Annotated in this window: 49 protein-coding genes (1 of these 49 running past the window's edge); 16 read left to right on the forward strand and 33 right to left on the reverse strand. The window is 38.2% G+C overall.

From position 1 onward, the window contains the following. Positions 1-256 precede the first annotated feature (256 nt). Positions 257-1,495, reverse strand: a complete 1,239-nt coding sequence (locus tag AC3G7N_RS14300; RefSeq protein WP_489422847.1) for an aminopeptidase — start codon at positions 1,493-1,495, stop codon at positions 257-259. A gap of 257 nt (positions 1,496-1,752) precedes the next feature. Here AC3G7N_RS14300 and AC3G7N_RS14305 point away from each other — a divergent pair, with 257 nt between their 5' ends. Continuing rightward, positions 1,753-2,085, forward strand: a complete 333-nt coding sequence (locus tag AC3G7N_RS14305; RefSeq protein WP_489422848.1) for a winged helix-turn-helix transcriptional regulator — start codon at positions 1,753-1,755, stop codon at positions 2,083-2,085. A 53-nt stretch (positions 2,086-2,138) separates the two neighbouring features. Here the strand turns inward: AC3G7N_RS14305 and hutG are convergent, their stop codons facing one another. The 7 genes from hutG to cls form a co-directional block, all read right to left on the reverse strand. Beyond that, positions 2,139-3,092, reverse strand: a complete 954-nt coding sequence (gene hutG, locus AC3G7N_RS14310; RefSeq protein ID WP_489422849.1) for a formimidoylglutamase — start codon at positions 3,090-3,092, stop codon at positions 2,139-2,141. Then, entirely contained in the window at positions 3,089-4,342 is a 1,254-nt protein-coding gene (gene hutI / locus AC3G7N_RS14315; RefSeq protein ID WP_489422850.1) for an imidazolonepropionase, read from the reverse strand. Before hutI ends, hutG begins: the two co-directional genes overlap by 4 nt. 16 nt (positions 4,343-4,358) lie before the next feature. Beyond that, the gene (gene hutU, locus AC3G7N_RS14320; RefSeq protein ID WP_489422851.1) at positions 4,359-6,011 is read right to left on the reverse strand and encodes a urocanate hydratase; all 1,653 of its coding nucleotides are present in this window, start codon (positions 6,009-6,011) and stop codon (positions 4,359-4,361) included. Beyond that, complete coding sequence (gene hutH / locus AC3G7N_RS14325) at positions 6,004-7,524, reverse strand: histidine ammonia-lyase (protein ID WP_489422852.1); 1,521 nt, start codon at positions 7,522-7,524, stop codon at positions 6,004-6,006. Before hutH ends, hutU begins: the two co-directional genes overlap by 8 nt. 277 nt (positions 7,525-7,801) lie before the next feature. Next, a complete protein-coding gene (locus AC3G7N_RS14330) occupies positions 7,802-9,226 on the reverse strand; it encodes an alanine/glycine:cation symporter family protein (protein WP_489422853.1) in 1,425 nt (474 codons plus the stop codon). A 691-nt stretch (positions 9,227-9,917) separates the two neighbouring features. Further along, a complete protein-coding gene (locus AC3G7N_RS14335) occupies positions 9,918-10,433 on the reverse strand; it encodes an acyl-CoA thioesterase (RefSeq protein ID WP_489422854.1) in 516 nt (171 codons plus the stop codon). Positions 10,434-10,454: 21 nt separating this feature from the next. Continuing rightward, on the reverse strand, positions 10,455-11,891 hold the full coding sequence (cls, locus tag AC3G7N_RS14340; protein WP_489422908.1) for a cardiolipin synthase: 1,437 nt from the start codon (positions 11,889-11,891) through the stop codon (positions 10,455-10,457). A gap of 92 nt (positions 11,892-11,983) precedes the next feature. On the opposite strand from cls, the gene AC3G7N_RS14345 reads away from it, so the two are divergent. Continuing rightward, a complete protein-coding gene (locus AC3G7N_RS14345) occupies positions 11,984-12,544 on the forward strand; it encodes a Rossmann-fold NAD(P)-binding domain-containing protein (protein ID WP_489422855.1) in 561 nt (186 codons plus the stop codon). A 4-nt stretch (positions 12,545-12,548) separates the two neighbouring features. Here the strand turns inward: AC3G7N_RS14345 and megL are convergent, their stop codons facing one another. Next, on the reverse strand, positions 12,549-13,733 hold the full coding sequence (gene megL / locus AC3G7N_RS14350) for a methionine gamma-lyase (RefSeq protein ID WP_489422856.1): 1,185 nt from the start codon (positions 13,731-13,733) through the stop codon (positions 12,549-12,551). 186 nt (positions 13,734-13,919) lie between these two features. On the opposite strand from megL, the gene rarD reads away from it, so the two are divergent. The 3 genes from rarD to AC3G7N_RS14365 all read left to right on the forward strand — a co-directional run bounded on the left by rarD (position 13,920) and on the right by AC3G7N_RS14365 (position 16,499). After that, complete coding sequence (rarD, locus tag AC3G7N_RS14355) at positions 13,920-14,828, forward strand: EamA family transporter RarD (RefSeq protein ID WP_489422857.1); 909 nt, start codon at positions 13,920-13,922, stop codon at positions 14,826-14,828. Positions 14,829-14,936: 108 nt separating this feature from the next. Continuing rightward, complete coding sequence (locus tag AC3G7N_RS14360; RefSeq protein ID WP_489422858.1) at positions 14,937-15,836, forward strand: SGNH/GDSL hydrolase family protein; 900 nt, start codon at positions 14,937-14,939, stop codon at positions 15,834-15,836. Between the two features lie 27 nt (positions 15,837-15,863). Then, positions 15,864-16,499, forward strand: coding sequence for a YpmS family protein (locus AC3G7N_RS14365; protein WP_489422859.1), 636 nt, complete (start codon positions 15,864-15,866; stop codon positions 16,497-16,499). A gap of 64 nt (positions 16,500-16,563) precedes the next feature. Here AC3G7N_RS14365 and AC3G7N_RS14370 read toward each other — a convergent pair whose 3' ends face one another. Both AC3G7N_RS14370 and AC3G7N_RS14375 read right to left on the reverse strand, forming a co-directional pair. Further along, positions 16,564-17,553: a helix-turn-helix transcriptional regulator gene (locus tag AC3G7N_RS14370; RefSeq protein ID WP_489422860.1), complete on the reverse strand. Its 990-nt coding sequence runs from the start codon at positions 17,551-17,553 to the stop codon at positions 16,564-16,566. A 106-nt stretch (positions 17,554-17,659) separates the two neighbouring features. Beyond that, positions 17,660-18,280, reverse strand: a complete 621-nt coding sequence (locus AC3G7N_RS14375; RefSeq protein WP_489422861.1) for a hypothetical protein — start codon at positions 18,278-18,280, stop codon at positions 17,660-17,662. Between the two features lie 384 nt (positions 18,281-18,664). On the opposite strand from AC3G7N_RS14375, the gene AC3G7N_RS14380 reads away from it, so the two are divergent. Continuing rightward, entirely contained in the window at positions 18,665-20,287 is a 1,623-nt protein-coding gene (locus AC3G7N_RS14380; RefSeq protein ID WP_489422909.1) for an ABC-F family ATP-binding cassette domain-containing protein, read from the forward strand. A gap of 179 nt (positions 20,288-20,466) precedes the next feature. Here AC3G7N_RS14380 and AC3G7N_RS14385 read toward each other — a convergent pair whose 3' ends face one another. Further along, positions 20,467-21,423: an L-threonine 3-dehydrogenase gene (locus tag AC3G7N_RS14385; protein WP_489422862.1), complete on the reverse strand. Its 957-nt coding sequence runs from the start codon at positions 21,421-21,423 to the stop codon at positions 20,467-20,469. A gap of 290 nt (positions 21,424-21,713) precedes the next feature. Then, on the reverse strand, positions 21,714-22,907 hold the full coding sequence (locus AC3G7N_RS14390; RefSeq protein ID WP_489422863.1) for a glycine C-acetyltransferase: 1,194 nt from the start codon (positions 22,905-22,907) through the stop codon (positions 21,714-21,716). 423 nt (positions 22,908-23,330) lie between these two features. On the opposite strand from AC3G7N_RS14390, the gene AC3G7N_RS14395 reads away from it, so the two are divergent. After that, the gene (locus tag AC3G7N_RS14395; RefSeq protein ID WP_489422864.1) at positions 23,331-23,459 is read left to right on the forward strand and encodes a hypothetical protein; all 129 of its coding nucleotides are present in this window, start codon (positions 23,331-23,333) and stop codon (positions 23,457-23,459) included. A gap of 86 nt (positions 23,460-23,545) precedes the next feature. Here AC3G7N_RS14395 and AC3G7N_RS14400 read toward each other — a convergent pair whose 3' ends face one another. The 6 genes from AC3G7N_RS14400 to AC3G7N_RS14425 all read right to left on the reverse strand — a co-directional run bounded on the left by AC3G7N_RS14400 (position 23,546) and on the right by AC3G7N_RS14425 (position 30,687). Then, positions 23,546-24,358, reverse strand: coding sequence for a 3D domain-containing protein (locus AC3G7N_RS14400; protein WP_489422865.1), 813 nt, complete (start codon positions 24,356-24,358; stop codon positions 23,546-23,548). Between the two features lie 358 nt (positions 24,359-24,716). Beyond that, the gene (locus AC3G7N_RS14405) at positions 24,717-25,652 is read right to left on the reverse strand and encodes an ABC transporter ATP-binding protein (RefSeq protein WP_489422866.1); all 936 of its coding nucleotides are present in this window, start codon (positions 25,650-25,652) and stop codon (positions 24,717-24,719) included. After that, the gene (locus AC3G7N_RS14410) at positions 25,642-26,715 is read right to left on the reverse strand and encodes an ABC transporter ATP-binding protein (RefSeq protein WP_489422867.1); all 1,074 of its coding nucleotides are present in this window, start codon (positions 26,713-26,715) and stop codon (positions 25,642-25,644) included. Before AC3G7N_RS14410 ends, AC3G7N_RS14405 begins: the two co-directional genes overlap by 11 nt. 18 nt (positions 26,716-26,733) lie before the next feature. Further along, positions 26,734-27,879, reverse strand: a complete 1,146-nt coding sequence (opp3C, locus tag AC3G7N_RS14415) for an oligopeptide ABC transporter permease (protein ID WP_489422868.1) — start codon at positions 27,877-27,879, stop codon at positions 26,734-26,736. A 1-nt stretch (position 27,880) separates the two neighbouring features. After that, on the reverse strand, positions 27,881-28,810 hold the full coding sequence (gene opp3b, locus AC3G7N_RS14420) for an oligopeptide ABC transporter permease (protein WP_489422869.1): 930 nt from the start codon (positions 28,808-28,810) through the stop codon (positions 27,881-27,883). A gap of 167 nt (positions 28,811-28,977) precedes the next feature. Further along, positions 28,978-30,687 (reverse strand): peptide ABC transporter substrate-binding protein, encoded by a 1,710-nt coding sequence (locus AC3G7N_RS14425; protein ID WP_489422870.1) that lies wholly within the window; start codon positions 30,685-30,687, stop codon positions 28,978-28,980. 308 nt (positions 30,688-30,995) lie between these two features. On the opposite strand from AC3G7N_RS14425, the gene AC3G7N_RS14430 reads away from it, so the two are divergent. After that, positions 30,996-31,364 carry a DUF3899 domain-containing protein gene (locus AC3G7N_RS14430; RefSeq protein ID WP_489422871.1) on the forward strand — a complete coding sequence of 123 codons (369 nt, stop codon included), beginning with the start codon at positions 30,996-30,998 and terminating at the stop codon, positions 31,362-31,364. Between the two features lie 49 nt (positions 31,365-31,413). Here AC3G7N_RS14430 and AC3G7N_RS14435 read toward each other — a convergent pair whose 3' ends face one another. Continuing rightward, a complete protein-coding gene (locus AC3G7N_RS14435; RefSeq protein WP_489422872.1) occupies positions 31,414-33,111 on the reverse strand; it encodes a peptide ABC transporter substrate-binding protein in 1,698 nt (565 codons plus the stop codon). A 391-nt stretch (positions 33,112-33,502) separates the two neighbouring features. Further along, on the reverse strand, positions 33,503-34,411 hold the full coding sequence (locus AC3G7N_RS14440) for a DUF1002 domain-containing protein (RefSeq protein ID WP_489422873.1): 909 nt from the start codon (positions 34,409-34,411) through the stop codon (positions 33,503-33,505). 178 nt (positions 34,412-34,589) lie between these two features. Here AC3G7N_RS14440 and AC3G7N_RS14445 point away from each other — a divergent pair, with 178 nt between their 5' ends. Then, positions 34,590-35,792, forward strand: a complete 1,203-nt coding sequence (locus tag AC3G7N_RS14445) for an MFS transporter (protein WP_489422874.1) — start codon at positions 34,590-34,592, stop codon at positions 35,790-35,792. Between the two features lie 226 nt (positions 35,793-36,018). Then, on the forward strand, positions 36,019-36,264 hold the full coding sequence (locus AC3G7N_RS14450; protein WP_489422875.1) for a YuzB family protein: 246 nt from the start codon (positions 36,019-36,021) through the stop codon (positions 36,262-36,264). Between the two features lie 488 nt (positions 36,265-36,752). Here AC3G7N_RS14450 and AC3G7N_RS14455 read toward each other — a convergent pair whose 3' ends face one another. Next, positions 36,753-37,919: an iron-containing alcohol dehydrogenase gene (locus AC3G7N_RS14455; protein ID WP_489422876.1), complete on the reverse strand. Its 1,167-nt coding sequence runs from the start codon at positions 37,917-37,919 to the stop codon at positions 36,753-36,755. Position 37,920: 1 nt separating this feature from the next. Further along, positions 37,921-38,316, reverse strand: coding sequence for a RidA family protein (locus tag AC3G7N_RS14460; RefSeq protein ID WP_489422877.1), 396 nt, complete (start codon positions 38,314-38,316; stop codon positions 37,921-37,923). 423 nt (positions 38,317-38,739) lie between these two features. On the opposite strand from AC3G7N_RS14460, the gene AC3G7N_RS14465 reads away from it, so the two are divergent. Further along, a complete protein-coding gene (locus tag AC3G7N_RS14465; protein ID WP_489422878.1) occupies positions 38,740-40,071 on the forward strand; it encodes a S8 family peptidase in 1,332 nt (443 codons plus the stop codon). Positions 40,072-40,325: 254 nt separating this feature from the next. Here AC3G7N_RS14465 and AC3G7N_RS14470 read toward each other — a convergent pair whose 3' ends face one another. The 3 genes from AC3G7N_RS14470 to AC3G7N_RS14480 form a co-directional block, all read right to left on the reverse strand. Continuing rightward, on the reverse strand, positions 40,326-40,931 hold the full coding sequence (locus AC3G7N_RS14470) for a lysozyme family protein (RefSeq protein ID WP_489422879.1): 606 nt from the start codon (positions 40,929-40,931) through the stop codon (positions 40,326-40,328). 1 nt (position 40,932) lies between these two features. Further along, the gene (locus tag AC3G7N_RS14475; RefSeq protein ID WP_489422880.1) at positions 40,933-41,361 is read right to left on the reverse strand and encodes a hypothetical protein; all 429 of its coding nucleotides are present in this window, start codon (positions 41,359-41,361) and stop codon (positions 40,933-40,935) included. A gap of 262 nt (positions 41,362-41,623) precedes the next feature. Further along, a complete protein-coding gene (locus AC3G7N_RS14480; protein ID WP_489422881.1) occupies positions 41,624-42,703 on the reverse strand; it encodes an NAD(P)H-dependent flavin oxidoreductase in 1,080 nt (359 codons plus the stop codon). A 769-nt stretch (positions 42,704-43,472) separates the two neighbouring features. Between AC3G7N_RS14480 and AC3G7N_RS14485 the strand changes: the two genes are divergently transcribed. Beyond that, positions 43,473-44,765: a hypothetical protein gene (locus AC3G7N_RS14485; protein WP_489422882.1), complete on the forward strand. Its 1,293-nt coding sequence runs from the start codon at positions 43,473-43,475 to the stop codon at positions 44,763-44,765. 444 nt (positions 44,766-45,209) lie between these two features. Here the strand turns inward: AC3G7N_RS14485 and AC3G7N_RS14490 are convergent, their stop codons facing one another. The 4 genes from AC3G7N_RS14490 to AC3G7N_RS14505 form a co-directional block, all read right to left on the reverse strand. Continuing rightward, the gene (locus AC3G7N_RS14490) at positions 45,210-45,362 is read right to left on the reverse strand and encodes a hypothetical protein (RefSeq protein ID WP_489422883.1); all 153 of its coding nucleotides are present in this window, start codon (positions 45,360-45,362) and stop codon (positions 45,210-45,212) included. Between the two features lie 363 nt (positions 45,363-45,725). Next, complete coding sequence (locus AC3G7N_RS14495) at positions 45,726-48,869, reverse strand: SNF2 helicase associated domain-containing protein (RefSeq protein WP_489422884.1); 3,144 nt, start codon at positions 48,867-48,869, stop codon at positions 45,726-45,728. A 298-nt stretch (positions 48,870-49,167) separates the two neighbouring features. After that, the gene (locus AC3G7N_RS14500; RefSeq protein WP_489422885.1) at positions 49,168-50,367 is read right to left on the reverse strand and encodes an MFS transporter; all 1,200 of its coding nucleotides are present in this window, start codon (positions 50,365-50,367) and stop codon (positions 49,168-49,170) included. 112 nt (positions 50,368-50,479) lie between these two features. Next, positions 50,480-51,334: a MurR/RpiR family transcriptional regulator gene (locus AC3G7N_RS14505; protein ID WP_489422886.1), complete on the reverse strand. Its 855-nt coding sequence runs from the start codon at positions 51,332-51,334 to the stop codon at positions 50,480-50,482. A 155-nt stretch (positions 51,335-51,489) separates the two neighbouring features. Here AC3G7N_RS14505 and gnd point away from each other — a divergent pair, with 155 nt between their 5' ends. The 3 genes from gnd (at position 51,490) to gntK (ending at position 55,687) form a co-directional block, all read left to right on the forward strand. Further along, the gene (gnd, locus tag AC3G7N_RS14510) at positions 51,490-52,386 is read left to right on the forward strand and encodes a phosphogluconate dehydrogenase (NAD(+)-dependent, decarboxylating) (RefSeq protein ID WP_489422887.1); all 897 of its coding nucleotides are present in this window, start codon (positions 51,490-51,492) and stop codon (positions 52,384-52,386) included. 67 nt (positions 52,387-52,453) lie between these two features. Beyond that, positions 52,454-53,797, forward strand: coding sequence for a GntP family permease (locus AC3G7N_RS14515; RefSeq protein ID WP_489422888.1), 1,344 nt, complete (start codon positions 52,454-52,456; stop codon positions 53,795-53,797). A 336-nt stretch (positions 53,798-54,133) separates the two neighbouring features. Then, a complete protein-coding gene (gene gntK, locus AC3G7N_RS14520) occupies positions 54,134-55,687 on the forward strand; it encodes a gluconokinase (RefSeq protein WP_489422889.1) in 1,554 nt (517 codons plus the stop codon). Between the two features lie 154 nt (positions 55,688-55,841). Here the strand turns inward: gntK and AC3G7N_RS14525 are convergent, their stop codons facing one another. Next, complete coding sequence (locus AC3G7N_RS14525) at positions 55,842-55,925, reverse strand: putative holin-like toxin (RefSeq protein ID WP_489422910.1); 84 nt, start codon at positions 55,923-55,925, stop codon at positions 55,842-55,844. Between the two features lie 180 nt (positions 55,926-56,105). Further along, the gene (locus AC3G7N_RS14530; protein ID WP_489422890.1) at positions 56,106-56,822 is read right to left on the reverse strand and encodes a sulfite exporter TauE/SafE family protein; all 717 of its coding nucleotides are present in this window, start codon (positions 56,820-56,822) and stop codon (positions 56,106-56,108) included. Positions 56,823-56,962: 140 nt separating this feature from the next. Here AC3G7N_RS14530 and AC3G7N_RS14535 point away from each other — a divergent pair, with 140 nt between their 5' ends. Beyond that, complete coding sequence (locus AC3G7N_RS14535; protein ID WP_489422891.1) at positions 56,963-57,340, forward strand: PH domain-containing protein; 378 nt, start codon at positions 56,963-56,965, stop codon at positions 57,338-57,340. A 98-nt stretch (positions 57,341-57,438) separates the two neighbouring features. On the opposite strand, the gene AC3G7N_RS14540 is transcribed toward AC3G7N_RS14535, so the two are convergent. Beyond that, a protein-coding gene (locus AC3G7N_RS14540; protein WP_489422892.1) for an amidase crosses the window boundary here: on the reverse strand, positions 57,439-57,671 show its final stretch. 1,180 nt of this gene lie beyond the right edge of the window; the window shows 233 of its 1,413 coding nt (coding positions 1,181-1,413); its start codon lies off the right edge, out of view; its stop codon occupies positions 57,439-57,441.

The following is a 57,671-nucleotide window of genomic DNA, read 5'->3' on the forward strand; positions in this document are numbered from 1 at the left end:
GATATCCTGGAACGAGCGTTGATTTATTGAGTTAAGCGTTGATATCCTGGAACGAACGTTGATTTATTGAGTTAAGCGTTGATATCCTGAAACATCCTGGAACGAGCGTTGATTTATTGAGTTAAGCGTTGATATCCTGAAACATCCCGGAACGAGCGTTGATTTTATCATTCGGCAGTTATCAAAAAACTATAATTTGACACCCAAAACTAAAATGCCACTCCCCAACAAAATCGGAAAGCGGCACAAAACAAAATTATTTAATTTCAAATGCCCAGGTTCCATTGCGGAAAACAGGTTCTGTTGTTCCATCCTGCATGACACCATCAATATCAAGGTTTTCAGACCCAATCATAAAGTCAACGTGCGTTAAGCTGTCGTTAACACCATGCTTGTCCAATGCATCACTATCCATGTCTGCTCCGCCCTCAAGATTGGTTGGGTATGCTTTCCCAAGTGCAATATGGCAAGATGCATTTTCATCGAATAATGTGTTATAAAAAATCAATCCTGATTGTGATACAGGTGATTCATGTGGTACCAACGCAACCTCACCTAGACGTCTAGCACCATCGTCCGTATCTAGTAAATGCTTTAATGTATCTTCCCCTTGTTCTGCTTTAAAATCGACTACTTTTCCTTCTTTAAATGTTAATGAGAAATTGTCGATTAGGCTTCCACCATAGTTTAATGGTTTGGTACTTGAAACTGTTCCGTTAACGCCATATTTATGTGGCATAGAAAATACTTCTTCTGTTGGCATATTCGGATTGAACGTGATGCCTTTTGCAGAATTAGCTGATCCGCCTTTCCAGATATGCCCTTCTGGAAGTTCCAATTCAAGATCAGTTCCCGGTGCTTTGTAAATTAATTTCTTATAATTTTTCTTATTCATCAACTCACGTGCAGTCTTCAATGTATCATTGTGTGCATCCCATGCTGCGATTGGATCTTCTTGATCAACACGGACAATTTTTACAATTGCATCCCAAAGGCTTTCAATTGCATCATCCTTTGATTGATCAGGGAAAATTTTCTGTGCCCAATCACCTGTTGGGATTGAAATAATAGACCAAGTTATAAGGTCATTCATCGTGTACTTACGGAAACTTGTCATAGCCTGTGCAGCAGCTTTATTTGCTTTGGCAACACGTGCTGAGTCAATATCCTTTAACAAGTCTGGGTTAGTGGAGCGAATCGACAATACAGCTGCACCGTCTTCCGCGTACATATCGTGTAATTTCACTCTCCACTCAGGAAAATCTGCAATCACTTCATCTGGTGCATTTTCATATTTTAAAAGTGTAAGCTCATCATCTACCCAATTAATATGTACATCTTTAGCACCTATTTCATATGCTTTACGAACAACAATTTTAGTGAATTCCGCACCTTCAATTGGTGCATTAATCATAAGTGCCTGATCTTTTTGTAAGTTAACGCCTGTACGTAATGCAAGTTCTGCATACTTTTCTTTTATTTTTTGGCTTACCATTCTATTCCCTCCGTTGAAATCATATATTTCGTGTACCGTTATTATTTCATAAATGAACAAAAATTACCAAGCAATTGTTCAAATTATGCAAAAATGTTGTTTCCAATTATTGTATATTTGTCCATTTACTAATCTATTGGCTAATTTACGTATCACCCTAGAATGTGTTATACTGTTATCAAGTTACTTTTCGTAATTAATAGTATAAAAAATCATATAAATTAAGTATAAAAACCATTTTAAAAGAGGTGATCTTCATGCAAGAATTATGTCCGCGATTTGAAAATGCTATGCAACTTGTCAGCAAACGCTGGGTCGGCTTGATTCTTTTCGATCTTTTAAAAGGCAAAAAACGCTTTTCTGAAATGGAAGCAGACTTACCGATTAGCGGAAGGTTGCTCTCTGATCGATTAAAAATGTTGGAACAAGAAGGTATTGTTGAGCGTAATATTTACTCCGAGTTTCCTGTTCGTATTGAGTATTCTTTGTCTGAAAAAGGGAAAGCACTAGAACCAGTAATTCAGGAAATTCAGCGTTGGGCTGAGGATTGGGTTACATTAGAAAAACAAACTGAAGAAGAAATAAAGTAAATGATAGGCTGTTTTACAAACAGCCTATTTTTTGTGCTTAAGTTACGGACTAATCAATCCCGAAGCTTCTTCCCTAACATAAACTGCAGCATAACATTTGCTGCCACTCGACTTGTCATGTTCCTTATATCCATTGTCGGATCAATTTCTACAATATCCATTGCTTTAACTTTTTCATATTTTGCTGCAAAATGCACCGCAGACAAAAGTGTATGGCTATCCATTCCCCCAGGTCCAATAGCAGGGCACCCTGGCGCGAAAGCTTGATCCAATACGTCCATGTCGACAGATAAATAAATAACATCTACTTGACCCGTAAGTCTTTTCATTTCACGTTCTAAAATTTTATTGATAAATTCACGCGTCAGATCTTGCATCGTATACACGATAACCCCTTGCTCTTTGGCATAATCATCATAGGCTTTAGCATTGGTAAAATCCCGTATACCAATCTGAATTAAATTTTTTCCTTCAATGACTCCGTCTTCTATCAACCGTCTGAATGGTGTTCCATTTGTTGGACCACCATCTTCCACATTGCGTAAATCATGATGGGCATCAAATTGAATAACGCCGACAGATAAATGTTTTTCTGAAAAGGCTTTAATTGATGAATGGCTAATCGCATGATCTCCGCCAAGCACCATCCAAAATTTTGCAGCATCCGTTTGATAAATATCAAAAAGTCCTTCATACAAACGTTGCTGGTTGCCGATTACATCTGTTGGATCCATGTTGATATCGCCAAAGTCAACAATTGAATCCACAAAATCCACACCCGTATCACCTGAAAAAGTGGTGTAGCTTTGCAAGGCTGATCGAATTGCAGTCGGGGCAAAGGACGCCCCTGAATGACTAATCGATGATTTGGAAAAAGGTGCGCCTGCGATGGCGAATTCAACTATTTTTCCATTTTTCCATGGGGATAGCAGCTCTTTGACCTTTGTTGTATAACGATCTTTAAACACTGCTTCGCCTGCAGGTTTAACATGTCTCAAATGAGTCATCGTATTGCCTGCCTTTCATATAGGACGGCTCCGTTTTTTACAACTGTATTCACATGGTTAACCCCATAGTGATACGGAATATACATATAATTTGGTGCATCCCACAGAACAATATCTGCTTTTCGACCTGGGGCAATGGTTCCGGCTTCATACCCGCGGCCAATTGCATGTGCTGCATTTATCGTTACTGCGTGCCAAATTTCTTCTGGTGAGAGATTTAGCTTCAATGCTGCAATCGACATAATGAGCTGTAAATTCTCCGTTACAGAACTGCCCGGGTTAAAATCGGTTGAAATAGAAATTGCCGCACCTGCATCTACCATTTTCCGTGCAGGTGAATACGTATCTTTTCCAAGGTAAAAGCTTGTTCCAGGTAAAATAACCCCAATCGTATCAGATGCCGCTAATTGCTTGATGCCTTCATCAGACGCAACAGCTAAATGATCCCCACTAATCGCGCCGACTTCAACAGCAAGCTCTGTCCCACCAAGAGGGTCAATTTCATCTGCGTGAATTTTAACACCAAAACCTTTTTCCTTTGCTGCTAGTAGATATTTTCTTGACTGCTCGACTGTAAATACACCTGTTTCGGTAAAAATATCCACAAATTCGGCAAGATTCTTATCTTTAATTTCATCGAACATTTCAGCCATTTCATTCAAAAAAGCATCTGGATTTTCTTTAAATTCAGGTGGAATTGCATGTGCACCAAGAAAAGTTGAAACAAGATCTAATGGATGCTGCTCACTAGCGGCTTTTGCAACCTGAAGCTGTTTGAGCTCGGTTTCTTTGTCTAACCCATAGCCACTTTTTGCTTCAACTGTTGTAATTCCATGCATCGCCATTCGATCTAAATGAAATAAAGCTTTTTTTAATAAGTCGGCGTATGAAGTTTCTTTTGTTGAATTAACGGTAGATAAAATTCCACCCCCTTGCTTTAAAATCTCAAGATATGGAACATCCTGTTGTTTCAATGCCATTTCTTTTTCACGTGATCCACCAAATACTAAATGAGTATGGGGCTCGACTAAACCAGGTGTAACAAGTTTGCCCTTTGCATCAATGGTGCGGACAGCTTGGATATCAGCTGCATTTTCAGACGAGCCAATCCATTCCACTTTTCCTGCGCGTACAGCAACGGCTGCATCCTCTATCACAGCTAAATCGTTCATGTTATGACCTTTCACAGGTCCTTTTTTATCCATCGTAAGTAATTGTCCAATATTGGTAATAAGTAAATCTATGTGCATGATGTATAACTCCTTTCTATTTTTTCGTTGGGATCGTAATGTCATGTTCCTCAGCAAAGTCAATGGCAGATTCATAGCCTGCATCTGCATGGCGGATGATGCCCATACCAGGGTCTGTTGTTAACACACGTTCCAAACGCTCGTGCGCTAGATCCGTACCGTCCGCTACCGCAACCATTCCTGCATGTAGAGAATACCCCATACCAACGCCACCACCATGATGGAAGGAAATCCATGAACCACCAGCAGCCGTATTAATGAGCGCGTTTAATACTGCCCAGTCCCCTACCGCGTCACTGCCATCTTTCATTCCCTCTGTTTCACGGTTTGGCGATGCAACGGATCCACAATCTAAGTGGTCACGTCCGATAACAACTGGTGCTTTTATTTCACCTTTTCGAACAAGATCATTTATTGCTAACCCCATTTTCATGCGTTCGCCATAGCCCAGCCAACAAATACGAGAAGGAAGGCCTTGAAACGCAATTTGATCATGTGCCATGTCAATCCAACGAATCAATGCTTCATTTTTTGGGAAAAGTTCTTTAATCAACCGATCTGTACGGTAAATATCTTCGGGATCTCCTGAAAGTGCTACCCAGCGAAATGGTCCTTTTCCCTCTGTAAATAATGGGCGAATATAGGCTGGTACAAATCCAGGAAAATCAAACGCCTGCTCTACACCTTCGTCATGTGCTACCTGGCGGATGTTGTTTCCGTAATCAAAAACGATGGAACCCCTCTCTTTATACAAAAGCATTGCTTCCACATGTTTAGCCATGCTAGCTTTTGATTTTACCGTGTATGTTTCTGGGTCCAATCCCCGTAATGCAACCGCTTCTTCAATGGTAATCCCAATTGGGACATAGCCATTCAACGGATCATGTGCAGATGTTTGATCTGTTACAATATCAATGTTAATATCTTTCGTTAGAAGTTCATGGTGTACTTCTGCCGCATTCCCAAGAAGAGCGATAGACAGAGCTTTCCCTGCAACACGTGCTTCTTTTGCTAAGGAAATTGCTTCATCAATACTTTCCGTCATAACATCGCAGTATTTTGTTTTTAAACGTTTTTCGATTCGGCTTTTATCTACTTCAACGGCGATAACAACCCCTTCATTCATCGTTACAGCAAGTGGTTGTGCCCCGCCCATTCCGCCAAGTCCAGCGGTCAGCGTAATTGTTCCTTTTAATGATCCATTGTAGTGTTTTTTTGCAAGTGAAGAAAATGTTTCATACGTTCCTTGTAAAATTCCTTGGGTACCAATATAAATCCAGCTACCAGCGGTCATTTGGCCATACATCATCAAACCTTTTTGATCAAGTTCATGAAAGTGCTTCCAATTTGCCCACTTTGGTACTAAAACAGAATTAGATAACAATACACGTGGTGCGTGTTTATGTGTTTTAAACACCCCAACAGGCTTACCAGATTGGATTAGCATCGTTTCGTCATTTTCTAAGTTTCGTAACGTTTTAACAATCGCATGAAACGCGTCCCAATTCCGTGCAGCTTTTCCAATGCCACCATATACAACAAGTTCTTCTGGATTTTCAGCAACCTCAGGATCGAGGTTATTGTAAAGCATACGTAACGCCGCTTCTTGCTCCCAACCTTTACATTCTAGTTCCAATCCCCTTTTCGCTCTTACATCAACCTTATTCATGAAAGACTCCCCCTTTTAGACTTATATTTGAATGTGCATCATTTTTTAACCAGGTTGTTAGATTCGTTATATCTGTTGCAAAAATACGGTCAGTTGTAATACTGGGAACAACCTCACGGGCTTTTTTGTAAAATTCTTTTGTAACGGTTCCCATTTGATCTGTACCGCGATACTCAACCGCTTGCATCGCACATATGAGTTCAATCGCTACCACATGTCGTGAATTTTGCAACATTTGTAAGGCGTGCCGTGCAGCTATCGTACCCATACTGACATGATCTTCCTGGTTAGCTGAGGATGGAATTGAATCAACACTTGCTGGATGTGCAAGCGTTTTATTTTCGGATACAAGTGATGCAGCACTATATTGCATGATCATCGCACCAGACTCAAGGCCAGGGTTCGGACTTAAAAATGCCGGTAAATCATTTAGTTGCGGATTTACCAAACGTTCAATCCGCCGTTCAGCTATGTTCGCAATTTCAGCTATTCCAAGTTTGATAAAATCCATGGCAAATGCGATTGGTTCACCGTGAAAGTTGCCGCCAGATATCACTTTATTTTGGTCTGAGAAGATTAATGGATTATCGGTAACAGCATTCATTTCGGTAAATAGTTTTTCTCTTGCATAATTGATTGTTTGCCAGCATGCACCAAGAACCTGTGGGATGCATCTGATTGAGTAGGCATCTTGAACACGTAGTTCGCCCTGCCTTGTGATGAGCTCACTGTCTGCTAGGATATTACGCATTCGTTCTGCCACATCCATCTGTTCCTGGTGACCACGAGCAGCATGTAAATCCGCATCACATGCATCGATGATTCCATGCAGCCCTTCCATCGTCATCGCAGCCACTAATTCACTTTGATGAAGCAATTTGTCGGCTTCAAGATAGGTAACAACACCAACAGCGGTCATTGCTTGTGTTCCGTTTATAAGTGCGAGTCCTTCTTTTGCTTTTAATGTGAGTGGTTTAATTCCTTCTTGATGAAGCGCATCAAAAGCTGGGATTTTTTTGCCTTGATAGATAACATCCCCTTCTCCCATAAGTCCAAGCGCCAAATGAGAAAGTGGTGCAAGATCCCCACTTGCCCCAAGTGAACCCTGCTGTGGTACGACAGGATGGATACCACTATTTAATAACTTGAGAAGTTGATTAACTAAAACAAGCCGTACACCTGAATATCCTTGCGATAATGCATTTGCCCGAAGTAAGAGCATTGCCCGTGTGATACTTTCAGAAAATGCTTCCCCCACCCCACAAGAATGAGAGTGAATCAGGTTTAGTTGTAAGTCTTCTAGATCAGTGTCTTCAATTACCACATCACTAAATTTTCCAAAGCCTGTGTTAATCCCATACATCGTTTTTTTATCCATGATAAGCTTATCAACTGTTTCGCGATTTGCTTCTATGTTAATACATGTTTCATTTGCTAACTTCACTTTCTCATTTCCAAAAACTACGCGTTTCAATTCTTCAAATGTAACTGTTTTTCCAGTTAAAATAACCATGGTAAACCTCCTTCTAGTACCGCTTTACTAGGATAAAGCAATGAAAGTAAAAAGAGGCTACGGTTATAAACCGAGCCTCTTTGATTGATCATTTAATTGATTTAATTGTATGTTGCTGCTTTTCATTAAAAGCACCCCGACTATTCGAAAATTCTTACCCTTATTGTAAGCGTTTTCTGTCAATGTTGCAACTATTCATAAAAGTATTTCAGGATATAAAAAATGACGTTGCGCGAAAAAAAACGCAAGTACCTATAACAGGCGCTTGCGTTTTTCATTACTCCTTATCCTGTTTTGCTTCTTTTCGATCCCAGAACTCGACACCGTCTTGATTTTCTAGTACATCACGGTAAAACACCGGGTCTTTTCCTTGTTTTCGTTGACGTTGGTAATCTTTTAATACACGATTTGCAATTTTAAATAGCTTGGTAATTGCGTACAAGTTAATTAACGCCATGATTCCCATCGATAAGTCAGCCAGCGCCCAGACTAAGTCAAAGGATACAACCGCACCAAATACTACCATTGCAAGCACTGCTATACGATAAATGAATAACGCTACTTTACTTTCTTTAATGAATCCAATGTTATTTTCTCCATAATAGTAATTCCCAAGAATAGAACTGTACGCAAATAGGAAAATTGCCACTGAAATAAAGACAGATGCCCAATCACCAATGTGAAATTCAAATGCACTTTGCGTCAGTTGGATCCCATCAAGGTCACTTCCTTGGTATCCGCCAGCTGAAATAATAATGAAACCTGTTGCACTACAAATTAAAATTGTATCAAAGAATACACCTAATGATTGGATCAATCCTTGTTTTGCAGGATGTGTGACTTCTGCAGTTGCAGCCGCGTTTGGTGCACTACCCATACCAGCTTCATTGGAAAATAGACCGCGTTTAATCCCCATTGAAATTGCTGCACCGAATCCTCCACCAGCTACCTCACGAATACCAAATGCATTAGCAAAAATAAGTGAAATCAGATCTGGAACTGCAGTAATATTCACGATTAACACGAAAACAGCAAGGATAATGTACAAAATTGCCATTATCGGCACTATGTATTGTGTTACATTCGCGATCGTTTTAAGTCCTCCGAAAATAACTACAGCAGTTAATAGGACAAGAATCATTGCCATAATGTTTTTACTGAAATCAAATTCGTTAGCAAATGCTAAACTTATTGTATTTGATTGCACCGAATTGAATACAAGTCCATACGTAAATGTAATTGTAATAGCAAAAAGAATCCCAAGCCAACGCTTATTAAGTCCTTTTTCCATATAATAAGCTGGACCACCACGATATTGATTTTTTTCAGGCACTTTATAAACCTGTGCTAGCGTACTCTCGACAAATGCCGTCGCAGCACCTAACAACGCAATGATCCACATCCAAAAGATTGCTCCTGGACCACCAATTGCTATGGCAGATGCAACACCAGCAAGGTTTCCAGTTCCTACCCGCGATGCAGCACTAATAGCAAATGCCTGAAAAGATGATGTCCCTTTTTTCCCTTTCGCACTCATTGTTCGTTTATCGAATAATACCCGAAACATTTCAGGTAAGTATCTAAATTGGACGAATTTTGTTTTTATGGTAAACCAAAGGCCAAGACCAATTAGAACAATAATTAACAAATAATCCCATAAAACGCCATTAACTTCTCCGACCATACTCTCGATGAAACTCATGTTTTGTTCTCCCTCCGGATGTTTGCATATGATTTTTATTTTAATACTTGCTATTTTATATACCCTTTGCAGTTTACTCATAATCTATATTTCATAAATAGACCCTCAATATTTTATCATAACTGCAAAGAAAAACATAATTGGAAGGTGGAATGATATAAGTGTTGATATCCGGAACGAGTGTGGATATATCGGATTAAACGTTGATATCTGGCGGAGAGTGTTGATTTATCGGATTTAGTGTTGATATCCCGCAGCGAGTGTTGATTTATCGGATTAAGCGTTGACATCCGGCAGCGAGTGTTGATTTATCGGATTTAGTGTTGATATCCCGCAACGAGTGTTGATTTATCGGATTAAGCGTTGATATCCGGCGGAGAGTGTTGATTTATCAGATTAAACGTTGATATCCGACGGAGAGTGTTGATTTATCCAGATAAGCGTTGATATCCTAAATTGAGCTTCAAGCATAATCAAGCGCAACAAGCCTTTGCAAATAAAAAAAGCGCAAGGGCCTTGAAAGACACGACAAGCATAAGCAGAACGGTGCAGTGTGGATGGGTTCCTCGCACGGAAGCGAACTGCTTATGTCTCGAGTGTCTAGGCGCTGGAGCTAGACAGACTTTCTTTTATACTTTCTTTACTCTTAAAAAAAGCCGCCTCAAAATAGAAGCGACTCATCATACAAGTTTTATCTGTCCCAAGGGAACTCGGTGCCAAAAGCTGTTGCTAGTTCTTTTGAGTTGGCACGACGTTCTTTACGGTGCTTTGCTCTTACTGGTGCATGTTGGTTGAGATTTTTTTCGAATTCAGTTTCTGGTACAACAGATTTAACTGGGATTGGCTTCCCATTTTCATCCACGGCAACAAATGTTAAAAAGGCTGTGGTGCACACCTTCCGCTCTCCTGATAGTAAATGTTCTGTTACTGCTTTGACGAATACTTCCATCGATGTATTGTGTGTCCATGTTACGAAAGCTTCGACACAAATGGAGTCTCCCTCTTTTACTGGTGCGAGAAAATCGACTGAATCGGTGGAGGCTGTAACTACTGTTTCTCTGGCATGACGGGCTGCTGCTATAGCTGCTACATCATCAATATGTGCCATCAGTTTTCCCCCGAACAATGTTCCATGTGTATTGGTATCTGGTGGTAGTACATGGGATGTTTTAACCGTTAATGAATTTCTGCATGTATTTTTTTCCATTTTTATTGCCCTCCTGCTATCTTATAAAATTGGTGAGAGTAGTCGAGAGATGGATTCTTTAAACCGAATACCAATCGACCGTTGTTCATATAACTTCTTGGTCATCTGAGTGGAAAGACTAATATCCTCCATATAACTTGCCACCAATTTCCCTGCAACAGTACTGTCATATAAGAATGCATTCCCTTCAAAGTTTAACCTAAAGCTGCGGACATCAATATTTGCTGTCCCAACTGATGCGATTTTCCCATCTACTATAATGGTTTTGGAATGAAGAAATCCATTTTGGTAAATATACACTTCTGCACCCGCCTTAAGCAAATCGCCAATATAGGAAAATGTAGCCCAATAGACAAATGGATGGTCTGGCTTATTTGGGATCATAATCTTTACATTAACCCCTGAAAGACAGGCAATTCGTAATGCATCCGCAAGACTCTCATCGGGAATGAAGTATGGTGTTTGAATATAAACATATTTTTTAGCTGAGAGAATCATTTTAATGTAACCATTTTTAATTTGTTGCCATTCAGAATCCGGGCCGCTTGAAACAATTTGAATCCCAACATCTCCAGCAGAAAGAGCAGTAGGATAGAATCGTTCATCATATAAAATATCATTTCGCGAAGCTTGATTCCAATCCAAAATAAAGCGTGTTTGCATATGATGGACAGCATCCCCTATTACACGCAGATGTGTATCACGCCAATAACCAAACTTCGTATTTTTGCCCAAGTATTCATCACCAATATTGAAACCGCCTATATAGCCAACTTTTCCGTCTATTACAGCGATTTTTCTATGGTTACGATAATTGATTTTCATATTGATTTTAGGGATTTTTGGAGGGAAAAATGCCTCTACCTGCCCACCAGCTTGGCGAATTCGTTTAATGAACTTTCTACTTAGTGTGCGCGATCCCATATCATCATATAAGACACGAACCTCCACACCTTCATTTGACTTTTTCACTAACACATCTGCAATCTGTTTTCCAAGTCCATCATAACGAATGATATAATAGAGCAAATGAATGTGATCATTAGCCTTTTCCAAGTCTTGCAGTAATGCCTTAAACTTTTCTATTCCATCCGTATAGATATCCACCTTGTTATCTTGTGTAAAAATCGCATCATTATTTCGTAAATGCATGTAGTACAGATCTTTATATTCACTTAATTCTTTCTGTTTAAAAACAAATGTATTTTCTTCTAAGGCACGAAGTTGAGCCTGTACGGAGCGCTTGACTCCCAGCTTACTTTTCGTCTCCCAAGTAAATATATGTTTATTACTAATCTTCTTGCCAAACACCAAATAAAGGAAAAACCCTGCAATTGGAATTAGTAATAGCACCATTAACCATGCCCAAGTCGATGTAGCATCTTTTCGTTCCAAAAATATAATGGTAAATGCTAAGCCCATGTTTGATATGATAATAAATGCTAAAAGGTAAGGCATAAATTCCAAAGCGACTTTCTCCTTTCAAAAATAATATTTTCTTAGTATCCATAATATAGCACAAATTAATCCAACAAGTTGAGGCGATTAAGATGAAAAGTAAAAAACATGCTTTGGTGATTGGTGGAACTGGGATGCTGGCTCAAGTGTGTCATGCGCTCGTTAATGATTATTACTATGTATCCGTCATCGGTCGTAGTACTATTCGTCATCAACAGTTAAACGATTCAAGTCCCGATTCTGCTAAAATACATGCAATTGAAACGGACTACCGTGATGATGATCATCTTAGGCAAGAGCTGCATAAAGCTTTTCAAGCAGTTGGCATACCAGACCTTGTGGTTAGTTGGATTCACGCCTCAGCACCACATGCACTTGATTCGCTAATCGACGAAATAACCAGCATTAATCAAACAAAAACTTGGAAATTATTCCATGTGCAAGGTAGTTCCCGCTTTTTTGAAAAGGAAAACACGCCTATACCTGACAATTGTCGGTACAGACGCGTTTATTTAGGATTTATCGTAGATGGTACAGATTCTTCACGCTGGTTGACACATAACGAGATCTCTACTGGAGTGGTTCGCGCCATTCAGACTGATCAAACAGAAACAGTTGTAGGCACACTGGAACCATGGGATAAACGACCATAAGCTGTTAAAGTTGATTCAGCGCTTGTTCTATATCAGCCCAAATATCTTCCCATGCCTCGAGTCCTGTGGATAAACGAATTAGTTGATCCGTAATTCCCATTTGTTTTCTTGACTCCTCAGGAATAACGGAGTGTGTCATCGTCGCAGGGTGCTGGATAAGTGTCTCTGCGTCACCAAGGCTCACCGCGATTTTAATAAATGACAGCTTATTCAGCAAGCCCTGAGCATCCGCTTTCGTTCCATTTATAGTAAACGCAATGATGCCTCCACCACGTTTCATTTGTTTTTTGAAAATCGGATAATCAGCGTGGTTTTCATCACCTGGGTAATAAACATCGCATACTTTCGGATGGCTTTTCAGCTTTTCAAAAATTTTCTCTGCATTATCCGAATGGCGGTCTAACCTGATTGGTAATGTTTTTAATCCACGGAGTAACAACCATGCATCAAAAGGTGAAATTATACCACCGATATCCTTTTGAGTAGTCATGGCTACTGAGTCTAAAAATTCTTTTTTCCCCACTACTAAACCAGCGACAACATCACCATGTCCGCCGATGTACTTCGTTGCACTATGAAGTACGACATCACAACCATGTTCGAGTGGTTGCTGTAAATATGGCGATGAAAAGGTATTATCTACTACTACAGGTATATTAAATTCCTTTGCAACGTCTGCAACCATTTGTAAATCGATTAATTTCATCGTAGGATTGATTGGTGTTTCCACATAAATACATGCTGTTTCGGGACGAATGAGACGACGAATTGCCCCTTCAGAATCCATTTCTGAAAAATCATGCGCTATATTATATTTATCCTTCATCATAGTCAATAGTCCAAATGTACATCCATATAGGCCGGATGAGCAGATAATATGGTCATTTGCCTTGGTCAGTGCGATTAATACTGCAGAAACAGCTGCCATTCCTGATCCAAAAGCAAGACCACGTTCACCCTTTTCCAGTGCAGCAATTCGCTCTCCTAATACAGCGACAGTTGGATTTCCGAGTCGCGAATAAATATAACCCTCTTCTTCCCCGGCAAATCTTTGTTCTCCTTGCTCGGCACTATCAAAGGTGAATGTAGAAGTTTGAAATAATGGCGTAGTTAAACTGCCTAACATATCTTTAGCATCATATCCCTCATGAATGACAGTTGTCTCAAAACGCTTTGAATTGGTACCCATTTTTTTCTCCCCCATTAATTTATACATGTGTATCTTAAACTATCATATATGATTTCCTGTTGTTTTGAAAGCGTTTTCCTTCATTATTATATAGAACATGCCGATTGCTTTTTATTAGAAAAAACTCTAAACTTATCTTACTTTATTATTTAATACTGGTAGAAAGATAGATTGGGAGTGTTAGTTGTGGAGCAAAATGACGAAAAAATTGGAATAATATACACTGCTAGCGCATATTTCTTATGGGGATTCCTGCCGATATACTGGAAGTTCATTCAAGAAGTTTCAGCAGGAGAGATATTAGCACACCGGATTATCTGGTCTTTTCTATTTATGGTTGCTATTATTCTTGTAATGCGAAAAGGAAAATCCTTTAGTAAAGAATGTAAGTTAATTATTAGGGATAAACGCAAGCTGATTGGGATTATGCTTGCATCTGTCATGATTAGTATAAACTGGCTCACCTATATTTGGGCTGTAAATAGTGACCATGTAATCCAAGCAAGCCTAGGATATTATATAAATCCGTTGGTTAGTATTTTGCTGGGGATTATTGTTTTAAAGGAAACCTTAACAAGAAGACAACTATTGTCCTTTATTCTAGCCGGTGTTGGGGTGATTTATTTAACCTTTAGTTATGGTGTATTCCCTTGGGTCTCTCTCTTATTGGCGTTCAGTTTTGGATTCTATGGTCTTTTGAAAAAAATGGTCGATGTAGGTGCCATGTTCGGGTTAGCAATTGAGACCATGATCGTAACACCTTTAGCACTTATATATGTTCCTATATTTACAGAAAACACATTTGCTCAAAATTACTTCTTATCGAGCACAAATTTATTATTAATTGGGGCTGGTATCGTAACCGCAATTCCATTATTATTATTTGCAAGCGGTGCGAAAAAAATCCCATTATCAATGGTTGGGTTTTTACAATACATTGCACCAACTATCATGCTAATATTAGGTGTGTTTGTTTACCATGAAACGTTCTCAACTTCTCACCTAGTTTCATTTATGTTAATCTGGATTGCATTAATCATTTATATGGGTTCTGCATATCGCAGACCATCAAATAGACAAAGAAAAAAAGCGTAAGACCTTTAAGTAATGTGATACTTTCACTAAAATAAGGGTATACATGATAAGGGGTATTTAACACGCTCGTAACGTAAAGAAAATATACTATTCATAGGTGTGGTCATCATGAAGAAAAAAACAGCTATTATTACTACAGGAGTATTATTGGTAGGGTTAATGATTTTCATCATTATTTCAACCTCGTATTCCCCCATCGACAAGGCGCTGGACAAAGCTAAAATAGAAGATGAAAAAGATAAATTAGAAAAAGAAAAGGAAAAAAAGGAAGCAATTGAAGAAAAAGAGATAGAAACAGAGGATAATGTTACAGGAAAAGTGAAAGACTTGGTAACGGGTGCTGTTCAAGAAACAATTGATTTTCTCACAAATAATGAAGCACGGGTTGTAGCAATTGGTGATTCACTGACACAAGGTGTTGGTGATGAAACTGGTAATGGTGGTTACATTGGAATGTTAGAAACTGCTTTGAATTCAACAGAGGAAACGATTGTTGAATTTGAAAATTACGGCAAACGTGGCCGCCGCTCTGATCAACTTTTAAAATATTTGGAGGACCCTAAAGTAGCAACGTCAATTGCAGATGCAGATATTGTGTTGATCACAATTGGAGCAAATGACATTATGCAAGTAGTGAAAGAAAACTTTGCGAATATAACCATTGACGACTTTAAAAAAGCTCGCGTGGGGTATGAGAACCGCTTAAAGCGGATTTTTGAAAAGATTTATTCCTTAAACCCTCAGGCAGAGGTTTATTTCCTAGGATTTTATGATCCTTTCGGGAGATATTTCCCGCAAGTTAAAGAACTGGGAATCATCGTTCGAAACTGGAATCAAACTGGCAAAAGTGTTACCCAACAATATGAAAATGCCACATATATTCCGACAATTGATTTATTCGATGACCAAAATGTTGATTTATTTTGGAGGGATAATTTCCATCCAAACTATAAAGGCTACCATCGAATAGCGGAAAGAGTTTTGGAATTTCTGCACAAAGAAGAATAAGGTACTATGGAAGAAAGGTGGGCATCTATGAAAAGACGAGACAAACAGCTGAAATCGAAATGGAAATGGAAAAAATACTTTTATATTTTGCTCACAGCTAACGTAGTTATTTTGATTGGTATTATTCTATTAATTTTCTGGCCAGTGTCAAGTTCAACCATTCCAACTGCAGAACAGGTTGATGAACAAAAGAGCTCGCAATTTATTGTACGAACAACAAGGGACAATTTAAATGATCTAGTCAATGCATATCTAGATAAATTACTCGATAACTCACGACACCATTACAGTATTGAGTTAAAAGATGACGTACATTTAATAGGAGAACTGCCCGTTTTTTCTACAACCATCCCACTCTCTGTTCACTTTGAACCACTTGTACAGAAGAACGGGGACGTTATTTTGAAACAAAAGTCTATTTCTGTGGGTTTATTAGAGCTCCCGAATCAAAAAATTATGGAGTATATGAAAAAATACTTACCAATGCCAGAGTGGGTAACCGTGAATCCAAAAAAGGAAGAGCTTTATCTAGCTGTTACAAATATGGATATACGTAGTAACTTCAAAGTTAGTATTGAACATTTTGACTTAGAAGCAAATAATCTCGCATTTAAAATTCATGTCCCTTACCAGTCACTAGGAATAAAGCCTGATAATTATTAATTGAATTGACGGCAACAAAAGGTCTAAAGCAAGCCATTCTCTCACTTGTTTTAGACCTTTTGTTTTATTCTATATATATTTCATTCATCTGTTTGATTTTGTTTTTAACTTGTTCTACCAAATGGTCAGGTGATAATACCTTGGCATGACTTCCCCAGGTTAAGATCCAATTAATTAGACCACTGGATAGCTTTGCTTTAGTCGTTAATATAAAATGCTCATCATCAATCTTTTTGATATCAGCTTCTTTACCAAACCGGTCTAATACAACATTAACCAAATCTATGTGAAAACGTATTTTAATCCAAATCTCTTCCCCAGCAAACATGTGAAAACTTTGATTTATGTATTCTTGCAAATAGAAGTCCTTACTTTTCACAAACGATTGGTCGCTTATTTCAATACTTCGAATCCGGTCCAAACGATAATGCCTAATTTCCTTTGTTTCTTTAAAGTATCCAATTAAATAGTAAAAATCATTTTGCCAGATCAATGCATATGGTTCTACATGATACTGATCACCGTTACGATGAAACGAAAATTCTTTATTTACATTGTATTTCCCATATTTATAAGTTAGAGATTTTCCCTCTGAAATAGCCCGGTGAACACAATCAATGTTAAGTTTAACCAAATCATAATCCATATTCGTAGATTGACTAAACAAAATCGGTTCTGGCAATGTCTTTCCGATATGCTTACTAGTCAGTTGCTTCATCTTTCTGATTAACTTTTTCTTTTCATTCGTTGTAATAAATCGTGCAGATAGAATAGCATCAATCATAAGTCGCAATTGATAAGTCTCGAATAATCTGGCCTGATGACTGTAAAATATCTTTCCGAACTTCCCTTTATTTTTTACAATTTCAAAATCCAATTCGTCCAAAATTTCCAGATCTCGCTTGATGGTACGGTGGTCAACTCTCAATTCCTCACCAGTTATATGACGTAACTTTTCGCTCAGTTCATCAATGCCTACCTCATTAAAATCGTCTGTATCCGCAAACAAAATTTCTTTTACTTTTAATAAACGATAATTACTTCCACGTTCCATTTTAGCAGGGATCCCTCCTATCTCAGAAAATCCTGGCTTATAGCCAAAGCCTTATGCTTTCTTAAAGTGAAAAAAAGACCATCTACAAAAGTATATGGCCCTTCTCTTATCGAATCACAAATCGTTTTACCTTAGTTAATAAAAATGTAAATGATTGCTTTGTTATCACACTGTCACTACTCGTTAACATCGGCTCTAAAACCTTGTTTTTGTAGTCGCTAAGTTTTCCCTGAAAAACTAATTGTAAACCAGATAACCCTCTGATATCTGATGGTGTGGTAAAACAGTCAGGTTTGGAAAGCTGAAACCCTTCCACATCGCGTAAAACAGTTGCGACAAACTGAGAACAAAACATTGCGTGTTCGCGATTTATTTCGATTTGTAGCATGACACCAAAAAGCCCTAAAAAGTTATATTTATAATTGCACGCTTGCAGTTCTATTTCTCTTATTTTTGTTTGAACCTTTTGAAACTCTGCGTCAGTCAAATGATAAGCATAAATGGCACATGATGCATTTTTCAAAAAATCGCCGTGAATATTTTCCTTCACAAATCCACCGATAAACGGGTTTCTTGGATTTTTTCTACCGAAACTATAGACTTCCTGCAATTCATCGTCAAATGAGATGGATACATGATTTAAGCCTTCTTTCGTGCAATAATTAATTGCACGGGATAAATAAGTTCCAGTATCTGTAAAGAGAAAGTAAATCGTTCTTCCTCCCATGGCATTCCCCTCCGTGTGACGGTATGCATTTAACACTTATTTGTAGTGTTGATTTATTGTTACACATATACCGAAAAAAATATAGTCTTTTTGAAAAAATAAAATTAATTTTACATTAAAAAGAGAATTTTTAAAAATTTAAATCTTCAACTGCACTTTCTTCCTATATTATATGAAGTTACTGCACAAACTTCTACTATTTTTTCAGAAAAAATTACTTAAGATTGACTAATTGCTATAAATGCCGTAATCTAGCGTTGATGCTTTTTTTAGTCGTGAAAATTGTCTTAACTATCAATGTTTTAAAATATATAAGAAATACGAAGGCTTTCGCCATTAATGGAAGCGATAAGCCACGTTTTATTATTGGAGGAACTAACAGATATGATAAATGTTTCAAATGTAAGTTTACGTTTTGGTGATAAAAAATTATTCGAGGATGTAAATCTGAAGTTTACTCCGGGAAATTGTTATGGGCTAATTGGGGCTAATGGTGCTGGTAAATCAACTTTTATAAAAGTTTTATCTGGTGAAGTTGAACCCCAAAGTGGCCATATATCCCTTTCTTCTGGAGAACGGATGGCTGTTTTAAAACAGGATCACTTTGCATATGAAGACAAGGAAGTCTTGGATACTGTTTTGATAGGACATGAGAAATTATATAAGGTGAAACAAGAAAAAGATGCTATTTATATGAAAGCTGATTTTTCTGAGGAAGATGGCATGCGTGCTGCTGAACTTGAAGGTGAATTTGCAGAAATGAACGGTTGGGAAGCAGAATCAGATGCAGCTGTCTTATTAAAAGGGCTCGGCATTGATGATGAACTTCACAGCAAAAAAATGGGCGACCTATCTGGTGATCAAAAGGTTAAAATCCTTCTTGCACAAGCATTATTTGGCAACCCAGATATCTTGTTACTCGATGAGCCAACAAACGGATTAGATATTCAGGCTATTCAGTGGTTAGAGGATTTTCTAATTAACTTTCAAAACACAGTAATTGTTGTTTCCCATGACCGTCACTTTTTAAATAAAGTCTGTACGCACATTGCGGATGTTGATTATGGAAAAATCCAAATTTATATCGGTAACTACGACTTCTGGTATGAGTCTAGCCAACTTGCTTTAAAAATGTCGCAGGATGATAACAAGAAAAAAGAAGATAAAATTAAGGAACTACAAGCCTTTGTTGCTCGATTTAGTGCAAACGCATCAAAGTCTAAGCAGGCAACTTCCCGTAAGAAAATGCTTGATAATATTACACTGGAGGATATAAAACCTTCATCTAGACGCTATCCATTTGTTGGTTTTAATCCTGAGCGTGAAATTGGGAATGACTTGCTTCGAGTTGAGGGCTTGACGAAAACCATTGGCGATAAGAAGGTATTAGATAATATCAGCTTTACTGTTAATAAAGATGATAAAATTGCATTTGTCGGTCGCGATGATATAGCAAAAACAACTTTACTCAAAATTATTATGGGAGAAATGGAACCAGATGCTGGAACCTATAAGTGGGGAGTGACAACATCACAATCCTATTTCCCTAAAGATAATGCAAAGTACTTTGAGGATAATCAACTTCCATTAGTGGATTGGTTGCGCCAATATTCACCTGATGATCAGACCGAAACATTTTTACGTGGATTTTTAGGTAGAATGTTGTTCTCTGGCGAAGAAGCACTTAAGAAAGCGAATGTGCTATCAGGGGGAGAAAAAGTACGCTGTATGCTAGCAAAAATGATGCTTAGCAATGCAAACGTACTTGTATTAGATGAACCAACAAACCATTTGGATTTGGAATCCATTACAGCACTTAATAATGGATTGATTAAATTTAAAGGGTCCATTTTGTTCACGTCACATGACCATCAGTTTGTTCACAGTGTGTCCAACCGGTTAATTGAAATTACGCCTGGTGGTATTGTTGACAAAGAAATGTCCTATGATGAATATGTGCAGGATAAAGGTCTACAAAAAAAGATTGCAACAATGTATGCTGGATAATATGGAAGGAGCGACACCGATTGGTGCCGCTCTTTTTTTATTGAAATGAGGAAACTTTATCTCCCTTTATCAACACTCGCTTCCGGTTACAATGTTCATCCCCAGTCAACCCATTATAAATTCCGATCTTAATCATTTATAAAAGGGACCTAGTCTAAGACTAGACCCCCTTCTCCCAACTAAACACTCTTATCGACTTTCGCTTCTACTTTTTCCAGCATGTCTTTTGTCATTTTATCAAGATCGTATTCTGCTTTAAATCCCCATTCTTTCGCTGCTGCGGAACTATCGATCCGGTTTGGCCAGCTCTCAGCAATATTTTGACGAACTGGATCGACGTCATAATCAAGTTTGAAATCAGGAATACTTTGTTGAATAGCCTTTGCAAAATCTTCTGGTTCGGCTGAAATGGCAGATATATTAAATGCGTTGCGGTGCTCCAGCTTGCTTCCATCCGCTTCCATCAATTGAATGATTGCATTTAATGCATCTGGCATATACATCATGTCCATGTATGTATCTTGTGCAATATAGGAAGTATAGGATTTGTTTTTCACTGCTTCGTAATAAATTTCAACTGAATAATCCGTTGTTCCGCCGCCTGGTGGTGTTGCATAAGAAATGAGTCCTGGAAAACGGACTCCACGCGTATCAACACCAAAGCGTGAATAGTAATAATCACAAAGCAGCTCGCCTGCTACCTTATTTACGCCATACATGGTTGTCGGACGTTGAATCGTATCCTGTGGTGTATCATCTTTCGGTGTGTTTGGACCGAATGCCCCAATTGAACTAGGTGTAAAAAATTGCAGATCAAGCTCACGGGCAACCTCTAGTGCATTCACAAGCCCACCCATGTTTAGATCCCAAGCTTTCTTCGGGATGGCCTCAGCCTTGGCTGAGAGTAGTGCTGCAAGGTGCATAATTGTATCGACACCATATTGCTTTGCTACGTCAAATACGCGATCATAATCTGTTACATCGACGATTTCAAAGGGTCCATCGGCATCATTATGATCCTCTTTTTTTCTTATATCTGTCCCAATCACATTTTCTTTACCATATGTCTCTCGTAGTTTCGTGACAAGCTCTGAGCCAATTTGCCCTAAAGCACCTGTAACTAAAATCTTTTTCATTCGTTTTACCTCCAACAATTCATCTACCGTATACTTTTACGAAATGCTCTTTTCATAAGTTTTGTTGCTATTTAATCCTTGCAAAAAAATTGTGTCAACATACCGCTCCGGAAATACACTACGCTAGCATGCCGTTTGACTTTCGCTTTGGATAGTCGACTCCTGCTTAGAAAAGCAACAGCTGAAGCGTTGCCCGCAGAAAGCGACTGCCGGAGCCAAGTCTGGCGTTGCCACACTATCGATAGTTTATTGATTTTGTGGCAAAAACAACAAACTTTTAGAAAACAGCCTTACGAAATGATACCCATTTCTTTTCCAACCTTTTCATAAATCTGTAGTGCATCATCAAGCATTTCTTTCGTATGTGCTGCGCTAGGCATGTTACGCACGCGGCCAGTTCCTTTTGGTACAGTTGGAAATACAATTGATTTGCAATAAACGCCATGTTCATATAATTTTTTACTAAACTTCTGTGTGTCTAATTCATCACCGATGACACATGGTGTGATTGGCGTTTCACTATCACCGATATCAAACCCTAATTTTTTCAGGCCAGCTTTTAAGTAATAACTATTTTCCCAAAGCGTTTCATTTAGTTCTGTGCTTTCCATCAGCAATTCAACTGCTTTTGTGCTTGCAACTGCGTCTGCCGGTGTAACAGCTGTTGAAAACAAAAATGGACGTGAACGCACTTTTAACCAATCAATTAAATTTGCCTTTCCAGCGACATATCCTCCAACTACACCGATTGCTTTCGATAATGTACCCATTTGTAAGTCTATTCGATCCTGTAAGCCAAAGTGTTTTACTGTTCCAGCACCCTTACCCATTACACCAGAACCATGCGCGTCATCTACATAAGAAATTAAGTCGAACTCTTCTGCAATATCTACAATCTCTGGTAGTAAAGCAACATCGCCATCCATGGAGAATACACCATCTGTAATAACCATAATTTTATTATAGTTTCCAGACTCAACTGCTTCTTTTGCTTTTTTACGTAAGTCGTCCATGTCAGAATGGTTAACGCGAATAATTTTTGCCTTGGATAATCGGCACCCATCAATAATGGACGCATGGTTTAGCTCATCTGAAAGAATCGCATCATTTTTATCCATAACAGCTGAAATTGCTGCCATATTACAATTGAACCCGGACTGATATGAAATTGCTGCTTCTGTACCCTTGAACTCAGCTAACTTTTCTTCAAGTTCAATATGGACGTCTAATGTACCATTGATTGTACGTACAGCCCCTGCACCAACACCATGAGAGTCAATAGCTGCTTTCGCTACCTTTTTCAATCGTTCATCTGTTGCTAAACCTAAGTAGTTATTGGAAGACAGGTTAATTAATTCTTTCCCATCTATCGTAATGATCGGTCCATTAGGGCCTTCTACAGGTTCAATGTCATTGTAAAGTCCTTTTTCTTTTAGATCCGCAATATTTTCTTCTAAAAATGAATGTAATGTTTTGCTAGTCATCGTATTATATCCTCCTTTTTATGTAAGCGCTCTATCCTATACCGTTAAAATTCGACATAAAGCCTCCGCATAATTCATCTTACAGTTTACCATATTTCACTAATTATGTTTAATAAGAACAGGTCATTTTTTAGTATGTGCATGATTGGCTTTTTATTACATAAGAAACCTGTCATTTTTGTAAGAAATTTCTCTAATTTTGTCATAAAATACTATAGTAAAATAGTCACTTTTTTATTATACTAGTCCTATGAACTACTTTATCGCAGTTTGACGGGCAATAAAACCTCATGGCTCAAAATTGAGGTTAGACTGAGAATACTAGGTGGGGGATAACTGCCCGTTCAAGCCCGATTGGTTCAACTAACATTCAGTGGGAGAAGAAAGAAACTGAATGAAGTTTCACTTTATGGAGGAAATAGTATGAAAAAAGTATTAATCACTGTGTTTCTTATGTTAATTATTGGGTTTGGAATCGTAGGTTATACACAATCAGAAGATCCTAATCAAACAATTGAAAAAGATACGAGCCCATCATCGATTAAACTCTAGGCTTATTTGACATAAAAAAAAAGGAAAGCAACTAACTAAATAGTGCTTTCCTTTCATGATGCTCACGTTTCATTATTCAGTTGTAATTAATTTAAAATGGTTACGTCTACTGTGCGAACGCCCCATGCATATGCTTCATCTTTTGTTCCAACATGGATGTCGATTTCTTCACCATTGATTGCTCCACCAATATCTCCAGCAATAGCACGGCCATAGCCTTCAACATAAACTTCAGTACCTAATGGGATTACGTCTGGATCTACTGCAATTACTTTTGCATCTGGATTAGCATTTAAGTCAATCCCTGTATATGTTACTCCTGAACATCCAGGGCAATCAGCTGTGTATGCTGTTGCAGATACAGTAACTGTTTCACCTTCTGGATTGCTATCTTCTGATGTATTTTCGTCATTCGAATTTTCTGCTTTAGCTGTTTCAGTTTTTGGTTCTGGTTTTTCAACTTTTTTAGGTTCTGGCTTCTCAGCAGTTTTTGCTTCTACTGCTTCGGCTGGCTGACTAACCTGCTCTTGACCTATGTTGACATCATTAATAGTAAGATTTTGTCCGATAACAATTAGACTAGAGTCTAGATTGTTCCATTCCATGATGTTTTTATAGTTCACATCAAATTTGTTGCCAATCCCAATTAATGTGTCACCTTCTTCAACCTTATATGTTTCACTTTTTTCTTCATTGATTTCCAGTTTTTGTTTTGGATGAATCACTGTAGATTTCAGTGAGTTTATATTAACTAAATCGTCTACTGTTGTATTGTTTTCTTGTGCTATCTCCCAGAGGTTATCTCCTTTTTCTACTTGATACTCCTCAGCTGAGACGCTTGACATTCCTGCTCCGGCAATAATAATACCTGTAGCAAGAGTCGCTACTAATTTTTTCATAGGTTGTTCCCTCCTCGAATTTCTGACATTGCCTATATTATCACAGGGGGATAAGCAATGCAGTTACAGGGAGGTTAAGAGTATATTACGAGATTTAATGAATAGCCCCTGAAATGTTACAAATGTTATAGATTTATAACAAAAAGCAGCTTTATTACATAATATAAGGACTTTTGAACTACTATTTGTGGTAGTTTCAAGGTTATTCACTCTAAATTCTTGTATTCTAGCAAATGTTTTTAACTCTGTAAAACGGGAAAATGGTTAGTTGTGAAGAAAAAACCAGAAAAACCTTGCTATCTCAAATGAGATAGCAAGGTTTTTCTGATTACTATATTTATTGTTTTCTTTTTATACGTTATTTAGATTCTAATTGTTTCTTATACTGTTCAAATTCAGTCGGTGTACAACGCACCCAGTGTCTTGGAGAAACTTCCCTAAACTCTGGTTCTTCATCAACGTTGTGTACCGTTGGATCATACTCCACACGTTTACGGTTACGTTCGTACTCTGGATCTGGTAATGGAATAGCAGAAAGTAGTGATTTTGTATATGGATGCAACGGATTTCTATACAACTCGTTACTGTCAGCTAGTTCTACCATATTTCCAAAATACATAACGCCGATACGATCACTTAAATATTTAACCATGGATAAATCATGGGCAATAAATAGATAAGTCAAGCCGTATTCACGTTGTAATTTTTTCAATAAATTTACTACCTGTGCTTGAATGGACACATCAAGTGCTGAAATTGGTTCATCAGCAATAATAAATTCTGGCTTCACTGCTAATGCACGTGCAATTCCAATACGTTGTCTTTGTCCGCCACTGAATTCATGCGGAAAGCGTGTTGCGTGTTCTTTGTTTAGACCTACTGTTTCAAGTAGCTCCTCAACACGTTCTTTACGTTCTTTTGTATTTTTAGCTAGGTTATGAACATCAATTCCTTCAGCAATAATATCCATAACTGTCATTCTTGGGTTAAGTGAAGAAGACGGATCTTGAAAAATCATCTGCATTTTACGATTAAATTTTTTCATTTCAGCTGTAGACTTTTTACCATGAACATCTTCACCTTTAAACTTTACACTTCCATCTGTCGCTTCATATAAACGAATGATTGTTCTACCGGTTGTAGATTTTCCGCAACCTGATTCCCCAACCAATCCAAATGTTTCACCTTGAAAAATATCAAAGTTAAGACCGTCAACGGCTTTGACGACACCTTTTCTACCAATTTTAAAATGACGCTTTAGATTACTAACTTCTAATAACTTTTCAGCTGTCATGTACTTCACCTTCCTTAACTCCAGGAGTTGTACCAGTTGACGCAAATCCATCCATTCGTTTTTGTACGGATGCTGGCGGCTTTACCTTTGGAGCATTTTCATGCAATAACCAAGTTGCAGCGTAATGTGTATCTGATACCTTGAACATTGGTGGTTGCATTTCTTCGTCAATCTTTAATGCATATGCATTTCGTGGTGCAAATGCGTCACCTTTAGGCGGATCCGTCATATCTGGCGGGCTGCCTGGAATGGTGATTAAATCATCTGTACTATCATCGAGTGTAGGCATTGATCCTAATAGACCCCATGTATATGGATGTTTTGGGTTATAAAAAATTTCTTCTGTTGTACCAATTTCAACTATTCTTCCTCCATACATAACCGCAACCCGGTCTGCAACGTTTGCAACTACACCTAAGTCATGTGTAATGAAAACAATCGCACTACTTGTTTCCTTTTGAATATCCTTCATCAATTCTAAAATTTGCGCCTGAATCGTAACATCTAAGGCTGTAGTTGGTTCATCCGCGATCAATAACTTCGGATTACATGCTAATGCAATCGCTACTACAACACGTTGGCGCATACCACCAGAGAATTGGTGTGGATATTGGTGTAACCGTTTTTCAGCTTCTGGAATTCCTACAAGCTTTAACAATTCAATTGCTCGTTCACTTGCATTCCTACGATTCATTTTTTGATGTTTCATTAAACCTTCCATAATTTGATTCCCGATTTTCATTGTGGGATTCAATGACGACATTGGGTCCTGGAAGATCATCGATATATCTTTTCCACGTATTTTTTGCATTTCTTTTTCTGATTTATTAACTAAGTCTTCACCTTCAAACATAATGGATCCTTCTTTTATAACCCCTTGTGGTTTTGGAAGAAGTCGCATAATAGCTTTTGTTGTAACAGACTTACCTGATCCTGATTCACCAACAATCGCAAGTGTCTCTCCTTTGTTTACGTCAAAGGATACGCCACGCACTGCTTGCACCTCACCGCCAAAGGTGTTAAATGAAACGTTCAGATTGTTCACTTCTAGTAATTTACTCATTTATAAACACCTACCTTATTATTTGTGCATTTTAGGATCAAAAGCATCTCGTAATCCATCAGCTACTATGTTAAACGCAATCATGATTACTGAAATGACAATTGCCGGATATAATAGTAAGAATGGATAGATTCTAATATAAGAGAATCCATTATCAATTAATGTTCCAAGCGATGCTTCTGGTGGCACTAAGCCTAGCCCAATAAAACTTAAGAATGCCTCGAAGAATATTGCACTAGGAATTGTGAACATGGTATTTATAATAATAACACCACTGATATTCGGCATTAAGTGCTTTGTAATTATCTTAGAAGCTTTTGTCCCTAATGTTCTTGATGCTAATACATATTCCATGTTTTTAATTTTTAATATTTCACCGCGTACAATCCTGGCCATGCCGATCCAACCAGTAATCGTCAGAGCGATTGTTATCGACAGTATACCTGGCTGCAGGATAATAATCATGAGTAGAATTACTACTAAGTTCGGTATACCGACAAGAACTTCCAAAATACGTTGCATCACGTTATCCAATCGGCCACCAGCGTAACCAGAAATACCACCATACGCTACACCAATAATAAGATCAATCGCTGCTGCTAAAAAGGCAATATATAAGGATACACGCGTACCTTGCCAAAGTCTTGTCCACTGGTCTCGACCTAGGTTATCTGTTCCAAGCCAAAAGTAAGTGTTTTCCATGTCTTTTGCTTCATAGATATGATAGGTTGCTTCAACAGTTGCTGAATCTGCTGTACCGTTTCCTTCATTAACTACTTCAATATCAATAAAGTCTTCTCTATTGTCATATCGCATGTAAGCATTTTGAGTAGCTTCTTCAACCGTGTCGCCATCAAATTCACCACCATGGGTTCCATCAAAGCCTAACCATCCTATGTGATCCAACGCTGCAACACGTGGTGGCATAGTCCCTCTAGTTACGTCTTGATCGTTATAGCCATAATCATTCATAGTTGGTCCAAAAAAGCTAAAGAAAATGATGATTAATAAAACAAGCACCGATAACAATGCTAGCTTGTTTTTAAGAAATGTTCTTGTCGCATCTTGTAGAAACGTTCTACTAGGTTTCGCTATTTTTTCACTTTCATCTTCTTTTTGTTCGAGGGGTTGAAATAATTCTTTTGGTAATTTATTCTGATCCATTTTAAAGCTCCCCTCCAGTAACTCTGATTCTAGGGTCAATTACTCCATATAAAAGGTCGACTATTAAAATAATAACAACAAATAAAAATGCAAACAGCAAAGTTGTTCCCATAATTGTAGGGTAGTCATTAACCATTACAGATGATACAAATTGTTCTCCTAAACCGGGTATTGCAAAAATTTGTTCAATAACGAGTGTACCAGTCATTAAGCCAACTGCCATCGGCCCAATTATCGTAACAAGTGGTATTAACGCATTACGAAGTCCATGTTTGAAAATTATTCCCGTTTCTGTGACACCCTTCGCTCTAGCTGTAAGGATAAAGTCTGATCCTAGTACTTCCAGCATTTCTGTTCGTGTAAAACGAGCTGCGACTGCCATTGGAAAAATTAATAATGCTATGGTCGGTAGTATCGAATACTCAAATCCTTCCCATAATGCGACGGGAAACCAACCCAATTTAACTGCAAATCCCCATTGCAAGAGTCCTGCAAATACAAAGGATGGGATGGATGTACCGAGTACTGCCAAAATCGTGGAACCATAGTCGAGAAAACCATTATGGAAAACTGAGGCTATTAAACCAAGAAGGATACCTAATAGCGTACCAACTAACATAGCCTGAAAGCCTATTTGTATAGAAGGTCCAATTCTATCCAAAATTATATCTGTAACCGGTGTATTGGAAAACGCAAAGGAAATCCCTAAATCGCCTTGTACAAGTCCACCCATATAATTCAAGTATTGAATTGGAACCGGATCATTTAGCCCATATTTTTCTAATACAACTGCGGCTTGCTCTTCTGATAGTTTGTTTTCAGCATTAAGTGGACTTCCCGGTAATAGTTTCATAAGGAAGAATGATATTGTAGCAATTAAAAATAATGTGATCGCCATATACATAATACGTTTCAGTATATACCGTGTCATACTTGCACCTCCCAAGAAATTTGTAAATTCATGTTGTAAAAGTTCGATTGTTTATAATTATACGACTCTTTAATTGCATTGGAAAAGAGAGTATATGCCACTTCGGAATATACTCCCTTTTACCAATTACATAACCTAGCATATTCTAATTATCGTTTCGAAAAATGCTATTCAGCTGCTCCAACACTTGCCCACTTATAATCATAAGTAGCACCCATTGGGTTAGTAATTACACCTTGATATTGTGGTGAGATTAATTGTGCACGTGCACTTTGATACAATGGTGCAACTGCAGCATCTTCAGCTAAGATTTTTTCAGCTTCTAAGAAAGCTTCGTAACGTTTTACAGGTTCAAGAGCTAATTCATTTACAGTGCTTTGAACTAATTCATCATACTCAGGATTTGAGTAACCCATGTGGTTGTTTTGACCATCAGTTATCCATAAGTTTAACCATGTATATGGATCAAGGTAGTCAGGACCCCATCCTGCGTATTGAATATCGTAGTCCTGGCTAGTATCTAAATCAAGACGTTGTTCAAATGGTACCTGAACTAAAGTAATTTCTAGTCCCGGAAGTGTCGTTTGAATTTGGTTAGCAAGAAACTCATTAGTTAGCTTACTAGTTTCTCCGTCGCCACCAAGGAATTCAAGACTTACTTTTTCTTTACCAATTTCTTCTAACCCTTTTTCCCAAAGTTCCTTTGCTGCTTCTGGATCATATGTTACAAGATCGCCATTAATTTCACGGAAATCTTCTCCAGTTTCAGGATGGAATGAGAAGTTTGCAGGTACATACGCGTTAGAAACAACTGATCCATTATTGATTACTTCATCAACTAAAGCTTGTTTGTTAATAGATTTGCTGATTGCCTTACGAATATTAACGTTAGCAAGTGCTTCATTTCGAGTTTGATTAAATTTCAAATAGAACAATGATGTTTCTGGTGTAATTGTAAAGTCATCGTGTGATGAATATTGATCAACAATGTCAGAGGTAATACCCGCACGGTGTACTTCACCTTTTTCATATAAATCTACTCCTGTTTGTGGATCTTTTACCACATCAAAAGTTATTTTTTCTAAGTTAACAGCTTCAGCATCCCAGTATTCTGGATTTTTGACTAAGTCCCAAGATGTTGACGTACTCTTCCACGCATCTAATGTGAATGGTCCGTTAGCTAATAACGTTTCAGTGCTTGTAGCGTAACTATCACCTTGTTCTTCAACGAACTTTTGATTTAAAGGAAAAAATGTACCGAATGCCGTTAATGATTCGAAATATGGTGTTGGTTTTTCAAGTGTAACAACTAGTGTATAGTCGCCATCAGCTTTCACACCCAATTCTTCTACAGGCACTTCGCCTTCGTTAACAGCAGTAGCGTTTTTAATTACGCCACCCATCATGTATGGACCATATTCAGATCCTGTGTCAGGGTTTACAGCGCGTTGCCAAGCATAAACGAAGTCATTTGCTGTTACCGGGTCTCCGTTTGACCATTTCGCATCTTCACGAAGGTTGAACGTCCACGTTAAACCATCGTCACTTACTGTATGATCTTTAGCAATACCTGGAGTTAGCTTAGTATCTTCACCTAGACGATAAAGACCTTCCATCGTATTACCAAGATAAATGAATGCAAGCTCATCAGTAGCCATAGAGACATCCATTGTAGGTATTGTATCGCTTTCTAATAGATTAAGTACTTGTTCTGCTTCTTCGCCACCTTCAGTAGTTTCTTCAGTGGTTTCCCCAGAATCAGTTCCTGAATCTGTGTTTGAATCTGTGCTGCCCTCATCACTACTAGAGCATGCAACCATGAATATACTTAGCAAAAGACCTAAAGCTAAGAGTAATGAAAATTTCGACAATTTCATGGTATGTTGACCTCCCCTTTTTTGTTTTTCTAAGTGCTTGTGTAGAAAATTTATCTACAATAAGCATTATACAATTTTTCAAACTATTTTGCATTACTTTTTTTAATATTTTTTTGCAAAACTTTATTATGGTAGCGTTCTCATTACAAAAAATAGGTCTTTTTACCTATACTATTTTACTTATTTATTACACTATTTTGTTGAAACTGCATTAAATTCACACATAAGTAATCATTTTGTAATCTAATATAATAATCTTTATATTTTTGCTATAATGATAGTTATTCTATATTAAAGGGTGTACAAGTATGGTTTATATAAAAAATAAATGGATTTTTCTGCTCCTCAATTTCTTTGTATGCATTCTAGTATTCATAACCTCTGCTCCAGCATATAATCTAAGGCATTTTATCAATTCCTTATTTTATGTAACACTTGTTTATTTCATCTTAATGTTATTTTTATTCATTATAAAAGGGCGGTTCTTTGATGGAATTTCTTGGAGCTTCCGAAAATTTCGTTCGGTTATGTCCAAAGATAGAGATTATTTAGTAGAACTAGGGGATACTCCTATGCCTTCTGATCGCATTAACATCACGTTTTACCGATTTATCGCATTTCAGACATTAGCTTTATTGCTTACACTTACTTTACTTCTCGTTATTTTTTATCTTTAAAAAGAGAGTACATCACTTTGGGATGTACTCTCTAACAATATAAGTCTTGCTATTCAGATTCACCAATATGTGCCCATTTATAATCATAAGAAGCTCCCATTGGGTTTCTTATAACACCTTTTATTTTCGGTGCTATTAATTGTGCACGAGCCCTTTGATAAATTGGAATAACCGCCGCATCTTCGGCTAAAATCTTTTCAGCTTCTATGAATGCTTCAAAACGTTTAACCGGCTTAAGAGCTAATTCATTTACAGTGCTTCTGATTAATTTATCATACTCAGAATTCGAGTATCCCATCTTGTTGTTTTGACCATCCGTCAACCATAAGTTTAAGAATGTGTAGGGATCAAGATAATCAGGAAGCCATCCATTGAACTGAATGTCATAGTCCATGTTTGAATCTAATTCAAGCTTTTGTTCAAAAGGGACTTGCTTTAATGTAATGTCTAATCCAGGAAGATTTGATTCCATTTGATTAGCAATGTATTCATTCATAAGTTTAGTTGTTGCGCCGTCCTGACCTAGAAACTCAAGCTCAACTGTCTCTTTACCAATTTCCTCAAGACCCTTTTCCCATAGTTCTTTTGCTTTTTCTGCATCAAACGTTACTAAATCTCCATTTATTTCACGAAAACCTTCTCCAGTCTCAGGATGTTTACTGAAACTTTTAGGTACAAAACCATTGGCAACAACTGACCCATCATTCAAAATTTCGTCAACTAATGCTTGCTTGTTTATCGATTTACTAATTGCTTTACGGATGTTCACGTTTGCAAGCGCATCTGAAGTAGTCTGGTTAAGTTTCAACCAGAATAATGTTGGCTCAAGCGTAGTTGTATAGTCATCATCCGATGCATATTTATCAACCAGGTCTGAAGAAACACCTGCACGGTCCACTTCACCTTTTTCATATAAATCCACACCGACCTGTGGATCTTTAACCACATCGAAAGTCAGTTTATCTAATTGTACAGCTTCAGCATCCCAGTAATCTGGGTTCTTTACCAGATTCCAATTAGTTGACGTACTTTCCCAATCTTTTAATAGGAATGGTCCGTTAGATAATAACGTATCAGAGCTTGTTGCATATTTGTCTCCCTGCTCCTCAACGAACTTCTGGTTTAGAGGAAAGAACGTACTGAAAGCTGTTAATGATTCGAAATAAGGTGTTGGTTTTTCAAGTGTAACAACAAATGTGTAATCACCTTCAGCTTTTACGCCCAATTTGTCAATTGGCATTTCGCCTTTACTAACCGCAGTCGCATTTTTGATTACGCCACCCATCATGTACGGACCATATTCAGATCCAACGTCAGGATCTACAGCTCGTTTCCATGCATAAACAAAGTCATGTGCTGTTACAGGATCTCCATTTGACCACTTGGCATCGTCGCGAAGATTAAATGTCCAAACTGTTCCATCTTTACTTACCTCATGATCCATAGCAATACCTGGAGTTATTTCTACATTTTCACCTAAACGGTATAGACCTTCCGTTGTGTTACCAATATAAATAGCGGAAAGTGCATCCGTAGACAACGTGAGATCCATTGTTGGGATCGTATCACTTTCTAGTAAATTGAGAACCTGCTCTACACTTTCGCTATCTTCAGCTTGAGTAGTATCCCCAGAATCACCTGAGTCAGTGCCTGAATCTGTGCTGCTCCCCTCGCTAGAGCATGCAACCGTGAACATAGTTAACAACAGCGCTACTACTAAGAGTAATGAAAGTTTCGATAATCTCATCGTATATGACCCCCTATTGTATTTTATAAATGCTCTCCTATTTGAGGTTTATCTACAATTAGAATCATACGACTTTTCAAACTACTTTGCATTACCTTTTTTAAAAGCTTTTCTGCAAAACACTACTAGACTAACATTATGGTTACAAAAATCCTTCCATATGCCCATGTCAATATGTGTGTGGTTGATGACTACCTATCCTGCTTTTCGTTTTTTGTTATAGTTAATAATGTAAAAACCAGTGAACACTATCAAGATGGCTAAAACTCCTGTAGTAATGAATAAGTGTTTAAATCCTGTTTCCATAACCCGAGTAACGGTTGTCAGTAACTTCTCATGTGTGGTTATATCTGCTACTTAAGCAATACTCGGGCGCTTGCGCTTTTGCTGCTTAATTAAACAATCCCTTAAAGAAATTACTGAGCGCTTGGAAAAACTCACTAAAAAAATTGGCTACTTTGTTCCAAAAGCCTTCATCTAATCCTAGTTCATCCACTTTATCTGTAATTGTGTTCGTTAAGTCTTCCAGCTGGTTCTTCACTTTATCAAAATCAATATTTAAGTCACGCATCTTGTTAAAAAGATCTACAAGCATTTGGCGATCCGCTTCACTCAGAGAAATGTTTAGGTTACTTAATTGATCCTGAACGATTTTTTCTACCTCTTCTTTTGTTGCAGGGTTTTTTTCAGCAATATCTTTCTTAATTTCAGTTAAAAGTTCACTTACTTTCTTCTGACTTAGACCATCCTTTTTGGCAAGGTCAGTTGCAACACCAAGTTCCTCATTAGCAAGCTCCATCCGTTCTTTATCTAATTCGACACCTTGTACATCATACGCTTTATAAATTCCAGTAAGCGCAGAGTGTCCACTAACTTTAACAGGTGACGCAACATCTACCTTTGCGTTTTCCACACCTGCAGTTAATAATGCATTGGCATACATTTCGCTTGTTACTTCTGTGATATTATCAGGGGTTTCTATATTAATCGTGAGGCCCGCGCCTTCTTCTTCGCGCACAATTTTTGCAGATGAAAACATCCGGGCATCAGGATTACCATTAATATATTTTGCAGCATCCTCACCAGTGATCGTATATTCCTCAACCGCTTCATCATCTTTTACCTGTAATAATTCTCTTACTTCCTCTTTTTGTGCATCAGATAAATTGCCACCTAACACAAGAATCGGAACACCTAATTTTTCATTGACACTGGTTGTTGCATATGTTGGCTTTGAAACTCCTACTATAAGGGCAAAAACGAATACTAACATCATTGCAGTTTTCATTGCTTTCATCATTCGTAATGTCACTCCTTTTTATTGCTATTTTACCACATTCATCCTGGAAGTAACTTGAGCATTTAGCTTTAAATTTACTTCGAACTTCTATATATTTAGGGTACCGAAATAAATTGTTAGAAAGAAGGGCTTTGTCATCACTGATCAAACTCCTATTGTAAAACGAAATTTAACTATTATGTGGTTTGCAAATTTTTTCATTGCTGGAAGCATGACTATGATCCTTCCGTTTATATCCCTATATATAGAAACATTTGGCAACTTTTCCGATACCTATGTACAAAGCTGGTCAGGTTGGATCTTTGGTATTACCTTTGTAACAGCCTTTATCTTCTCACCCATTTGGGGCAAAATTGGCGATAAATTTGGACGCAAAAAGATTCTAATCACTTCTGGCCTGGGGTTAGGCTTATCTGTATTATTAATGGGGTTCGCCACTTCCGTATGGCAGCTTTTTTTATTGCGATTGTTTATGGGTATCTTTACTGGGTTTATCCCAACCTCTCAAGCTATGATAGCAACACAAACGCCAAAAAAGATTGCTGGAAGTGTTCTTGGCACCTTACAAACAGGTAGTATCACAGGTGCACTCGCAGGACCGTTGCTTGGTGGTGCATTAGCTGACATCTTTGGTTACGCAACTACATTTAAGTGGACATCAATCACGTTATTCCTATCAGCAATCATTGTTTTATTTGGAATAAAGGAACTGAAAATGAGATTTTCCGACGATGAAGAATATCAGACCTATTCAAGTAAACAGGTTCTGTTGCATATCGTTCGGCAACCAGTATTGCTCATCGTCATGTTGATTTCAATGCTTGTTCAAGTCGCTCATTTCAGTATACAACCAATATTATCTTTATATGTTGCAGATATACATGGACCAGCAAGTATTGCCTTATTCTCGGGTATGGCTTTTTCCGCAGCGGGGCTTGGTAATTTGCTGATGGCAAAACAGTGGGGGAAAATTGGCGACCGAATTGGATATGTAAAAATAATGATTATTTTATTATTTATGGCTGGTATCGTATATTTCCCTGGAGCATTTGTCACAAACATCTGGCAACTAATCGTGCTCCGCTTTTTACTTGGGATATCCATTGGCGGTATCATTCCAGTTCGCATCGCGTACATTCGACAAGTTGCGCCACTTTCCATGCAAGGTGAAGTACTTGGGTACAACACAAGCCTGCGTTTCTTAGGTAATGTGATTGGTCCCGCGCTTGGTGGGATGTTAGCCGGCTTTTTCGGATTCTCGGCGGTATTCTTTGTAACAAGTGCATTACTTGTGATAAGTGGTATGATTATGCTAATCACCTGGTATCGACATGAATACGAAGGGAAATTCCAGCATGCTTTTTCTTCTCATCGAAGTTAAGAAAAGCTCAGGGCGCCTTTAAAGACAGTTTAGATCGCTAAACTCTGGCGCTAGCGATCTTTTTTACACGTAAGGAAACACCAGTATAAGAAAAACTTCGCTATTCGCTATTAAGGACGGGGCGAATGGCAAGTTTTTCTAAAACACAACTATTGAATCTTGTTCTCGTATATGCTACAACTAACAGAGTCACGAATACTATTGATATAGAAAGAAAGTGATAGCAATGGGTATAGTCATAGTCGACGTTTGCGACGGAAATGCCATCGCTACTATTAATATAGAAGAAATTATTGAGAAGGAATTTCCTGAAGTTGCAGTATTGATGAATGAATGCCTTTCGTTCTGCGGTTTGTGCCGGTTAAAACCATATGCGTTAGTTAATGGTAAACGCGTTTCTGGTAATACACCTGAAGAATGTTTAGATAAAATAAGAGAAGCAATAAGAAAAGAACTAGCTGTTTATCATTAACAGCTAGTTCTTTTTTGCTTGTTTTTCAATTGGGTGTTTTAGCAAAGTCTGTTGCTATTGATATAAAATACGACATAACATACCAAGTTTAGTGGTTGGACAACCGTTCCGGAAATCCACTACGCTTTCCGCGGGCGAGTGTCGAGCCTCCTCGGACTGCCGTCCTGCGGGGTCTCGCCGATCTCTTGCTTCCCGCAGGAGTCTCCGTGGATTTCCTTCACTAGGGATCTGCTTAACAATTTCAATTTATTTGGTTGCTTATATCACACAGGCACCCAGCAATTTATGGACGTTGATTGGAGCAGAGGACAGTTGACTCCTGCGGGAACAGCACGAGTCTGAAGACCCCGCAGCGGTGGTCTTCCGCGAGGAGGCTGAGGCCGTGCCCGCGGAAAGCAACTGTCCGTAGCGGAAATCAACATAGCAGTTACGTCGCATTTTATATTTTTGTTTCAAAAACAACGATCTTTTAGAAAACAGCCTTTCAATTATAAACTTGCTTGATATATTTTCTCGGAGTCATCTTTGTTTAGCTTTTTAAAATTACCATATTCCTCGCGAACCTGAACAGTTTTCCCTGCCATGGTTTCAACTGTGCTTTCATCAATATCGTAATCTGCAAGCTTATCTGGTGCACCAATGCTAGTCCAAAACTCACGTAGCTTCGTGATTCCTTCTTGGGCAATATCACGATCTGCTTTCCCATTAGGATCAACATCAAATACGCGAACAGCAAGTTGCTTAAAACGGGTGACATTTTCATCCATTACATGGTTCATCCAGTTAGGGAATAATATTGCAAGGCCACCACCATGTGGAATATCGTGAACCGCTGATACAGCATGCTCCAAATTATGTGTTGCCCAGTCGCCTTGATAGCCCATGTTCAGCATATCATTAAGTGCTAGCGTTCCACTTAACATAATCGTTTCGCGATACTCATAGTTTTCCGGATCATCCAGTAATTTCGGAGCAGTTTCAATTACTGTCTGTAAAATTCCTTCACACAATCGATCTTGTATTGGTGTATTTGAAGTATGATGGAAATAATGTTCCAATACATGTGACATAATATCAACCATACCATATACCGTTTGCTCACGTGGTAAAGACATGGTGTGTGTTGGGTCTAAAATGGAAAACTTAGGGCTAGTATGCGGGGATCCCCAGCCATGCTTTTCATTCAATTCCCAATTGGTAATAACAGAACCTCGATTCATTTCAGAACCAGTAGCAGCAATTGTCAGTACTGTACCGAATGGAAGTGCATCTTTTGCTTGTTCTTTCTTCGTAACAATATCCCAAATGTCGGCGTCCGACTTTGCGCCTGCCGCGATTGCTTTTGTACAATCAATTGTGCTACCACCACCAACAGCAAGTAAGAATTCAATTCCTTCTTTTTTACAAATCTCGATTCCTTTTCGGGCAGTTGTCACACGAGGGTTGGGTTCAACACCAGATAACTCGTGAACTTCAGCACCAATTTCGTTTAGTTTTTTCATTACATTATCATAAATACCGTTTCGTTTAATGCTTCCTCCGCCATACACGACTAATACCTTTTTACCATATGTTGGAACTTCTGCAGTAAGAGCGTCTAACTGTCCCTTACCAAAAATTAACTTTGTTGGATTGTGGTACGTAAAATTATTCATATCAGACTAACTCCCGTTCAACTTTTGTGTATACTACAACATCCATTTCCACCAATACATCTTTCGGCAGTCGGCTAACCTCTACTGTCGCACGTGCCGGATATGGTTTTTCTAAATAATCTCCATATAAGTCGTTTACTGTACTAAAGTTATTCATATCATTTAAAAAGATTGTGAATTTGGCAACATGCGAGAAATTTGTATCTGCCTCAGCTAGTATTGATTTTAAGTTTTCCATTACCTGTTTTGTTTGTGCTTCAATTCCTTCTACTACTTCTCCGGTCTCTGGATTAATTCCGATTTGTCCTGAAACATATAAGAAGTCCCCAGCCTGAATCGCTTGTGAATACGGCCCTAAAGCTGATGGGGCATTCTTTGTATGGATTTCTTTCAACATGTAATAAAAGCCTCCTTGTTTATTCCTATCATATTGCCATTATAATCCTTCTCCGGAAAAAATCGAAGTAACTCGATTTACTTCTTGGAAAACAACTGGGAGACCCAGCATTAGATAGTCATGTTGAAGAAGATCGAACGTTAGCATATCCACCTTCACTCTCAATTGGGACAAGGACCCAAATTTCTTATAGCTGTGCAAGTACAAAGCGCAAATTGGATGTATATAAGAAGGATGTAGAGATTTACCGCTACTTCGTTCCAGTAGTTACGCCAGCACATATAATGCAAATCTAGTCAACGCCCTTTACCAGTCTTTAAGTCTATGAGACAAGGGCCTTTTTTAATAATCTAGCTACAAACACCGCCATCTCTTTTTCATTTCTTCATAGAATAAATCATCAAAGTAAAAGGAGATGGTAGAATGCTAGGATTTTCAATGATTCAGCTTACCAGAAATTATAGTGAAAGGTTCGACAAAGATCTACGGCAAAAATTAATCCATTTATATAAACCCTTTCGCCGCACCCCCTGTTTTTTACATCGTCCATTGGAACAATTTTTAAAAAAGTCAAAGAGGTTTCCCGTCATTATTGAGTTCGACCAAAAAAATGCCTCTCTGCCTTCGTCTTTAAAAATGGCTCGTCAATTGGTAGGGAAAAATGTTAGATCCAAGATAAAGTACGAATACTCCAGCACATCCAGTTGTTCAGCAGTCCTAACGGCATCCTCAATTGAAAAACTCATGTACAGTGATTGTCACATCAAAAAAATTTACTATGATCGAGAAGTCACAGCATTGTTGGATGTTGCATCTCCATCCATTCATGCAGAACAATTGAATGACCAGGGTATAACCGGCAAAGGCATCAACATTGCCATCGTTGACACAGGGGTTCATCCGCATCAGGATTTAAAACAGCCGACTAACCGAATTATTGCCTTTAAAGATTTTATTAACAACAAAACGGAGCCTTATGATGATAATGGACACGGAACACATTGTGCAGGGGATGCGGCTGGTAACGGTTTTTCTTCAAACGGAAAATACCGTGGTCCCGCTCCAGAATCTGGTGTTATTGGCGTAAAGGTACTGAATCAAATAGGATCAGGGTCACTTTCCACAATCGTTTCTGGGATTCAATGGTGTATCGACCATAAGGAAGAACATCAAATTAATGTGATTTCCCTATCCTTAGGGGCAGCAGCTGATGAGTCTGACTGTAATGATCCACTTGTTCAAATTGTTGAAAAGGCTTGGGAAAGCGGTATTGTTGTTTGTGTAGCGGCTGGAAATTCGGGGCCTGATCAAAGAACGATTGCAACCCCCGGAATCAGTTCGAAGGTCGTGACTGTTGGGGCAATCGATGACCAAAACACAGTTGATCGTACTGATGAAGAAGTTGCATCTTTTTCAAGTCGTGGACCTGCGTGTGGAGGAGAGTCGAAACCCGATTTATTGGCTCCAGGGGCTAATATTATTTCTTTAAGAGCTCCCGGCTCTTTCCTAGACAAAACAACGAAATCGAATCGTGTCGGGGACAATTATTTCTCTTTATCAGGCACATCGATGGCAACTCCCATCTGTTCTGGTGTAGCAGCTCTTATTCTTCAAGCCTATCCACAATTTTCCCCTGACGAGGTAAAGCAACAACTTCTCCAGGCTGCTGTCGATAGGGGATTGCCATCCTATGTTCAAGGCGCAGGGTATTTGGACGCCGAAAAGGCTGTCACGTTTAGTGATAGCAGGCGGTAAAAGCGAGATATCGACACTACAACGTTATTTTGAGAAGGTTGATGAATAATCTAATTTAACTTGTTTCACGGAAGATCCAGAAAACAAAATCTAGAATGTTAAAGATTTTTCAATTCAGCAATAAAGGTTGCATCGCATGTTTGATGAATAACGAAAGCCCAGTTCCCTTTTATAATAAAAGGAACTGGGCTTTCATATGTCTTAGTGTTTAAAATCCCGTTAAATTTTTCTATATAACCTTTACAAGTATTCAATTACTCAGATTTTAATTTCTCACGCATCGCCAATATATCCTGCACATAATAGATGTCCCCGTAGCAGGCGTTAATTTCCCGCGCTCCTTCTCGTAAACACCTGTACTTGGACTTGTTCGATGCACTTTCATACATTTCTTGGGAAAAATTGATAGCTACCTCCTGTGTATACTTTCCCTTATTTTCCAATGCATAGTCAATAAATCCTTTGCCAAAATTATACGATTGTATCGCAAGCTCTATGTCTCCATCTGCTGCATTTAGGGTTTCGGAAAAATAGTAGACTCCTTGTTTAATAGATCGGTCGGGATCCTTAATACAATTCCTTTCGCCACAATAGCTTTCAGAAGCCTGCATCGGATCACTGCCACGTCCACCAGATTCTTGCATCATCATGGCTAATAAGATATCCACATAATCTTCAACATCGTTTTCTTTTGCATACTTTTCCACAACAGGCCGGTATTGCTTCACTTCATCGCTTAGTATATCTTCATCCACTTTGAATTCTGTCTGCGCCAAAAGTGAAACGATGACTAGCAACCCAATAATTGAAACGGTTGTAAGTAACGTATTTCGGATTGCTACTTTTGTTTTTTGTCTCATGTTATCCCTCAACTTTTACTATCTTAATCAATAATCCAACGATACTTCCATATAGCACGTGCCCAATAAACCAATAGAAAAAGGCATATACATTTAAAAGATCTGGGGTTCGTTCTGAAAACACCGTAGTACCATATAATAACATACCTATCAACGTAATGATTAGGGCATAAAATATAGATTTATCATGTCGATTGTACTGTTTCAAGGCATAATAAAGCGTTATTACGAGAATAATAGAAATACAAATATGGAGAATGAATTCCGCTAATTCGCTCCAGTTCCAGGATTTTAAAATTGGTATATAATCCACATTTAGTAGAAGAATGTATACCTTCTGACCGGTTATAGATTGAATCCCTTTAAAGAAGTAACCAAGAACAGTGCCGGATGCAATGCCTATACTACTCAGCAGCAACAATCTTTTCATCAAGTTATCCCCAGCCCTTCTTTCTATTTGTGAATATTTTTCCCTTATTTCGTACTAGAATTTATGTTCTACACAAAATATTGAGTTATCCTCAACCTTGTCCACAGGCTGTGCATAAGTTTTGGAGGATGTCCACATAAGTGTATTCCTTTTTTAATTCTTGATGAAACAAAGCAAAACCGCTTCGAAATTATAAAATTAAGAAGCGGTTCATGTGGTCGTCGTTATTTTATTAATCTGCTGGTCTCGTTTTGTTCTATCATTATTCAAACTCCAATTCAAGCTGGTTCGTTTTCTTTGTATCTTCTCCGACCAATGAAGCTAGTATTTTTGCTACTGGTTCTTCACTTACAATGGATCCTACACCTTGGCCTGCCCATAATGATTGAAACTCGGAAACAGCAAATTCCTTACCTGCTCCACGAATGTCTTTCGTAAGTTCATTTTGGATTGGAAATGGAAATAACTCACAATTACTTCCCTCCACCTCACGAATGAAGCGATTCATAATAGCTCGTGCTGGCCTTCCTGAAAAAGCTTTTGTAATAACTGTATCCACAGCTGAAGCTTTTAGTAGTGATTGTCGATATGCACCATTTGTTCCAGCTTCTTTTGCAACTAAGAATTTAGTTCCTAGCTGAACGCCTGATACCCCCATGGCCATCAGACCATCAATTTGGGTCTTATTTGAAATTCCACCAGCTGCAATGATTGGTACATCTAGATTTTCCAAAAGTTCCTGAACCAAGGAAAGTAAGCCGAGATTACATCCATTTGGATACTTTTGTACATCGAATGTCCCACGATGTCCACCAGCTTCAAAACCTTGTGCAACAATGATATCATAGCCTGCTTCAACTAATTGATTTGCCTCGTCCAAATTGGTCGCCATTCCAATCAGGGTTACATTATTTTTTTTAAGACGTTCGATTAACATAGACGACAGCACACCAAAGGCTGTACTGACGACTGGAATATCTTTTTCAATGATGACGTAAACCTTTTCTTGTAAATAATCATATATCTTCACAGATTGTTTTCCTGGATCGATTTCCAGCTCATTTCGGTATTGGTTTAGAAAATGTTGCATTGGTTCCACTTCACTAGAGAATGCCTCTAAGTTTGTTGCAAATAAATTAACCGCAAATGGCTTATCAGTTAGCAGTTTGACCTGATCAATTTCTTCTGTCAGTGACGAAGCACTCATATAACCAGCTCCTATCGTACCAAGCCCACCGGCATTTGCCACCTCAGCCACTAGTTTAGGAGTTGTAATTCCACCTGCCATACCTGCCTGAATAATTGGTGTATGTAAATTTATACTTTCTAATAGCTCCCCCATGCAGTGTCCCCCTCCAATTTCAAAATTATTTATACTAAACATACCACAAAAACTGACATTTTATTGCGTATATTGTAATGAATTACCAGCAATATTTCGTTATAACAATGTCACAAAAATAACACAATCCTATTTGTTGGACATACAATTGGTACTTTTGTCAACTTTCCTAACTTTCCTTCTTGACAATATTGAGAAAATTCCGTACTATAATAGGGGTTAGCGTAATCTGTCGTTAAATGTTTCGTTAATTCCCGTGTGTTTTAAATTGGGGGTTCCTAGAGGAATTACAACACATTCAAAATTGAATATGAAGGCGGAATAGTAATAGATTTCCAACTGAAGAAGTCTGCTATTCATGAACTACTCAAAGATGCAAATTACACAAGTGCCCGAAATATGGGTGAATTTCTGCACCTTATAGAAAATAAGAACAAATTTTCAACTAATAGCAGCAGGCAAGAGATTAAAAAAATATTGCTTCATTAACAGATCAATCGCAAAATAGCCTTTTATATTGAACCTGAATAAAACGTAACCATTATTCATAAGTCTGGTGAATTGCCTGGTATCGAACATGGTGTAACACTATTATCACATCAAGAAAAGAAGGTTTTTTATGGCCATCTTGGCAGAAAATTTTCAACTAATAGTGCAGGAGAAAATTATTTAGCGGCTATTGGCAAAATTGTACTTTCATACATAAAAAGCTGATAGTTATTTCTAATACATGAAATAGCAGCAGACAAATACGGAGGTAGGTCCACAAATGAAGATAAAAATTGCAGTATTCGGCAGGGAAGAAATAATTGAACGAATGAATGATTATGTAGAGGGTCAGGATGACATTGAAATAGTCCCTTTTACCTATTCAAAAACGGTAGAAAACGTTGATTTAATTGAGAAAGCTTTTATGTGTGACGTTTATTTATTTGGTGGATCACTTCCTTATCTTTATGCCAAAGAAAAAATTGATAGAAAGCGTTTACCTGCTGTCCAGGTGGCATTTGATGAATATATGATCTTAACATCCTTTTACCGTTTGAGAAACAATCATAATCAGGCACTGGATCGCATATCAATCGATGTATTACACAAAGAGCATGTCGATGAGGTTATCAGTGAATTGAAGATGGAGGATCGTGCTATTTATGCCTATAGTTATGGGGACGATTCTATATTGGACATCGGCAAAATTTTTCATTATCACAAAGAGCTTTATCAAGCGGGCAAAATTGATTATGTATTAACCTCAATTGAGGAAGTAGAACAAAGGCTGATTGAAGAAGGAATTCCAACTAGCTGTATGCTGATTCCAAAACTCAACCTTGAACGCGCTGTTGAAAAAGCAAAGTCAATCGCTACATTAAACAAAAGCAAGAGCGCACAAATCGTTTCAGGTTTTGTACAGATTAAAGAATTTGATAAAATTGTTGCCAAACAAGGAGAAATTTTGGCACAGGAAATGCTCCTGAAGCTTCATAAAATCCTATTAAAATTTGGCCATCAAACCTATGCATCCGTTTTAACAAATGGCGATAATCAATTCTCCATATTTGGTACAAGGGGCATACTTGATCATATTACGAATCATTACCGTGACTTTCCCTTGTTACAGGAAATCGCTCGTTCATTAGGGATTCCAGTAGATATCGGGTTTGGTTTAGGCTTAACAGCAAAACAGGCTGAGGATAATGCAAAGCTTGCCCTTGAAACCTGTAATCATTCCGAAGAAAGTAGCTGCTTTATCGTAAATGAAAGGCAAGAAACAATCGGGCCGCTTGGAGTGGCAAAGCATGTGGACACGTCACAGTTATACCATGCACTTATTCACCGGGCTAGACTAAATAATGAATTATCTTATAATTTTATTGATTTCATTAACTTACGAAACAATGAACCATTCTCTGCAAATGATATATCAAACTATTATCAGGTAACAAAGCGTAGTGCAGAGCGTACAATTCACAAACTATTGGCAGGCGCAGTCATCCGAGTAGTCGGGGAAGAAAAGCCATATGTTAAAGGTCGACCGCGTAAACTGTTTGAACTAACGATATAGACATGGTGAAACAGAGCCAGGTTTAATAACCTGGCTCTGTTTTTATGTGTTGTTTTGTTGTGCGAGGCGGAAACGAGCGTTGATTTACTGGATGAAGCTTGATATATCGGGGGGAACATTGATTTCCTGGATCGAAGCTTGATATATCGGAAAAAGTTGAAATTAGCCCACAAGAATACCCCTGTTTCAAGGAGGCTACTGAAAAAGTGGTGGATTTTAACAATTAAAATTTCCATCTTCCATCTTAACTTGGCTTAGTATCTCGAATATACGGAGACTCCAACGGGAAGCAAGAGATCGGCCAGACACCGCAGGACGGCAGTCCGAGGAGGATCGACACTCGCCCGCGGAAAGTGAAGTATATTCGTAGATGCGATGGCAGATCCACATATTTTGTACTATATTTAACCTTTTCAGCAGCCTCGTTTCAAAGGGATATTTGCATTATCCTTTATTATCGTTAAATAGGTAACTCATTACTTGTTCAAATAAAGCAACATCATCTGTAATTAAAAAGATTGGCAACAGTAAAATCGCAAGCACTACCGCAAGATTAGCAACAAAAAATTTCGTAACTCCATTTGCAATTTTTTTCATTTGTTACATCCCCTTTTGTACTTATTGTATTCTAAATCTGCCGTTTATTAACCATTTTCGACGACTGAATAGGAGCGTTTAGTTAGTATATTTATTTTACCAGATAAGCGAAAAAAGTGCAGGTTTATTTTAAATATTTATAATAGTACATTTTAAGAAACACACGTGAGGAAAAGCATACTTCTCAGCGCTTAACGTTTTTCCTCCGATTCGCACGGATTTTCGCCAATTTGAAATTATTTAAATATATTAACTGCTCTTATTCAACTTTACCGTCAAATGGTTTGTTAACCAGTCAATCCTACCAAACCCAACAAAAAACCCAATGTGCCAAAATTACACACATGGGTTTTTTTACCTAGCTTATATACTTAGTAATTCACGAATATCACTTTCACTAAGGCTTGAAAGCATCTGTTCACCAGGCTGAATCACTTGATCAATTAATTCACGTTTCTTTTGCTGAAGTGCAAAGATCTTATCCTCAATAGTTCCTTTTGTGACCATTCGTATTACTTGAACAACTTTCTTTTGTCCAAAGCGATGAGCACGCCCAGTAGCTTGATCCTCTACAGCAGGATTCCACCATAAATCATATAAAATAACAGTATCTGCTCCTGTTAAGTTAAGGCCTGTTCCTCCTGCTTTTAATGAGATAAGGAATACACTTTTTTCACCATTATTAAAGCTTTCACTCATCTCTACGCGTTCCTCTGAGGGGGTTTGACCATGTAAATAATAGTAGTCAATCCCATCTTCTTCTAGCTTTTTCTTAATGATTTCATGCATGCTTGTAAACTGAGAAAATACTAACATCCTTTTTCCGTTTGCTACAGCATTGTTGACTGTTTCCATTAACTGTTCTAGTTTTCCAGACTTTCCTTCATAATTTTCAATAAATAAAGATGGATGACAGCAAATCTGCCGCAATCTGGTTAGTCCTGCTAATATTTTCATTCGATTCTTATTAAAGTCCTGACTGCTTAAGGATTGTGCTGTCTCTTGTTGTAGCTCACGTAAATACCCCACATACAATTCTTTTTGTTGTTTGGTTAGTTCAGATACGTGAACCGATTCAATCTTGTCTGGCAGCTCTTTTAATACGTCTTTCTTTAGTCGCCGCAAAATAAATGGCTTTGTTAACATGGCAATTTTAGCATGATCCAGCTGTTTGAATTTCCGTTGACTAGGCATTAGCCCTGGTAAAATAACTTGAAAAATTGCCCACAGTTCATCGATTGAATTTTCAATTGGTGTACCACTTAGTGCAAAGCGATGTCCAGCCTTAATTTCACGGATGGCTTGTGACGTTTTCGTTGCATAGTTTTTAATATATTGCGCTTCATCCAAAATCAATGTGTGGAACGTTATGTCTTGGTATAATGCGATATCTTGTCGTAATGTTGCATAAGACGTAATCCATACTTCAGCTTTTTCATTTGGATCAATCATTGCCATCCGTTCTGTCGGGCTACCCGCAACTACACGAACTCGCAAATCTGGTGCAAATTTCTCACACTCATTTTTCCAATTATATAAAACAGATGAAGGTGCTACGATCAAATGTGGTAGATCCTGTTTTAGTGACAGTAAATAAGCAATACTTTGAATGGTCTTTCCAAGTCCCATATCATCTGCCAAAATACCACCTAGGTGATAGCTACTTAGTGATTTAAACCACTGGAATCCCGTCTCTTGGTAATTGCGCAGGGAAGCTTGTAAATTTTCCGGTATCTCGTAAACCTGTTCTTCTGGTGATTTTAGATGGTGTAAGAGTTTTCGAAACTTGGGATCATAATTTTTTTTCGTTTCAATAAGTGCATCGACCTGCGCACCTCTGTATGCAGGTAACTGCACACTCCCATCCTGTATATCCGCCTTTTTTAAATCAAGTTCCGACATTAACTCTTGGATGGATGCGAATTCGTCCCCTTCAAGGGATAATAATGCCCCACTGTCCATCCGGTAATAGCGTTTTTTCTCTAATACGGCGCCTAGGATCTGATTAATTTCATTATCATTGATCCCATCAATACTAAAGCCAATTTCCAGTAAGTTGTTCGAAGACTCTAATCGCACATTCGTACTAGGAACAGGTTCGTTTTCGATAAAAAATCTGCGAATATCTGATGTTAAGAACAATTCTACATACGTTTCAAACATTGGTAGCACATCGTATAAAAATTCATACAGCATATCCTCATCTGCATCGATATATAATTGTTTACCATTAAAATGAAAATTTGCATGCTCAATTAACTGCATGATCTGTTGTTCTTTTTCCACATCCCGAATGATTAAGACGTCCTCTTCCTTGCGTCCATTAAAGGGATCTACTTGATACTCCCCATAATGATATTCCAATCTCCCAGTAATCCAATCTGCTTTTAAATCGATATAAAGCTTTGCCTTAAGTGGAACTTGGATTATCTCAGATGCCACATTTTCAGATATTTGCACATCACCAATTTTTTTTAGTGAAGGTACAACCTCTGACAAAAATACATCCGCTTGGTCCGCTGGAATTGGGAGATTTGGATTATCTTTAGAAATTTGACTCACCTGCTCAAGCATTGGCACCTGATCTTTCTTTGGAAAGTAAAAAGTCCCGGTATCAAACAACAATTCATACTTAGCAAAATAAACGGCATCTTGCATACCTTCTACTGCAAGTGCAAGCTCCCTATTGTTTTTTTCCAATTTAAATTCATAAGGAAGTTCATCTTCTATAATCGTAATAGCATGGAAAATGTCTCGTTCAGTGTCTACAACAAAGTCACGTTCGACCAATTTTTTTAGTAATGGTTTCGCAAGCAATGGAGAAATAGAAATGGAGCGTCCTTCTGAAATATGTGTTTGATAGCGGTATAAGGAATGACCATCGTACAGCCGTTCGTTTTGCACAATGGACATGATGGATTCAAATAATTCCAGATCCTCATCCTGAAAATAATGCAGCTCCGGATTATAAGTGAATGTTTTCGTAAAATAATGCTCTCGCTCTTGAAATACATCCTGCAGAAATGCGTGTATATCCTTTACAACTAAACGACGTTTTTCGCCCACTTTGAGTTCAAGAAATAACGTATCATTATATGTCCACTTACATACATACTCCACCTGTAGTTGTTGGCGATTAATGCTTAAGCTACTTGCCCGTTTTTGTTGTTGTATATCCGTAATCGTTTGAATAAAGTCTTTTGTCGTTTGAAATTTATCAACTTGACGTAAAGCACCTTGTTCCTTGTGCCTTTTGCCAATTGCAAATAACACCGCAACAACATGTTTGCATTGATTATAGGTTTTAAAAGCGGGGCAATCGCAATAGGCATCTGAAAGCTCATGTGGCCATCTTTTTGTATTTACTTCCACAAAATAACTTTCACTTCCATAAACCGTTGCCGTCCAAACGTGAAAATTAATATCGTATAATAATTCGGTTACTCTTCCCTGATGAAAATATTCTAGACCTCGCTCATACACTTGGGAAGGAAATAATCGTTGCATATGGAAAATATCATAGCTTTTCAAATCAGGTTAACCCTACCTTCTTCTAGTTTAGATGCTTTACAATTGGTACACTAGATAACTGATCAACTTAAACAGCCACGTCCAGCTCCAGCGGCTCAGTCCATTCTATACGTCGCTAAACGGGCGCTTGCGCTTTTGTTCTTATCATTACTTACATTGTATACAAAATAGCCATCTTTTTAAACTAAATCGAGCCCCTTTTGGTTGAAAAGGGGTTCGACTTTTACTTTTTACCGTAATCATTCCGCTACAGGTGCAGGTTTCAGATTCGAAGTTAGTGCGTAACTTTTACTTTTTTGGATTTTATAAGCAGATAAAGATACAGAAAGATTGCTAACAAAACTGAACCAGCTGAAGTAGTGTAAATAACGCTATAATCATACATATAGGCTAATTGACCAAAGCTTATTGCCCCTAATCCAACTCCTAAATCGAAAAAGGAAAAAAACGTTGCATTTGCCATTCCTTTTCGATTATCTGCGGCCTTGTCAACCGCCCATGCCTGTAATGCTGGTTGAACACTTCCAAAGCCTAAGCCATACATTCCGCCTGCAATCAACATAACTAATGTGCTTGGTAGCCATGAGAGTAATAGCATAGATCCAAAAATTAATAAAGTTCCTGGAATAAAGACATAAATATGTCCTTTGGCATCATAAATTTTCCCAGCAAACGTCCGAGATATCATTAAGAATATCGCAAAAACTAAGAAATACGATTCTATACCCGGTATGTTTTTTTCCGTCGCATATAATGGAAGAAATGATGCAATCCCTCCGAATGTAACCGTAATAAAAAATAATAACAATGATGGCTGGATGGCTGTCTTTTCAAAGATATCAAATTTAACAGTGACTGTTTTATTTGGTGATTGTTCCACCTGTTTATAACGAATCTTTGAAGATAACAAAAAAGCTACAAACCCAAGTGCTGCACAAATCATAAATAACGATTTAAATGAGATGATGCCGACAAGCGTTAGTCCTAGAGTTGGACCAAAGGCTAATGCTAGATTGCCGGATAAACCGAAGTACCCCATCCCTTCTCCCCTCCGTTTTGGAGGGATCAAATCCGTTGCAATGGTCCCTGTAGCCGTTGTCGAAAATCCCCAACCGATACCCTGCACCATCCGCATGATAAATAAAAAGAAAATACTCGCAACAAATGCGTATGAACCGACGGACAAAACAAATACTGCCAGTCCAAACATATAGACAAAGCGTCGCCCTTTTGATTCTAATGCATGGCCTGCATAAGGTCTCAAAAGCAAAGCAGAAAATGTAAAAATACCAGTTATAAGTCCTATTAATTGATCACTTCCGCCAAGCTCTTTTACAAATAGCGGAATCGTCGGTAGTGTCATTTGGAATCCAAGAAAAATAAAGAAGTTAGCCACACAAACAAGAACAAAATCACGTGTCCAAATTTTATCTGGCAACTTAGCTGTTTTAATTGCGATTGATTCAGTGCCCATGAACGTCTCCCTTTCTTCGGTACTCGAAATATAAGTATACATGAGCTAAGGGGTAATGGGAATGGATTGATTTCAGACAGAAGCCTACATTAGATCAGCCTCCCCCAAAAGTTTATAATCGTTTCATGGATATTGCTTCACGCATGTTACTAATTGCCTTCTTACCCTCTTCTTTTTTGGCAATCATTACATTGGTATACAGCGCATCGACAATACTAAGCTGAGCAATCCTTGAAGATAATGCTTCTGAACGAAAGTCTGTTTCTTCTGCAACTGTATATAGTGAAATTGCTACTTCTTTCGTCAATGGTGACTTGGCGAAATTCGTAATACTAATTGTTTGAACATCATTCTTCTTAAGTACTTGCAATACATCGAGTAAGTCCTTTGTAGAACCTGAATGAGATATCAATACCGCAACATCCTTTTTCCCTAGCTGCGAGGCTGACATGAGCTGCATATGTGCATCAAGATTTGAGTTGACATGTATACCGCTTCGGATAAATTTATGATAGGCATCTAGCGCCACCAAAGCAGAACCCCCATTACCATAAAACTCAACCTTTTCAGCTTGCAGAATAGCACGCACTGCTTGTTCTAGTGCGTTTCCGTCTAATATATGCAACGTATCTTCTAGTGTTTTCATATTGGAACGGAAAACTTTTTCCGAAACTGTAGCAACACTATCCCCGTCATTAATTTTTTCATGGATATCCTTCATCGGTGTAACAATCTCAGCGGCCAGGGCAATTTTGAAAGCTTGATAACCTTTGAATCCAATCCGCTGGCAGAAGCGAAATACAGTTGAATCTGCTATTTCTAGATCTTCGGAAACTTGATTGATCGTGTGATGGATAATTTGCTGTGGGTTTGCCAGTATATAATCAGCAATCTTCTTTTCCTTCGCGCTAAACTTCCCGTAGTTACTTCGTATACTTGCTAATCCATGTTGGTTTTCATTAACCATGTCGAATGCTCCTAACTATATTGGCTACAACACTAAGTATATAAGAAAAGGAATTTTTTTTCACTCTATCAACTTAAAAATGTATTGATTATAGAAAAATATTTGATATAATATATCTGATAAGAAAAAATATTCTTTTACACAAGGAGGACAACATGCATATAGGAATAGTTGGTTTGGGAAAAATGGGTCTCAATTTATCATTAAACTTACTTGATCATAATCACAAAGTTGTTGGTTATGACACGAACGAAGCACTATTGAACGAAATTAAGCATGAGGATTTCCAGTTCGAAACATCTTTATCAACTGTTGTCGAGAAGTTACCAACACCTCGTACGATTTGGTTGATGGTTCCTGCTGGTGAGGTTACAGAACACGTAATTAATGAGTTAACTCCATTGCTATCCAGCGGAGACAGTCTTATCGATGGCGGAAATTCTAACTATAAAGATACATTACAACGCGCTTCCACATTGAAGGAAAAAGGAATTTACTTCTTTGACTGTGGTACGAGTGGTGGTACTGACGGTGCTCGCGAGGGGGCTTGTACGATGGTTGGTGGTGACCCTGAAAAGTTTGTTGAAATTGAGCAAATTTTTAAAGACGTTTCCATCGAAAATGGTTATCTGTATACAGGTAAATCGGGCAGTGGCCACTTCTTAAAAATGGTCCATAACGGGATTGAATACGGCATGATGCAATCAATGGCAGAAGGCTTTGACATCTTGAACAAAAGCGAGTTTGATTACGACTATGAAAAGGTTGCCAAAGTTTGGAATCACGGATCTGTCATACGATCTTGGTTAATGGAGCTAATCGAAAATGCTTTCACTAAGGATGCGAAATTAGATGATATTCGCGGTGTAATGAACTCGTCAGGAGAAGGAAAATGGACAGTTGAAACAGCACTTGACTTTCAAGTTGCAGCACCTGTTATCGCATTGTCACTCATGATGCGATACCGATCCCAGGAAGATGATACATTCTCTGGAAAGGTTGTCGCAGCACTACGCAACGAATTTGGAGGACACGATGTTGTGAAGAAATAAATCCTATTCTTCACTTCATTATTTTTCCAAAAAGAATGAAAGCGTTTAAACCAAAGGGGGAAACAAAATGTCAGGTTCAATGTTAATTATAATAGCTCTTGCAGGAATATTCTTGTTATTATTCTTAGTTATACGTACAAAACTGCATGCATTTGTTGCTTTATTACTTGTGAGTTTAATAGTTGGTGTTGCAGCAGGCATGCCACTATCCGGCGTTATCGAATCAATCCAAAGTGGTATGGGTGGAACACTCGGCTTCGTAGCAGTAGTTGTAGGCCTTGGAGCAATGTTCGGTAAAATGCTAGAAGTTTCTGGTGGAGCTGAACGTCTTGCTCAAACGATGATCAGCAAATTTGGTGAAGATAAAGCACAATGGGCACTTGGTTTAACAGGTTTTATTGTAGCTATTCCAGTATTTTTCGATGTAGGATTTATTATTTTGGTTCCAATTATTTATGGTTTAGCTAAAAAAACTGGACGATCATTACTTTACTACGGGATTCCACTATTAGCGGGTTTAGCCGTAACGCATAGTTTTATTCCACCAACTCCGGGTCCGATCGCAGTAGCTAATCTAATTGGGGCAGAGTTAGGTTGGGTTATCCTATTCGGTGCAATCGCTGGTATCCCCGCAATGATTATTGCTGGACCAATTTTCGGTAAATTTATTGCAAAAAGAATTGATGCAAAGATTCCTGATTACATGCAAATCGAAGAACAAGAATATGATCAAGAATTACCAAGCTTTGGAATGATTACGTCTCTTATATTAATTCCATTGGTTCTAATTTTAGTCAATACGGTTACTGGGGTTGCATTGCCTGAAGGTAACACGTTCCGTGACATTTTTGCCTTTCTTGGGCATCCGTTTGTTGCATTAACCATTGCGACATTGCTAACGTTCTATTTCTTAGGTGTTAAACGTGGCTATTCCAAACAACAAGTACAGGATATCGCAACAAAGGCATTAGAACCTGCAGGAATCATTATCCTGGTAACTGGTGCTGGTGGTGTATTCAAACAAGTACTTATTGATTCAGGTGTAGGTGACGTAATTGGCGAAATGATGATTGATTCTGCATTATCGCCAATAGTACTCGCATTCCTTATCACAACGTTCGTTCGTGTAGCACAAGGTTCTGCAACGGTAGCGATGGTTACTGGTGCTGGTCTAATGTCTCCATTAATCGATACAATTGGAATGTCAGGTCCGATGCTTGGTTTAATGGTTATCTCGATTGCAGCTGGTGCAACGATTGCTTCCCATGTTAACGACTCCGGCTTCTGGCTAGTTAACCGATACTTCGGATTAGATGTAAAAGATACATTAAAGTCCTGGACAATCATGGAAACACTAATCGCACTCGTCGGATTTTCAGTCGTATTTGTAATTAGTTTATTTATAAGCTAAATTTAAAGCTGTCTTCTAAAAGATTGTTGTTTTTGCTACAAAATCAATAAACTACGATAGTGCGGAAATCAAACGCAATGCTAGCGAAGGAAATACACGAAGACTCCAGCGGGAAAATCGAAGACGATGAGACCCCACAGTGAGCGTTCTTTGCGAGCGAGGAGGCTCAGCGCAAGCCCGCGGAAAGCGTAGTGTATTTCCGAAGCGATATGCTATGACACAATTTTTCGCAAGGATTAAATAGCAACAAAACTTACGAAAAGAGCCAAATTTAAAGAAGAAAAGAGAATGTTTTAGGTTATTCTCTTTTCTTCTTCTATTGAGGGAGGAACAACAATGACACAATCATCTTATTTAGGCGTAGATATTGGAACTACGAGTACAAAGGCAGTTCTTTTCAATAAAAAAGGCGAAGTGATTACAAATCACACGATCAACTATGCCTTACATACACCAAGTCCACTAATAGCAGAGCAGGATCCCGATGAAATTTTTGAAGCAGTTATTAATTGTATGAAAGAGATCATGAAAACCAATACTGCCAGAGCTACTAGCATCCAATTCGTTTCCTTTTCCTCGGCAATGCACAGCCTGATTGCAGTTGATGCAGAAAATAAGCCACTTACTAACAGTATTACTTGGGCGGATACTCGAAGCGCAAATCATGCACAACAAATCAAAGAGAAACATAATGGACACGAAATCTATTTACGTACCGGAACACCAATCCATCCTATGTCACCACTTGTAAAGTTAGTCTGGATGCGGGAGGAGCAACCAGCTATTTTTACAAAAGCTGCAAAATTTATTTCAATTAAAGAATATGTCTTTTACAAACTTTTTGGTGAATATGTGATTGACCATTCGATTGCATCGGCTACTGGCTTAATGAATCTTGAAACATTGGATTGGGATAAGGAGGCACTTCTATTAGCCGGAATTACCCCTGATCAATTATCCACGCTCGTTCCAACTACACATCAACTGAAAACAGTAAAGAAATACTACCATTCCTACATTGGATTATGTGGTGATGTTCCTTTTGTTATTGGTGCTAGTGATGGTGTTTTGTCAAACCTTGGTGTGAACGCAATCGAACCAGGAGTTATCGCAGTTACAATTGGGACAAGTGGTGCAATACGTACCATTTCAGATCACCCACGGACAGACCCTAAGGGGAGAATTTTTTGTTATGCATTGACCGAAAATCATTGGATCATTGGAGGACCAGTAAATAACGGTGGAATTATTTTACGCTGGTTACGTGATGAATTTGCTGCTTCTGAGGTAGAAACAGCAAAACGATTAGGAATTGATCCATATGATGTGTTAACGAAGATTGCATCTGGTGTAAATCCTGGATCAGACGGTTTAATCTTCCACCCATATATGACCGGTGAGCGAGCTCCATTATGGAATGCAAATGCTCGTGGTTCCTTTTTCGGTCTAAGTATTCATCACAAAAAGGAACACATGATTCGCGCAGTGTTAGAGGGAATCATTTATAACCTGTACACGGTTTTACTGGCGCTTGAGGAATTAACTGGTGAGCCCAAAAAAATTCAGGCGACTGGCGGATTTGCACGTTCTGAAATGTGGCGTCAATTAATGGCGGACATAGTTGATAAGCCAGTGATTGTACCAGAAAGCTATGAAAGTTCTTGTCTTGGTGCCATCGTCTTAGGTATGTATGCAGTTGGTGAAATTGACGATTTCAAGATTGTTTCAGATATGATAGGACAAACACATACCCATCATCCTAATGAAAATACTACTAACGTGTATCGGGAGCTTCTTCCTATCTATATACGATTATCACGAATGCTTGGTGATGAGTATGATAGTATCACTGCTTTCCAACGAAAATATGTTGGAGAAGCGCAGAACTAAATTTATCCATAATAATGGTATAATCGACCTACTTTACAACTATATATATAAGACCACAGTGCCGACTGTGGTCTGTAGATAAGCGGTTCTCCTAGGAGTCGGCTACTCTATGCGAATAGACCTTTCCGATTACTTTTTCAGGTAATTGGAAGGTCTATTTTCTATTGATCTTATTGATCAAGGTAATGACCAAAGCCAGTAAGGCAGTCAACAAAGAACCAAATCCAATTAGCACCATAAATATTTCATATAAACCCACAAGGCACCACCTCCGTTCGGAAGGCTAACCGTTGATCCTAAGGAACATTATCTACTTCTAGTATATTAATTGCGCGTCTTCTTTGAAACGTACATTCACACATATCGCATGTCCATTTTTATCGCAGTTTGTCGGGTAGCATGGTCCCTCTGAATCGTTTTATAATTGTTGAAATAACAAGTACAATCCAGTAAAAAGCAATAAGACGTATGTCATAATACGAAATATATGCTGGTTAATTCGTTTAAATAAGTGCTGCCCAATGATTAAACCGACGATTACCATCGGTAGGCCTTCTAAGCTAGATATCCAACTGACCTTTGAAGTTCCAACAAAGATAATCTGAATGACTAGACTTACAAAATAAATAAACAAATAAAACGCAAGCGTTGTTGCACGAAGCGCTTCTTTCGATGTGTTCGTCCCAGAAAAATACAATAATATCGGGGGACCTGGCATACCAATACTAGTTGTGAACATACCTGATAATCCACCAATCGTAAAATCTCGCAAGTTTGTCTGTTTAATCCGGTATTTTAAGATTAATAGTACCGTTAGAACCAAAATTAGTACGCTGACACAAAGCTTTAGAACCGTCATGTCTAGCAATAGAAAAATTGTAATTCCAATTGGTAATCCAGCAAAACTACCTATTATAAAACGTTTCAGGATTTCATAATCTACATCCTGTTTTATTTTCATAATAAGAGAAAGTGAAATAATTAAAGATAAAATTAAATTAATCTGGATGGCTTCGCGAGGTTCAAATAACAAAAGCAAAAAAGGAGTGGCCATAATTGAAAAACCAAATCCCGTACTCGTTTGAAGAATAGAGGCAACTAATATAATGATGAAAAAAATGACGATTGTATCCACGGAAACACCTGCTATTTATGTATTATGAATCTAGTCATAGTGTAACAGAATGGGGCTTTTATGTCGTATACGTTTAGTACTAGTTTCGGTAGAACTAAGAATTTGATACAATAGTTTAAACTATAAAGGAGCGATTGAATATGGGTATCTTTGACGGTATGATGGGCAACGCAACAGAAATCGGTGCTAGTGAGGCTGAAAAGGAAATAAGTGAACTTTTAAATGCAACTGAAAAAGTCGAGCATGCGTACAAGTTAATTCGTGATCTTATCGTTTTCACCAATAAGCGACTTATATTAATTGATAAACAAGGAATGACCGGAAAAAAGGTCCAGTACCATTCTGTTCCGTATCGAAACATTACACATTTCTCTATTGAAACGGCAGGTACATTTGATCTAGAGGCCGAACTCTTGATATGGATTTCAGGTAGTGAAAACCCAATTGGAAAAACCTTTAATAAGCAGCTTAATATTTATCATGTGCAACGTGTGTTATCCGAATATGTTAATGGTTAAGTCAAAAAGGGGAAAGTTGATCGCCATCTCGGTAAAGTTGATCCAAAATGGTTTTGATCAGCAAAAAAAGCGCTACGTTGATATGTAGCGCTTTTTGTTTATTTAATAAATGGGAATCCACCAACTAACTTTTCAAAAGCATGGCTCGCGCGTAATACCAGTCCATCATTGAACCGATTCCCAGCAAGCTGCATACCAATGGGCAATCCGCTTTTCGTAAACCCTGCTGGAATGGAGGCAGCCGGCAAACCTGTCATATTATAGATGTGGGTCATCATCCAATCTGAGTCCGCTTCGACCTTTTTCCCATCAATCTCGTCTGGGCCTAGCA

This window comes from Virgibacillus carmonensis (assembly GCF_057836705.1).

Coding starts and splice junctions, on each gene's coding strand:
- AC3G7N_RS14300 (WP_489422847.1), bottom strand. CDS start 1,495: ATGGTAAGCCAAAAAATAAAAGAAAAGTATGCAGAACTTGCATTACGT.
- AC3G7N_RS14305 (WP_489422848.1), top strand. CDS start 1,753: ATGCAAGAATTATGTCCGCGATTTGAAAATGCTATGCAACTTGTCAGC.
- hutG (WP_489422849.1), bottom strand. CDS start 3,092: ATGACTCATTTGAGACATGTTAAACCTGCAGGCGAAGCAGTGTTTAAA.
- hutI (WP_489422850.1), bottom strand. CDS start 4,342: ATGCACATAGATTTACTTATTACCAATATTGGACAATTACTTACGATG.
- hutU (WP_489422851.1), bottom strand. CDS start 6,011: ATGAATAAGGTTGATGTAAGAGCGAAAAGGGGATTGGAACTAGAATGT.
- hutH (WP_489422852.1), bottom strand. CDS start 7,524: ATGGTTATTTTAACTGGAAAAACAGTTACATTTGAAGAATTGAAACGC.
- AC3G7N_RS14330 (WP_489422853.1), bottom strand. CDS start 9,226: ATGAGTTTCATCGAGAGTATGGTCGGAGAAGTTAATGGCGTTTTATGG.
- AC3G7N_RS14335 (WP_489422854.1), bottom strand. CDS start 10,433: ATGGAAAAAAATACATGCAGAAATTCATTAACGGTTAAAACATCCCAT.
- cls (WP_489422908.1), bottom strand. CDS start 11,891: ATGCCTTACCTTTTAGCATTTATTATCATATCAAACATGGGCTTAGCA.
- AC3G7N_RS14345 (WP_489422855.1), top strand. CDS start 11,984: ATGAAAAGTAAAAAACATGCTTTGGTGATTGGTGGAACTGGGATGCTG.
- megL (WP_489422856.1), bottom strand. CDS start 13,733: ATGGGTACCAATTCAAAGCGTTTTGAGACAACTGTCATTCATGAGGGA.
- AC3G7N_RS14360 (WP_489422858.1), top strand. CDS start 14,937: ATGAAGAAAAAAACAGCTATTATTACTACAGGAGTATTATTGGTAGGG.
- AC3G7N_RS14365 (WP_489422859.1), top strand. CDS start 15,864: ATGAAAAGACGAGACAAACAGCTGAAATCGAAATGGAAATGGAAAAAA.
- AC3G7N_RS14370 (WP_489422860.1), bottom strand. CDS start 17,553: ATGGAACGTGGAAGTAATTATCGTTTATTAAAAGTAAAAGAAATTTTG.
- AC3G7N_RS14375 (WP_489422861.1), bottom strand. CDS start 18,280: ATGGGAGGAAGAACGATTTACTTTCTCTTTACAGATACTGGAACTTAT.
- AC3G7N_RS14380 (WP_489422909.1), top strand. CDS start 18,665: ATGATAAATGTTTCAAATGTAAGTTTACGTTTTGGTGATAAAAAATTA.
- AC3G7N_RS14385 (WP_489422862.1), bottom strand. CDS start 21,423: ATGAAAAAGATTTTAGTTACAGGTGCTTTAGGGCAAATTGGCTCAGAG.
- AC3G7N_RS14390 (WP_489422863.1), bottom strand. CDS start 22,907: ATGACTAGCAAAACATTACATTCATTTTTAGAAGAAAATATTGCGGAT.
- AC3G7N_RS14395 (WP_489422864.1), top strand. CDS start 23,331: ATGAAAAAAGTATTAATCACTGTGTTTCTTATGTTAATTATTGGGTTT.
- AC3G7N_RS14400 (WP_489422865.1), bottom strand. CDS start 24,358: ATGAAAAAATTAGTAGCGACTCTTGCTACAGGTATTATTATTGCCGGA.
- AC3G7N_RS14405 (WP_489422866.1), bottom strand. CDS start 25,652: ATGACAGCTGAAAAGTTATTAGAAGTTAGTAATCTAAAGCGTCATTTT.
- AC3G7N_RS14410 (WP_489422867.1), bottom strand. CDS start 26,715: ATGAGTAAATTACTAGAAGTGAACAATCTGAACGTTTCATTTAACACC.
- opp3C (WP_489422868.1), bottom strand. CDS start 27,879: ATGGATCAGAATAAATTACCAAAAGAATTATTTCAACCCCTCGAACAA.
- opp3b (WP_489422869.1), bottom strand. CDS start 28,810: ATGACACGGTATATACTGAAACGTATTATGTATATGGCGATCACATTA.
- AC3G7N_RS14425 (WP_489422870.1), bottom strand. CDS start 30,687: ATGAAATTGTCGAAATTTTCATTACTCTTAGCTTTAGGTCTTTTGCTA.
- AC3G7N_RS14430 (WP_489422871.1), top strand. CDS start 30,996: ATGGTTTATATAAAAAATAAATGGATTTTTCTGCTCCTCAATTTCTTT.
- AC3G7N_RS14435 (WP_489422872.1), bottom strand. CDS start 33,111: ATGAGATTATCGAAACTTTCATTACTCTTAGTAGTAGCGCTGTTGTTA.
- AC3G7N_RS14440 (WP_489422873.1), bottom strand. CDS start 34,411: ATGATGAAAGCAATGAAAACTGCAATGATGTTAGTATTCGTTTTTGCC.
- AC3G7N_RS14445 (WP_489422874.1), top strand. CDS start 34,590: ATGTGGTTTGCAAATTTTTTCATTGCTGGAAGCATGACTATGATCCTT.
- AC3G7N_RS14450 (WP_489422875.1), top strand. CDS start 36,019: ATGGGTATAGTCATAGTCGACGTTTGCGACGGAAATGCCATCGCTACT.
- AC3G7N_RS14455 (WP_489422876.1), bottom strand. CDS start 37,919: ATGAATAATTTTACGTACCACAATCCAACAAAGTTAATTTTTGGTAAG.
- AC3G7N_RS14460 (WP_489422877.1), bottom strand. CDS start 38,316: ATGTTGAAAGAAATCCATACAAAGAATGCCCCATCAGCTTTAGGGCCG.
- AC3G7N_RS14465 (WP_489422878.1), top strand. CDS start 38,740: ATGCTAGGATTTTCAATGATTCAGCTTACCAGAAATTATAGTGAAAGG.
- AC3G7N_RS14470 (WP_489422879.1), bottom strand. CDS start 40,931: ATGAGACAAAAAACAAAAGTAGCAATCCGAAATACGTTACTTACAACC.
- AC3G7N_RS14475 (WP_489422880.1), bottom strand. CDS start 41,361: ATGAAAAGATTGTTGCTGCTGAGTAGTATAGGCATTGCATCCGGCACT.
- AC3G7N_RS14480 (WP_489422881.1), bottom strand. CDS start 42,703: ATGGGGGAGCTATTAGAAAGTATAAATTTACATACACCAATTATTCAG.
- AC3G7N_RS14485 (WP_489422882.1), top strand. CDS start 43,473: ATGAAGATAAAAATTGCAGTATTCGGCAGGGAAGAAATAATTGAACGA.
- AC3G7N_RS14490 (WP_489422883.1), bottom strand. CDS start 45,362: ATGAAAAAAATTGCAAATGGAGTTACGAAATTTTTTGTTGCTAATCTT.
- AC3G7N_RS14495 (WP_489422884.1), bottom strand. CDS start 48,869: ATGCAACGATTATTTCCTTCCCAAGTGTATGAGCGAGGTCTAGAATAT.
- AC3G7N_RS14500 (WP_489422885.1), bottom strand. CDS start 50,367: ATGGGCACTGAATCAATCGCAATTAAAACAGCTAAGTTGCCAGATAAA.
- AC3G7N_RS14505 (WP_489422886.1), bottom strand. CDS start 51,334: ATGGTTAATGAAAACCAACATGGATTAGCAAGTATACGAAGTAACTAC.
- gnd (WP_489422887.1), top strand. CDS start 51,490: ATGCATATAGGAATAGTTGGTTTGGGAAAAATGGGTCTCAATTTATCA.
- AC3G7N_RS14515 (WP_489422888.1), top strand. CDS start 52,454: ATGTCAGGTTCAATGTTAATTATAATAGCTCTTGCAGGAATATTCTTG.
- gntK (WP_489422889.1), top strand. CDS start 54,134: ATGACACAATCATCTTATTTAGGCGTAGATATTGGAACTACGAGTACA.
- AC3G7N_RS14525 (WP_489422910.1), bottom strand. CDS start 55,925: ATGGTGCTAATTGGATTTGGTTCTTTGTTGACTGCCTTACTGGCTTTG.
- AC3G7N_RS14535 (WP_489422891.1), top strand. CDS start 56,963: ATGGGTATCTTTGACGGTATGATGGGCAACGCAACAGAAATCGGTGCT.